57 protein-coding genes (1 of these 57 only partly in view) are annotated in these 55,794 nt (G+C 62.2%); 34 read left to right on the top strand and 23 right to left on the bottom strand.

What is annotated here, in order from left to right:
• From idi to DFK10_RS08310, 4 genes are all read right to left on the bottom strand, one after another.
• A protein-coding gene (idi, locus tag DFK10_RS08325) for an isopentenyl-diphosphate Delta-isomerase (RefSeq protein WP_109388554.1) crosses the window boundary here: on the bottom strand, positions 1–485 show its 5' portion. Its footprint begins 40 nt before the window's first position; the window shows 485 of its 525 coding nt (coding positions 1–485); its start codon is at positions 483–485; the stop codon falls past the left edge of the window.
• Between the two features lie 16 nt (positions 486–501).
• Positions 502–1,728: an argininosuccinate synthase gene (locus DFK10_RS08320; RefSeq protein WP_109388552.1), complete on the bottom strand. Its 1,227-nt coding sequence runs from the start codon at positions 1,726–1,728 to the stop codon at positions 502–504.
• Between the two features lie 126 nt (positions 1,729–1,854).
• Positions 1,855–2,559, bottom strand: coding sequence for a hypothetical protein (locus tag DFK10_RS08315; protein ID WP_109388550.1), 705 nt, complete (start codon positions 2,557–2,559; stop codon positions 1,855–1,857).
• A 105-nt stretch (positions 2,560–2,664) separates the two neighbouring features.
• On the bottom strand, positions 2,665–3,099 hold the full coding sequence (locus DFK10_RS08310; protein WP_109388548.1) for an NUDIX hydrolase: 435 nt from the start codon (positions 3,097–3,099) through the stop codon (positions 2,665–2,667).
• Between the two features lie 70 nt (positions 3,100–3,169).
• On the opposite strand from DFK10_RS08310, the gene hslO reads away from it, so the two are divergent.
• The 6 genes from hslO to DFK10_RS08280 all read left to right on the top strand — a co-directional run bounded on the left by hslO (position 3,170) and on the right by DFK10_RS08280 (position 8,266).
• Positions 3,170–4,156 carry an Hsp33 family molecular chaperone HslO gene (gene hslO, locus DFK10_RS08305; protein WP_109388546.1) on the top strand — a complete coding sequence of 329 codons (987 nt, stop codon included), beginning with the start codon at positions 3,170–3,172 and terminating at the stop codon, positions 4,154–4,156.
• Complete coding sequence (locus DFK10_RS08300; protein ID WP_235866801.1) at positions 4,146–4,736, top strand: CoA pyrophosphatase; 591 nt, start codon at positions 4,146–4,148, stop codon at positions 4,734–4,736. Before hslO ends, DFK10_RS08300 begins: the two co-directional genes overlap by 11 nt.
• Positions 4,733–5,890, top strand: a complete 1,158-nt coding sequence (locus tag DFK10_RS08295) for a CCA tRNA nucleotidyltransferase (protein WP_109388544.1) — start codon at positions 4,733–4,735, stop codon at positions 5,888–5,890. The genes DFK10_RS08300 and DFK10_RS08295 overlap by 4 nt, the downstream gene beginning before the upstream one ends.
• Positions 5,890–6,462, top strand: coding sequence for a LysE family translocator (locus DFK10_RS08290; protein ID WP_109388542.1), 573 nt, complete (start codon positions 5,890–5,892; stop codon positions 6,460–6,462). Before DFK10_RS08295 ends, DFK10_RS08290 begins: the two co-directional genes overlap by 1 nt.
• Before the next feature lie 35 nt (positions 6,463–6,497).
• The gene (locus tag DFK10_RS08285) at positions 6,498–7,694 is read left to right on the top strand and encodes a class I SAM-dependent RNA methyltransferase (RefSeq protein WP_109388540.1); all 1,197 of its coding nucleotides are present in this window, start codon (positions 6,498–6,500) and stop codon (positions 7,692–7,694) included.
• An 80-nt stretch (positions 7,695–7,774) separates the two neighbouring features.
• Positions 7,775–8,266 carry a L,D-transpeptidase family protein gene (locus DFK10_RS08280; RefSeq protein WP_217810103.1) on the top strand — a complete coding sequence of 164 codons (492 nt, stop codon included), beginning with the start codon at positions 7,775–7,777 and terminating at the stop codon, positions 8,264–8,266.
• Here DFK10_RS08280 and dalA read toward each other — a convergent pair.
• Entirely contained in the window at positions 8,263–8,823 is a 561-nt protein-coding gene (gene dalA, locus DFK10_RS08275) for a divisome-associated lipoprotein DalA (RefSeq protein WP_109388538.1), read from the bottom strand. The genes DFK10_RS08280 and dalA overlap by 4 nt on opposite strands.
• 161 nt (positions 8,824–8,984) lie before the next feature.
• Here dalA and DFK10_RS08270 point away from each other — a divergent pair, with 161 nt between their 5' ends.
• Together DFK10_RS08270 and DFK10_RS08265 are read left to right on the top strand one after the other, a co-directional pair.
• On the top strand, positions 8,985–9,578 hold the full coding sequence (locus DFK10_RS08270; protein WP_109388536.1) for a L,D-transpeptidase: 594 nt from the start codon (positions 8,985–8,987) through the stop codon (positions 9,576–9,578).
• 148 nt (positions 9,579–9,726) lie between these two features.
• The gene (locus DFK10_RS08265; RefSeq protein ID WP_109388534.1) at positions 9,727–9,930 is read left to right on the top strand and encodes a hypothetical protein; all 204 of its coding nucleotides are present in this window, start codon (positions 9,727–9,729) and stop codon (positions 9,928–9,930) included.
• Between the two features lie 109 nt (positions 9,931–10,039).
• On the opposite strand, the gene hemH is transcribed toward DFK10_RS08265, so the two are convergent.
• Entirely contained in the window at positions 10,040–11,098 is a 1,059-nt protein-coding gene (gene hemH, locus DFK10_RS08260) for a ferrochelatase (protein ID WP_109388532.1), read from the bottom strand.
• Positions 11,099–11,155: 57 nt separating this feature from the next.
• Entirely contained in the window at positions 11,156–11,989 is an 834-nt protein-coding gene (locus DFK10_RS08255; protein ID WP_109388530.1) for a methyltransferase domain-containing protein, read from the bottom strand.
• 14 nt (positions 11,990–12,003) lie between these two features.
• On the opposite strand from DFK10_RS08255, the gene DFK10_RS08250 reads away from it, so the two are divergent.
• Genes DFK10_RS08250 through DFK10_RS08230 form a run of 5 tightly spaced genes read left to right on the top strand, consistent with a single transcriptional unit; the run spans position 12,004 to position 15,068 of the window.
• Complete coding sequence (locus tag DFK10_RS08250) at positions 12,004–12,744, top strand: ComF family protein (protein ID WP_109388528.1); 741 nt, start codon at positions 12,004–12,006, stop codon at positions 12,742–12,744.
• Between the two features lie 29 nt (positions 12,745–12,773).
• Complete coding sequence (grxC, locus tag DFK10_RS08245; RefSeq protein WP_109388526.1) at positions 12,774–13,031, top strand: glutaredoxin 3; 258 nt, start codon at positions 12,774–12,776, stop codon at positions 13,029–13,031.
• Positions 13,028–13,855 (top strand): carbon-nitrogen hydrolase family protein, encoded by an 828-nt coding sequence (locus DFK10_RS08240; RefSeq protein WP_109388523.1) that lies wholly within the window; start codon positions 13,028–13,030, stop codon positions 13,853–13,855. The genes grxC and DFK10_RS08240 overlap by 4 nt, the downstream gene beginning before the upstream one ends.
• Positions 13,852–14,295 carry a MarR family winged helix-turn-helix transcriptional regulator gene (locus tag DFK10_RS08235; RefSeq protein ID WP_109388521.1) on the top strand — a complete coding sequence of 148 codons (444 nt, stop codon included), beginning with the start codon at positions 13,852–13,854 and terminating at the stop codon, positions 14,293–14,295. The genes DFK10_RS08240 and DFK10_RS08235 overlap by 4 nt, the downstream gene beginning before the upstream one ends.
• On the top strand, positions 14,295–15,068 hold the full coding sequence (locus DFK10_RS08230) for a GNAT family N-acetyltransferase (RefSeq protein WP_109388519.1): 774 nt from the start codon (positions 14,295–14,297) through the stop codon (positions 15,066–15,068). Before DFK10_RS08235 ends, DFK10_RS08230 begins: the two co-directional genes overlap by 1 nt.
• Here the strand turns inward: DFK10_RS08230 and ubiG are convergent.
• Positions 15,062–15,808: a bifunctional 2-polyprenyl-6-hydroxyphenol methylase/3-demethylubiquinol 3-O-methyltransferase UbiG gene (gene ubiG, locus DFK10_RS08225; RefSeq protein ID WP_109388657.1), complete on the bottom strand. Its 747-nt coding sequence runs from the start codon at positions 15,806–15,808 to the stop codon at positions 15,062–15,064. The two genes, DFK10_RS08230 and ubiG, sit on opposite strands and share 7 nt — an antisense overlap.
• Positions 15,809–15,878: 70 nt before the next feature.
• Between ubiG and pip the strand changes: the two genes are divergently transcribed.
• From pip to infB, 10 genes are all read left to right on the top strand, one after another.
• Entirely contained in the window at positions 15,879–16,865 is a 987-nt protein-coding gene (pip, locus tag DFK10_RS08220) for a prolyl aminopeptidase (RefSeq protein ID WP_109388517.1), read from the top strand.
• 48 nt (positions 16,866–16,913) lie between these two features.
• Positions 16,914–17,906, top strand: coding sequence for an ABC transporter permease (locus tag DFK10_RS08215; RefSeq protein ID WP_109388515.1), 993 nt, complete (start codon positions 16,914–16,916; stop codon positions 17,904–17,906).
• The gene (locus DFK10_RS08210) at positions 17,903–19,105 is read left to right on the top strand and encodes an ABC transporter permease (RefSeq protein WP_235866800.1); all 1,203 of its coding nucleotides are present in this window, start codon (positions 17,903–17,905) and stop codon (positions 19,103–19,105) included. The genes DFK10_RS08215 and DFK10_RS08210 overlap by 4 nt, the downstream gene beginning before the upstream one ends.
• Before the next feature lie 2 nt (positions 19,106–19,107).
• A complete protein-coding gene (locus tag DFK10_RS08205; protein ID WP_109388511.1) occupies positions 19,108–20,754 on the top strand; it encodes an ABC transporter ATP-binding protein in 1,647 nt (548 codons plus the stop codon).
• Positions 20,755–20,800: 46 nt separating this feature from the next.
• Positions 20,801–22,351, top strand: coding sequence for an ABC transporter substrate-binding protein (locus tag DFK10_RS08200; RefSeq protein WP_109388509.1), 1,551 nt, complete (start codon positions 20,801–20,803; stop codon positions 22,349–22,351).
• A gap of 158 nt (positions 22,352–22,509) precedes the next feature.
• Entirely contained in the window at positions 22,510–23,079 is a 570-nt protein-coding gene (locus tag DFK10_RS08195) for a hypothetical protein (protein ID WP_109388507.1), read from the top strand.
• Positions 23,080–23,206: 127 nt separating this feature from the next.
• A complete protein-coding gene (rimP, locus tag DFK10_RS08190; protein ID WP_109388656.1) occupies positions 23,207–23,800 on the top strand; it encodes a ribosome maturation factor RimP in 594 nt (197 codons plus the stop codon).
• Complete coding sequence (gene nusA / locus DFK10_RS08185) at positions 23,800–25,413, top strand: transcription termination factor NusA (RefSeq protein ID WP_109388505.1); 1,614 nt, start codon at positions 23,800–23,802, stop codon at positions 25,411–25,413. The genes rimP and nusA overlap by 1 nt, the downstream gene beginning before the upstream one ends.
• A 21-nt stretch (positions 25,414–25,434) precedes the next feature.
• Positions 25,435–26,067 (top strand): RNA-binding protein, encoded by a 633-nt coding sequence (locus DFK10_RS08180; protein WP_109388502.1) that lies wholly within the window; start codon positions 25,435–25,437, stop codon positions 26,065–26,067.
• Positions 26,064–28,565 carry a translation initiation factor IF-2 gene (gene infB, locus DFK10_RS08175; protein WP_109388500.1) on the top strand — a complete coding sequence of 834 codons (2,502 nt, stop codon included), beginning with the start codon at positions 26,064–26,066 and terminating at the stop codon, positions 28,563–28,565. Before DFK10_RS08180 ends, infB begins: the two co-directional genes overlap by 4 nt.
• Before the next feature lie 78 nt (positions 28,566–28,643).
• On the opposite strand, the gene mutT is transcribed toward infB, so the two are convergent.
• Genes mutT through DFK10_RS08160 form a run of 3 tightly spaced genes read right to left on the bottom strand, consistent with a single transcriptional unit; the run spans position 28,644 to position 31,111 of the window.
• Positions 28,644–29,042 carry an 8-oxo-dGTP diphosphatase MutT gene (mutT, locus tag DFK10_RS08170; RefSeq protein ID WP_109388498.1) on the bottom strand — a complete coding sequence of 133 codons (399 nt, stop codon included), beginning with the start codon at positions 29,040–29,042 and terminating at the stop codon, positions 28,644–28,646.
• The gene (gene argJ, locus DFK10_RS08165) at positions 29,039–30,253 is read right to left on the bottom strand and encodes a bifunctional glutamate N-acetyltransferase/amino-acid acetyltransferase ArgJ (protein ID WP_109388495.1); all 1,215 of its coding nucleotides are present in this window, start codon (positions 30,251–30,253) and stop codon (positions 29,039–29,041) included. The genes mutT and argJ overlap by 4 nt, the downstream gene beginning before the upstream one ends.
• A 3-nt stretch (positions 30,254–30,256) precedes the next feature.
• Positions 30,257–31,111: a peptidylprolyl isomerase gene (locus DFK10_RS08160; protein ID WP_109388493.1), complete on the bottom strand. Its 855-nt coding sequence runs from the start codon at positions 31,109–31,111 to the stop codon at positions 30,257–30,259.
• A gap of 188 nt (positions 31,112–31,299) precedes the next feature.
• On the opposite strand from DFK10_RS08160, the gene secA reads away from it, so the two are divergent.
• The 3 genes from secA to DFK10_RS08145 all read left to right on the top strand — a co-directional run bounded on the left by secA (position 31,300) and on the right by DFK10_RS08145 (position 36,670).
• Complete coding sequence (gene secA, locus DFK10_RS08155) at positions 31,300–34,026, top strand: preprotein translocase subunit SecA (protein ID WP_109388491.1); 2,727 nt, start codon at positions 31,300–31,302, stop codon at positions 34,024–34,026.
• Between the two features lie 116 nt (positions 34,027–34,142).
• On the top strand, positions 34,143–35,180 hold the full coding sequence (locus tag DFK10_RS08150; protein WP_109388489.1) for a hypothetical protein: 1,038 nt from the start codon (positions 34,143–34,145) through the stop codon (positions 35,178–35,180).
• Between the two features lie 104 nt (positions 35,181–35,284).
• Positions 35,285–36,670, top strand: coding sequence for a phosphate ABC transporter substrate-binding/OmpA family protein (locus tag DFK10_RS08145; RefSeq protein ID WP_217810102.1), 1,386 nt, complete (start codon positions 35,285–35,287; stop codon positions 36,668–36,670).
• A gap of 6 nt (positions 36,671–36,676) precedes the next feature.
• On the opposite strand, the gene radC is transcribed toward DFK10_RS08145, so the two are convergent.
• From radC to dnaK, 3 genes are all read right to left on the bottom strand, one after another.
• A complete protein-coding gene (gene radC, locus DFK10_RS08140; protein WP_109388484.1) occupies positions 36,677–37,465 on the bottom strand; it encodes a RadC family protein in 789 nt (262 codons plus the stop codon).
• Positions 37,466–37,510: 45 nt separating this feature from the next.
• Positions 37,511–38,665, bottom strand: a complete 1,155-nt coding sequence (gene dnaJ / locus DFK10_RS08135) for a molecular chaperone DnaJ (protein WP_109388482.1) — start codon at positions 38,663–38,665, stop codon at positions 37,511–37,513.
• A 72-nt stretch (positions 38,666–38,737) separates the two neighbouring features.
• Positions 38,738–40,654, bottom strand: coding sequence for a molecular chaperone DnaK (gene dnaK / locus DFK10_RS08130; protein ID WP_109388480.1), 1,917 nt, complete (start codon positions 40,652–40,654; stop codon positions 38,738–38,740).
• Between the two features lie 155 nt (positions 40,655–40,809).
• Here dnaK and DFK10_RS08125 point away from each other — a divergent pair, with 155 nt between their 5' ends.
• Positions 40,810–41,445 (top strand): alpha-ketoglutarate-dependent dioxygenase AlkB family protein, encoded by a 636-nt coding sequence (locus DFK10_RS08125; protein WP_109388478.1) that lies wholly within the window; start codon positions 40,810–40,812, stop codon positions 41,443–41,445.
• Here the strand turns inward: DFK10_RS08125 and DFK10_RS08120 are convergent.
• The gene (locus tag DFK10_RS08120; protein ID WP_109388476.1) at positions 41,442–42,041 is read right to left on the bottom strand and encodes an SH3 domain-containing protein; all 600 of its coding nucleotides are present in this window, start codon (positions 42,039–42,041) and stop codon (positions 41,442–41,444) included. The genes DFK10_RS08125 and DFK10_RS08120 overlap by 4 nt on opposite strands.
• Positions 42,038–42,859, bottom strand: a complete 822-nt coding sequence (locus DFK10_RS08115) for an ABC transporter permease (RefSeq protein WP_109388474.1) — start codon at positions 42,857–42,859, stop codon at positions 42,038–42,040. The genes DFK10_RS08120 and DFK10_RS08115 overlap by 4 nt, the downstream gene beginning before the upstream one ends.
• A gap of 140 nt (positions 42,860–42,999) precedes the next feature.
• Between DFK10_RS08115 and cysQ the strand changes: the two genes are divergently transcribed.
• The 7 genes from cysQ (at position 43,000) to DFK10_RS08080 (ending at position 50,908) form a co-directional block, all read left to right on the top strand.
• On the top strand, positions 43,000–43,797 hold the full coding sequence (cysQ, locus tag DFK10_RS08110) for a 3'(2'),5'-bisphosphate nucleotidase CysQ (protein ID WP_109388472.1): 798 nt from the start codon (positions 43,000–43,002) through the stop codon (positions 43,795–43,797).
• Complete coding sequence (locus tag DFK10_RS08105) at positions 43,797–44,597, top strand: 3-deoxy-manno-octulosonate cytidylyltransferase (protein WP_109388470.1); 801 nt, start codon at positions 43,797–43,799, stop codon at positions 44,595–44,597. The genes cysQ and DFK10_RS08105 overlap by 1 nt, the downstream gene beginning before the upstream one ends.
• 103 nt (positions 44,598–44,700) lie before the next feature.
• Positions 44,701–45,594: a UTP--glucose-1-phosphate uridylyltransferase GalU gene (gene galU / locus DFK10_RS08100; RefSeq protein ID WP_109388468.1), complete on the top strand. Its 894-nt coding sequence runs from the start codon at positions 44,701–44,703 to the stop codon at positions 45,592–45,594.
• Between the two features lie 5 nt (positions 45,595–45,599).
• Positions 45,600–46,643 carry a glycosyltransferase family 2 protein gene (locus tag DFK10_RS08095; RefSeq protein ID WP_235866799.1) on the top strand — a complete coding sequence of 348 codons (1,044 nt, stop codon included), beginning with the start codon at positions 45,600–45,602 and terminating at the stop codon, positions 46,641–46,643.
• Positions 46,644–46,778: 135 nt separating this feature from the next.
• The gene (locus tag DFK10_RS08090) at positions 46,779–47,789 is read left to right on the top strand and encodes a glycosyltransferase family 2 protein (protein ID WP_109388466.1); all 1,011 of its coding nucleotides are present in this window, start codon (positions 46,779–46,781) and stop codon (positions 47,787–47,789) included.
• Positions 47,786–49,480, top strand: a complete 1,695-nt coding sequence (locus tag DFK10_RS08085; protein WP_109388464.1) for a DUF5927 domain-containing protein — start codon at positions 47,786–47,788, stop codon at positions 49,478–49,480. The genes DFK10_RS08090 and DFK10_RS08085 overlap by 4 nt, the downstream gene beginning before the upstream one ends.
• Before the next feature lie 3 nt (positions 49,481–49,483).
• The gene (locus DFK10_RS08080) at positions 49,484–50,908 is read left to right on the top strand and encodes a sulfotransferase family 2 domain-containing protein (RefSeq protein ID WP_109388462.1); all 1,425 of its coding nucleotides are present in this window, start codon (positions 49,484–49,486) and stop codon (positions 50,906–50,908) included.
• Here DFK10_RS08080 and DFK10_RS08075 read toward each other — a convergent pair.
• The 7 genes from DFK10_RS08075 to DFK10_RS08045 form a co-directional block, all read right to left on the bottom strand.
• Positions 50,896–51,360 carry a PTS sugar transporter subunit IIA gene (locus DFK10_RS08075; protein WP_109388460.1) on the bottom strand — a complete coding sequence of 155 codons (465 nt, stop codon included), beginning with the start codon at positions 51,358–51,360 and terminating at the stop codon, positions 50,896–50,898. The two genes, DFK10_RS08080 and DFK10_RS08075, sit on opposite strands and share 13 nt — an antisense overlap.
• A gap of 35 nt (positions 51,361–51,395) precedes the next feature.
• A complete protein-coding gene (gene hpf / locus DFK10_RS08070) occupies positions 51,396–51,971 on the bottom strand; it encodes a ribosome hibernation-promoting factor, HPF/YfiA family (protein ID WP_109388458.1) in 576 nt (191 codons plus the stop codon).
• A 232-nt stretch (positions 51,972–52,203) separates the two neighbouring features.
• On the bottom strand, positions 52,204–52,965 hold the full coding sequence (gene lptB / locus DFK10_RS08065) for an LPS export ABC transporter ATP-binding protein (RefSeq protein ID WP_109388456.1): 762 nt from the start codon (positions 52,963–52,965) through the stop codon (positions 52,204–52,206).
• 2 nt (positions 52,966–52,967) lie between these two features.
• Positions 52,968–53,453, bottom strand: coding sequence for a lipopolysaccharide transport periplasmic protein LptA (gene lptA, locus DFK10_RS08060; RefSeq protein ID WP_109388454.1), 486 nt, complete (start codon positions 53,451–53,453; stop codon positions 52,968–52,970).
• A gap of 5 nt (positions 53,454–53,458) precedes the next feature.
• The gene (locus DFK10_RS08055; RefSeq protein ID WP_109388452.1) at positions 53,459–54,055 is read right to left on the bottom strand and encodes a hypothetical protein; all 597 of its coding nucleotides are present in this window, start codon (positions 54,053–54,055) and stop codon (positions 53,459–53,461) included.
• A 1-nt stretch (position 54,056) separates the two neighbouring features.
• Entirely contained in the window at positions 54,057–55,025 is a 969-nt protein-coding gene (locus DFK10_RS08050) for a KpsF/GutQ family sugar-phosphate isomerase (protein ID WP_109388450.1), read from the bottom strand.
• Between the two features lies 1 nt (position 55,026).
• Positions 55,027–55,638 carry a ribonuclease D gene (locus DFK10_RS08045; RefSeq protein ID WP_109388654.1) on the bottom strand — a complete coding sequence of 204 codons (612 nt, stop codon included), beginning with the start codon at positions 55,636–55,638 and terminating at the stop codon, positions 55,027–55,029.
• Positions 55,639–55,794: the final 156 nt, after the last annotated feature.

Genomic DNA, 55,794 nt, shown 5'->3' with positions numbered 1-55,794 from the left:
AAGTAGATTTTCAACCAAGGCGTGAACTGTTCGGGCGTTCTGACCACCTCGGATCGCAACGTCGGAAGAGAGATCCAGCGATGTGCCATGACTTCATCTGGGTTTGGCCTGACCGACAGGTCGGCCGTTGCCCGCCCGACGAAGACATCGACGACCTCGTGTTCGATCATGCCACCACCCACATCGGCGCGGTATTCGACCTGACCCCGATGATCGAGTGCGACCCCTGTAATCCCCAACTCTTCGTCGAGTCGGCGGTTTGCGCAGTCGACGGACACTTCCCCCCATTCCGGATGGGTGCAGCAGGTGTTCGCCCACAAGCCGGGCGTATGATATTTCGATAGCGCCCGGCGCTGTATCAGAACGTTGTCGCCATCCAGCAGGAAGACGGACACGGCCTTGTGCCGCAGCCCTTGCACATGGGCTTGCAGCTTTTCGACCGGGGTCAGCTTTCCATCAATCCAGGCTGGAATCAGGGTCGCCATGCGGTGCCCTGCCCCGTCAGCCTTTCAGCCGGTTGTTCCGGGCTGCGAGCAGTTTCAGCCGCAGCGCATTCAGTTGGATGAACCCGGCGGCATCTTTCTGGTCATAAGCCCCGGCGTCGTCCTCGAAGGTCACATGCGCCTCGGAATAGAGGCTGTGATCGGACCAGCGGCCGACGCAGGTGGCCGAGCCCTTGTAGAGTTTGAGCCGGACGGTGCCCGTCACGTGTTCCTGGCTGTGGTCGATGGCGGCTTGCAGCATCTCGCGCTCGGGCGAGAACCAGAACCCGTTATAGATCAGTTCCGCATAGCGCGGCATCAGGCTGTCTTTCAGGTGCCCCGCCCCGCTGTCCAGCGTGATCTGTTCCATCCCGCGATGCGCTTCCAGCAGGACGGTGCCGCCGGGGGTTTCATAGATGCCGCGAGACTTCATGCCGACAAAGCGGTTCTCGACGAAGTCCAGCCGCCCGATCCCGTGCTTGCCGCCCAGTTCGTTCAGCTTGGTCAGGATCGTCGCCGGCGACATCGCTTCGCCATTGATGCTGATCGCATCGCCCTTCTCGAACCCGACCTCGATGAATTCGGGGGTATCGGGGGCCTCTTCAGGATGCACGGTGCGCTGGTAGACGTAGTCGGGCGCCATTTCGGCGGGGTCTTCCAGCACCTTGCCTTCGGACGAGGTGTGCAAAAGGTTCGCATCCACGCTGAACGGCGCCTCGCCGCGCTTGTCCTTGGCGATCGGAATCTGGTTCTTCTCGGCGAAGTCCAGCAGCTTGGTCCGGCTGGACAGGTCCCATTCACGCCAAGGCGCGATGACCTTGATGTCAGGGTTCAGCGCATAGGCAGAAAGCTCGAACCGAACCTGGTCGTTGCCCTTGCCGGTTGCCCCGTGGGAGACGGCATCAGCCCCGGTTTCGGCGGCGATCTCGACCAGGCGCTTGGAAATCAGTGGCCGTGCGATGGAGGTGCCCAACAGGTATTGCCCCTCGTAAAGCGCATTGGCGCGGAACATCGGGAAGACGAAGTCGCGCACGAATTCCTCGCGGATGTCCTCGATATAGATGTTCTCGGGCTTGATCCCCAGCATCACGGCCTTTTCGCGGGCCGGTTCCAGTTCTTCGCCCTGCCCCAGGTCGGCGGTGAAGGTTACGACCTCGCAGCCGTATTCCGTTTGCAGCCACTTGAGGATGATCGAGGTATCGAGGCCACCGGAATAGGCCAGAACAACTTTCTTGGGGGCGGACATGAAGCTCTCCGTTCTTGGTCGGCGCGGAGGTATCCGGTTTTTGGTGCAGGGGCAAGCTGACCCGAGCCAAGAAGAAAGGGCCGCGCCAATCGGCACGGCCCTTCATGTTCGGAAAGGCTATCCGCTTCAGCGCTGGCAGCCAGCCTCGAAATACGCGAGCGCTTCCTCGGAAAGTTCGCGGCCGCGCGTAGCCACCGTCAGAGCCTCGCTCTCAGCCGAGATCGCGTCCGAGTAGGCATCCAGACCATCATACTGGCTCTGTGCCGTGGCGTTTTGGGCCTGAAGCGTCGAAATCTGACCGTTCAGAGTGTCGATCGTTGTCTGGTCGGTCGCCGTGGCCAGTTCGGCTTCGAGAGCGGTAATCGTGGCATTGTTGGCGTCGATCAGGTCGACGATGGCGTCCATCGTCGCCGCAATTTCGGTCTCGCTGAGGTCACGATATTCCTCGGGCAGAGTCTCTGCGATCGCGTCGGCTTCGGCCTTGGCCACGTAGAACGTGTTGATCTGGCCGACATTGCTGTCAGGCGATGCGTTGGCCATGGCATTGCCATTGGCGCACATGGCGTTCAGGTTGCGCAGCTCGCTGGCGATGGCGCCACGACCGTTGTTGCCACGTGCGTCGCGCATTTCAGAGCCGCGGCCGTTGTTTGACCGGTCCTTGTCCCGGCCATTGCCATTGCCATTGCCATTGCCGTTTCCATTCCCGTTGCCTTTGCCGTTCCCTTGCGCCTCGGCCCCGTCGGCGGACGCGACGAGGAAGGTCGCGGAAAACGCGCTCAGCGAAAGCGCCGAGCTCAATGCGGCGGCGATGAGTGTCTTGGCGGTCGTCATGGCTCAGGATCCCTTGTGTCAGAGCAGATTGGCCACAAAGTCACACTCGACTGTGTCAAGGTTAAGGCGATTTCTAGGCGAGAGGCCTGGACGGCGGGTCGCCGCTCAGCGGAGTTTTGCCACGAAGGCCGCATCGCCTGCATTCGCCAGCAGCGACGGGGCATGCTGTGCTGGAACCCAGACGGCCTCGTGTCCCGCTTCAGACGGCGGGCCGATGCGCAGTGCGGGCTGAGCGATGTAGATCGCACAGATCTTTTCGGCCCAGAGGTCATATTCGGGCATGTAGGTGAAACGCCGGAACGCACCCAGCCTGCGGGGGGCAGTCATGGTCCAGCCGGTTTCCTCCAGGACTTCGCGGTGCAGTGCCGGCAGGACGTGTTCGCCGGGGTCGATACCGCCGCCGGGCAGTTGCAGTTCGGGCGGATCGCCGTCCTGCAGGGTCAGCAACAGATCGTCGCCGCGCGGAAGGATCACGTAGGCCCCCGGACGGGGCGTGTAGCGCATATCTGCCTTGTAACTCTCGCCGTAGCGCGGGATCACGGTATTGGCCCTTGTCTTGTCGCCCCTATATGGACGCGGTATGCCAATCCCCGACAGGTTAGGAAACCCCATGACACTCGGCTCCAAAATCGCGTGGGACGATACCGTTCTGCCCTTCCAGCTCGACCGGTCCGACGTGCGCGGTCGGGTTGCCCGGCTTGACGGTGTTCTGGATCGCGTCCTCGAACAGCATGATTACCCGCCAGTCATCGAGTCGCTGGTGGCTGAAATGGCGCTTTTGACCGCCCTGATCGGCCAGACGATCAAGCTGCGCTGGAAACTGAGCCTCCAGGTGCGGGGCGACGGGCCGGCACGGTTGATCGCAACGGATTACTACGCCCCCGCCGCCGAGGGCGAACCGGCCCGGATTCGGGCCTATGCCAGCTTTGACCGCGACAGGTTGGCCGAGGGCGGCGACCCGTTCGCGCAGATCGGCAAGGGCTATTTCGCGATCCTGATCGACCAGGGAAAGGGCAACCTGCCTTACCAGGGTATCACGCCGATTTCGGGCGGATCGCTCGTATCCTGTGCGGAAGCCTATTTCGCACAATCCGAACAGCTGCCGACCCGGTTCGAGCTCAGCTTCGGGCGCTCGACGATGGCGGGCGAAGGCGAAACCTGGCGCGCGGGTGGCATGATGCTGCAAACCATGCCCAAGGCGAGCCCTTTCGCAAAAGAAGGCGCTTCGGGAGATGACGGTTTGTTGGCCGCCGAGGATATTCTCGAGGGTGACGAGGAAGAGAACTGGTCGCGCGCCAATATCCTGCTCGATTCCGTCGAGGAAATGGAGCTGATCGGGCCGCATGTGCAGCCGACAGAGTTGCTGGTGCGTCTGTTTCACGAGGAAGCGCCACGCGTCTACGACCCGCAGCCGGTTGAATTTGGCTGTCCCTGTTCCGAGGAAAGGGTGCGCAACAGCCTGTCCATCTATTCGGCCAAGGACATCGCCAAGATGACGACCGACGAAGGGGTCGTAACGGCCGATTGCCAGTTTTGCGGTGCCCATTATCGACTGGATCCGGCGACAGTCGGTTTCGAGGCGAACGGTGACGATTGAGCTGAAACAGAGACTGATCCGCGCGGTCGACAGGCCGGGCGGGTCGTCGTCGGATTTCGATCTCAACCCTAACGTCGTGCTGCCAGACACCCGCGTGCTGCGCCCGGCGGCCGTCCTCGTTCCGGTCACCGAGAAGGGTGAGGTCATCCTCACCAAGCGATCGGCTCATCTCAAGCATCACCCCGGCCAGATTGCCTTTCCCGGCGGTCGGCAGGATCCGGGCGATGCGAACCTCGAACAGGCCGCATTGCGGGAAACCGAAGAAGAGATCGGTCTTCCCCGTTCTCGGGTCGAGATCTTGGGCTCTTTGGGGGTTCATGAAACGGTGACCGGGTATAGTGTCGCCCCCTTCCTGGCGCTTGTGGATGGCACTGTGCCGCTGCGCCCCGAAGAAGGCGAGGTCGATGAGATCTTTCGGGTCCCCTTCCCCCATGTGACAGATTCAAGGCGGTTCAGGGTCGAATCCCGCTTCTGGCGGGGGCAAAGGCGGCATTACTACACCGTGCCATTCGGCCCCTACTACATCTGGGGTGCGACCGCGCGTATTCTGCGGGGGCTGGCCGAAAGGATAGGCGAATGACGGTTCTCAAGGCGGCGTGGCTGAACGATCCGGGTGCACAAGCGGTCTGCCGGATGCTCGAAGACGCGGGGCACAGCGCCTTTTTCGTCGGTGGCTGTGTCCGCAACGCCCTGATCGGGGCCGAGGTAAGCGATCTCGACCTGTCGACTGATGCCCGGCCCGAGCGGATCATGGCGCTGGCCGAGCGGGAGGGGTTCAAGGCGGTTCCCACGGGGCTTGAGCATGGCACCGTGACCATCGTGATCGACGGCCAGCCATTCGAGATTACGACTTTTCGGCGTGACGTGGCCACCGACGGCCGCCGCGCCACCGTGGCCTTTGCGGATACCATTGATGCAGACGCGCACCGGCGGGATTTCACGATGAACGCGCTTTATGCCGATCCGCGCGGGATCATTCATGACCCGCTGGACGGGCTTCCGGACCTTCGGGCGGGGCATGTGCGCTTTATCGACGATCCAGGTCAGCGCATCAGGGAGGACTATCTGCGGATCCTTCGGTTCTTTCGGTTTCATGCCTGGTTCGGGGACGAAGCAGCGGGTCTCGACGCCGAAGGCCTTGCGGCCTGTGCGGCCCATGCCGAGGGGCTGGAGTCGCTGTCGAAGGAACGGATCGGGCACGAAATGCTCCGGTTGCTTGCTGCCCCGGACCCGGCGCCCTCCATCTCGGCCATGGCCCAATCAGGCATTCTGGCGCGTGTTCTGGCGGGCGCGGATGCAATGATCCTGCCGGTTCTGGTGCATCTGGAAAACGAGGTCGGGCTGACGCCGGACCGGATCCTGCGGCTTGCCGCCATCGGGGGCGAGGGCGTCGGGGATGCGCTGCGCCTGCGCAAGGTCGATGCGCGCCGCCGTGAGCGGCTGCGTGATGCTGCGTTGGGGGATTGGTCGACGGCAGAGTTGGGCTATCGGCTGGGGCGCGAGGATGGTGCCAAAGCGCTTGTTCTGCGGCAGGCGGCGATTGGCCAGCCGGTCGATGAATCGTTACTGATCCAGCTTGAAACAGGCTCTGAGCAGGTCTTTCCGATCAAGGCCGCTGATCTTCAGCCGGGCGTTCAGGGCCCCGCGCTGGGTGACGCTTTGCGCCGGCTGGAGCGGGATTGGATCGACTCCGGGTTTCGCCTGACCCGTGACGCCTTGTTGAAGAAGGTCTGATGGCGGCGCTGCTGGGGTTCGTTTTCTTCGGGCTGTTCTCGCCCGGACCCAATGTCATCCTTCTGACATCCTCGGGGGCGCGGTTCGGCTTTCGCGCCACCCTGCCCCACCTGTTTGGCGTGGTCCTGGGGGTTGGCATCACGGCCTTTGCCACCGGGCTTGGCCTGGGTTGGCTATTGCTGACCTTTCCGGCGCTCAGGGCGGTGCTTGCAGTCATCGCGGCCGGGTGGATCCTTTGGATGGCGTGGGGGCTCTGGCAAGCCGGTCCGATCCGCCAGCGCGCGACCGCCCGCCCGATGCGGTTCGTCGAAGCGGTGCTGTTCCAGTGGGTCAACCCGAAGGTCTGGGCGGTGGCCGTTGCGGCGACAGCCTATGTGGATGCGCTCGGCCCCTGGCAAAAGGCCCTCGCGCTGGGCCTTGCCTTTTCGGGAACGAACTTGTTCGTGTGCCTGTTCTGGACCTATGCCGGAAGCCTTCTTTCGACGCTGATGCAGCGGGATTCGGTCCGCATTGTCTTCATGCGGGTGATGGCGGTGGGCCTGGCGGTTTTCTCGGCGCTGGTGTTCCTGTAACCCTTTGCGCTGACCCGCATTGAACGGAGCCGCAGATGGCCAAGGTAACAGCATTGACCCAGCTTGGGACGGGCCAACTGGCCGACGGAAGCCTGGTTGATCGGGTGCTGCCGGGCGAAGAGATCGAGCTCAATGGGTCGGAGATCCGGGTGCTTGAACCCTCGCCGGACCGGGTCAAGGCGCCCTGTCGGCATTTCAAGACCTGCGGTGGCTGCCAGATGCAGCATGCCTCGGATACTTTCGTGGCCCGCTGGAAAGTTGGGATCGTTGAAAAAGCCATGCAGGCGCGGGGTCTGCCGTTTCCGTTCAGGACATTGCATGTGTCGCCCGCACAAAGCCGCCGTCGAGCGGGATTCAAGGCCCGTAGGACGAAGCAGGGTGCGATGATCGGGTTTCATGCGCGTGGCACGCATACCCTTGTGGACACGCCTGACTGCCAGTTGGTGCGGCCAACCTTGCTTGCGGCCCGGGATGGTCTGACGGCGCTGACCAGGCTGGCGGCCTCTCGCAAGTCGGAAATCATACTGGTTGTCACCGATACGCTGGCCGGACTTGACGTTGTCGTTGAGACCGAGCGCGGTCTTGATCCAGGTTTGCGGGTCGAAGCGACCGAGGCTGCCCGCGAACATGGCTTCGCCCGGCTTAGCTGGAACGACGAAATCCTGGCGACGTTCCGGCCACCGGAACTGGCCTTTGGCAAGGCCCGTGTCGTGCCCCCGCCGGGCGCTTTTTTGCAAGCCACGCAAGAGGGCGAGGCGGCACTGGTTGCGGCGGTCATGGAGGGTCTTGGCCCGGCCCGCCGGGTGGTCGATCTGTTCGCGGGCTGCGGCACATTTGCGCTTCCGGTGGCCTCCGGGGCGAATGTCCACGCTGTAGAGGGGTCCGAACCGCTGTTGCAGGCCTTGGACAGGGGCTGGCGCATGGCCGACGGGCTGCACCAGGTCTCGACCGAGATGCGCGATCTGTTTCGCCGTCCGCTGGAACCGGACGAATTGGCGGGGTTCGACGCTGCCATCATCGATCCGCCGCGTGCCGGGGCCGCGGCGCAGACCGAGGCGCTGGCGCGGTCCGCGCTGGGCCGTGTCGTCATGGTGTCGTGCAACCTGGTGACCTTCGCGCGGGATGCTGAACGCCTTGTCGAGGCCGGGTTCGAGATCGCTTGGCTGGACGTCATCGACCAGTTCCGGTGGTCGTCGCATGTCGAGGTTGCGGCCCTGCTCACGCGCTTGTGAGCGCGACGGACCGAATAATCTGGGTCGTTGCGGCGTTTTTAGGTAAGAAACGGTCAAGAATAACCGATAATCGGGCAGTCATGATCAACAGACGCATTTTCCTTGCCGGGGCCGCGATGGCGGCATTGTCGGCCTGTTCGTCGAAATTCCGCAGCTACGACGGCCCGCGGGTGACCAGCATCGTGGTCTACAAGGAGCGCCGGAAGCTATACCTGCTGCATGAAAACCAGGTGCTGCGGGAATTCGATTTCGAACTGGGATTTGCCCCGGTCGGCCACAAGAAGGTCGAAGGCGACGGCCGCACGCCCGAAGGTGCCTATGTGATTGATCGCAAGAACCCCAACAGCAGTTTTCACCTGTCCGTGGGAATTTCCTATCCCAACGAGGCGGACCGCGCCGCCGCGGCCGCGCTTGGCCTGTCGCCCGGTGGTGACATCTTCATTCACGGCACGCCGCGTCTGAATCGGGGGGATGACGACTGGACCGCCGGCTGCATTGCCGTAACCAATCGCGAGATCGAGGATATCTACGCGATGGTCGACGTGGGCACCCCTATTCTGATCTATCCCTAGAGGCGTGGCACCGGGTTTTCCTCGGCGACAGGCCCGGTACGGGTGCCGTCGCCCAGGACCAGCGTCCACCAGATCTTGCCGCCGTTTTCCTGGAACCAGGCAATTCCCATCTGGTTGGCCTCCGGGTCGAGCAGGACAGCCCGCGTATCGGCCTTGTCCATCCAGGCGGCCAGGGTCTGCAGCTCCGTTTCATAGGTTTCCGAGATGGTTTCGCCGCGCAGCTGGCCCGAATAGCCGACCCGGCGCAGCCGGTCCAATGGCGAGGATCCGTCAGAGCCGAAATGCCAGGGCCGGTTCTGAACGGCCATGTCGCGCGAATGGGTCGCCGCCGCCGCGTTCAGACGGGCATTCAGCGCAAGGGGCTGCACGCCGGCGGCCTGTCGCAGGGTGTTCAGGCTGTCGAGCATGCGAAACTGGATCGCCCCGGCGTCGCCTTCTTCGATCCGGTAGACCTGCGGCAGCGGCAAGCCGTCCGGGCCGATCCTCGAAGGATCGACCGTGGAACAGGCCGTCAGGCCAACAAACAAGAACGAAAGCACGGCGAAAACGCGAGACATCGTGGAATCCTTTTTCCAATCTCGAATGGGCATAGCCCGCAAGTCGTTGCGATTCAAACCCACATCAGCGTGATGCCGCCGGTCTGACAGTTGTTTGATTTGCGAGCGCGATAAAAGCGCCATATTTAAACTTCGAATTTCAACACGGTTGGAGACCTTTGATGTCCGATCCTATCTTTAGCAAGTTCAGCCGGCGCGGTTTCCTCGCTGGGTCGGCCGCCCTGGCCGGCAGCTCGGCACTGGCGCAAACCGCGAATACCACCGAGATCGAAGGGGATATTTCCCAGACGATCCGGCGCAACGTTTCCAGTTTTCGCCAACTGGATTGGCGTCCGTATTTCAGCAACCTGTCGAACGGTGCGATCCTCGTCGATATTCAAAGCCGGGCGTTGCACTACTGGTCTGAGGATGAGAGCCTGTACAAGCTTTACCCGACCAGCGTTCCGCTGACCGAGGATCTGACCCGGCTTGGCCGTACCGAAGTGGTGCGGAAGGTCGAGGGCCCCAGCTGGCGCCCGACTCCGGCCATGAAAGAGCGCAACCCCGAATGGCCCGACTATGTCGGCCCCGGCCCGGACAACCCACTTGGGACCCATGCGCTCTATCTGTCCTGGACGTATTACCGGATTCACGGCACCCACGACACGCGCAAGATCGGCCGGCGGTCGTCGAATGGCTGCATCGGGCTCTTTAATGAGCACATTCAGGAGTTGTTCGGCTACAGCAAGGTTGGCACGCAAGTGTTGCTGATTTGACGACATTCGGCAACCCGAGGCGAGAATCGCGCCATAGAGCTTTGCTTTCTGCCAAAAATACTGCTTTACAGCGGCTCATGAGGTAAGTCTTGGGTGCCCTTGGCGATTCCTCAACACCTTTGCCTTGGGCAAGAACTGGAGAATGACTATGAAAAAGATTGCACTCGCTGCTGTGTTCGCTGGCGCTGCCTCCACCGCTTTCGCCGGTGGCATGGAAGAGCCCGTGATGGAAATGGAACCCGTTGTTGTCGTCGAAGAGACCACCGGCGGATCCTCCTCCAACCTGATCATCCCGATCATCCTGATCGCCCTGATCGCAGCTGCTGCTTCGACCACCGGCAGCACCGACTGATCCTGATCGCGATTTTCGCGACAGTTTCGAAATCTGGAACGCCGTTGGGAAACCAGCGGCGTTTCTTCATTTCGGTATCGTGGTCAGGATGTGACTGGCGGGATTTGCGTCAATCCAGCCAGCCGCTCAGTTCCCGTTCAACCACCCCGGCCAGCGCATCCATATGGGCGTCTTCGGCGTTCAGGCAGGGGATATAGGTGAACTCCTCGCCGCCGGCCTCTTCAAAGCTCTCCTTGATCTCTTCGTTGATCTCTTCCAGCGTTTCGATGCAATCGGTAGAGAAGGCGGGCGCGATCACGGCGATCTTCTTTTTCCCGTCTTCCTCGGCAAGGCGGGCCACCTCTTCGACAGTGTAGGGGCGCAGCCATTCCTCGGGGCCGAAGACCGACTGGAACGTGGTGGTGATCTGGGTATCGTCCCACCCCAGCCGTTCCTTGAGAAGACGCGTCGTCTTCTGGCATTCGCAGTGGTAGGGGTCGCCCTCTGTCAGGTAGCGCTGCGGCATCCCGTGGTAGGAACAGACCAGGATGTCGGGCTTGTCCTCTTTCGCGGCATAGGCCCGCTCGACCGACTGCGCCAGCGCCTCGATATAGGCGGGATCCTCGAAATAGGGCGGCACGACCCGCGCGATGGGCTGCCACTTCTCATCCATCAGGGCGCGAAAGAACTGGTCAACCGCCGTGGCCGAGGTGGCGCCCGCGTAGTGCGGATAAAGCGGGAAGAACAGGATCTTCGTGCATCCGGCCTCGACCATGGCACGCACCTTCGATTTGGTCGAAGGATTGCCGTAGCGCATGCAGAAATCCACCATAACATCGTCGCCGTAGCGGTCCTTCATCCGGGCAGCCATGGCAGCGGTCTGGTCTTTGGTGATTGTCATCAGGGGGCTTTCGCCCGCTTCCTCGTTCCAGATTGATTTATAGGCGGCACCGCTGGTGAACGGGCGTTTCGTCAGGATGACAAGCTGCAAGAGCGGTTGCCAGAGCCAGGCGGAATAGTCGATCACGCGCTTGTCGGACAGAAACTCACCCAGATAGCGGCGCATGGGCCAATAGCTGTAGTGATCCGGCGTGCCCAGATTTGCCAGCAAAACCCCAACCTTGGCGGGCTTGATCTTGGGGTGATCCGCGGGGGCATGGGCGGGGCAGGTGGCCTCGGTCTTGGTCATTCGGCGTCCGTTTCCTGATTAATTCTTTTGATGGGCATAGCGCGTCCGCACTGATGGTCAATCGTTCCCGTCCTTCAGCGGCACTTCGTCCGTGCCCAGAACATCGGCGAGCCTGTGCGAGGCCGAGCCGGGCCGCAGGGGTTTCTGCTGATCGGCACTGGGTGCCCATCCGGTCAGGGTGACGATCTCGAAGGTGGCGGGCAGGCGTCCGTTGGGTTCAGCGAAGGTGCCATGGTAGATCTGTTGCACAAGCGGCAGAATGTCGCGGCGCAGGGGGCTTCGGTGCCTTGCCTCCATGGCGTTCGTTTCGCCCATGCCGCGCAGGTCATGCATCAGGTGCAACACGTCGCGATAGGTCACGTGATAGGGCATCGTGTCGGCCACCGGCAGCGCCAGTCCGGCGCGTTGCAGCAGCCCGCCAAGATCCCGAACTTCCGCCATGGGCAGAACTCTTGGGGAGAGCCCGCCAGTGGCGCGGGTTTCGGCCTCGGCCAACGCGGTGCGCAATTCATGCAGGGTCTGCCCACCGAAGAGCGTCACCAAAAGAAGCCCGTCGGGTCTCAGCGCGCGGCGGCACTGGACCAGCTGGCCGATAGGGTCGTCTGCCCAATGCAGCGACAGGGCATGGATCACCAGGTCATGCTGGCCCTCTTCGAGATCCAAAAGCTCGGTATCCGGTATGCAGGTGGCATCCGGCAGTCTCTCGCGCCACAGGTCCGGCCAGGGCGTCACGATGGCCGCGGCCGTAAACCTTCTGTTAACCGCTGCCAGCCTTTCCTGAACCTCGTCCGCGGCCGCCTCTTGCAGGAACTGCACGGGGCCGGCCTGCGCGGCGCGGCGGCGCATTCTGTCGAGTGTCTGGCGGTCGGTCAGGCGGGGCGGCTGTGTCATTGAGGGCGATGTAGATGATACGGACGGCGATTCAAAGCCTTGTCGAGGCGGTCTATCCGCCACAATGCGCGATGTGCGATGCCCGCACGGCAGTCGATTTCTCGTTATGTGGTGCCTGCTGGCGGGATACACCCTTCATCGAGGGGCTGACATGCGATGCCTGCGGCTGTCCGCTGCCCGGCCAGCCGGGCGCTTCTGGCGAAAGTGACGCGCTTTGCGACGATTGCCTGCGGATCGCGCGGCCCTGGGCCCGAGGCCGCGCCGCTTTCGCCTATCGTGACCTTGGACGGCGCATGGTGCTGCGGCTCAAGCATGGCGACCGGATCGAACTGGCGCGAGCGGCGGCCCCGTGGCTGTTCCGGGCGGCCCGGCCCATCTGGTCCGAAAGACCAGTCCTCGTTCCGGTGCCCCTGCATTGGCGCCGTCTGGCCCAGCGGAAATACAACCAGTCCGCCGTTCTGGCCCAGCGTCTGTCAGAACTCGCACCGTCGGACTACATGCCCGACGCCCTGCAACGCACCCGCGCCACGGCCGCGCTGGACGGACAAGATCGCGACGCCCGGTTCAAGACACTGGCGGGTGCGATCCGCCCGCACCCGAAGAGGCTGGGAATACTGGAAGGGCGGCAGGTCATCATCATCGACGACGTCATGACCAGTGGTGCCACCTTTGCGGCGGCGACCGAGGCCTGCCTTGATGCAGGCGCAAGTGAGGTTTGCGTGCTGGCACTGGCCCGCGTGACCAAAGATACCTAGATTGGCAAGGAACAATCCAAGGGCCTGTCATGAAACCTGTTGAAATCTACACCTCGCCGTTCTGCGGCTTCTGCCACGCGGCCAAGCGGCTGCTCAATTCCAAGGGCGTCACCTTTTCCGAGGTCGATATTTCCGTTGAGCCGGAGCGCCGCGCCGAAATGGTGCAACGCGCGAATGGGGGCCGCACGGTGCCGCAGATCTTTATAGGCGATGACCACGTCGGCGGCTGTGATGAGCTCTATGCTCTTGAACGCGCCGGGAAACTCGACGGTCTGCTGGCGGCGTGAAAGCCGCGCTTCTTCAGATCTGTTCCAGCGACGATCCGGCTGAGAATCTCGATACGCTGAGCGGGTTGATGGAGTCGGCGGCCGAGCAGGGGGCTGATCTGGTCCTGACGCCCGAGGTCAGCAATTGCGTGAGCTTAGACCGTGCCCATCAAGCAGCGGTTCTGTCCCTGGAAGCCGATGACCCGGTGCTGGCCGGATTGCGCCAAAAGGCACGCGATCTGGCTGTGTGGCTTTCGATTGGCTCTCTGGCGCTGAAGGGCGGGGCAGGGGGCCGCTTCGTGAACCGGTCCTTCATGATCTCGCCCAAGGGCGAAATCACCGCGCGCTATGACAAGATCCACATGTTCGACGTGCAGGTCTCCCAAGCCGAGACATATCGGGAGTCCGACGGATACGAACCCGGTGACACCGCCGTTCTTGCGCCGACGCCACTTGGCTGTTTCGGATTGTCGGTCTGTTACGATCTGCGCTTTCCGCATCTCTATCGCCGACTGGCACAGGCCGGGGCCGAAATTCTTCTGGTGCCATCGGCGTTTTCACCGGTGACCGGGCGCGATCACTGGGAAACGCTCTTGCGGGCCCGCGCCATCGAGACCGGCTGCTTCGTCGCGGCGGCGGCGCAAACCGGGCAGCATCGAGCCCGATCGGGGCGCGCCCGTCATACTTATGGTCACAGCATGGTCATTTCGCCCTGGGGCGACGTTCTTTTGGACGCAGGGACCGAACCGGGCGTCTACACAGTTGATATTCAGTTGGAACAAGTGGCAGATACCCGCAAGCGACTGCCATCGATCCAGAGTGAACGGGATTTCAGGGGACCATGAGCACCCAGACAGACAGCCTTGCCGTTGCGCTCTTCAGCGAGATCCTGACCGTGGATCAGCTGGCGCGCAACAACGTCGCCAGGGCGCTGCCGCGGGGGATGGAGCTAAGCCATTTCTCGGTGCTCAATCACCTGGCGCGCAGCCAGACGGAAAAATCCCCGGCGCAGCTGGCGCGCACGTTTCACCTGACGCGGGGTGCGATGACGAACACCCTGCGCAAGCTCGAAGTCGCGGGCTATGTTCATATTCGCCCCGATTGGGACGATGCCCGACGCAAGATGGTCACGATCAGCCCGTCAGGCCGAGCCGCTCGCGACGCGGCGCTCGCCGCCATCGCGCCGATCATCGCCGAGGCGGTGGAAGAGATCGGTGCCGAGAAGGTGCGGGCCGTCCTGCCGATCCTGCGGTCCTTGCGGGTGAACCTGTCCGAGGACGAATGATGTTCCGATCCCTCGGACTGGCGACGGATGCGCTGGTTATGAGTGGATTGAGCACATTCGAGGACCGGGGCGATCATATCGTGCAGACCACCCCGGACGAACCCGATTTCTGGTTTGGAAACTGCGTGATCCTCAAGGATGACCGGACGACGCTTCAAAAGGCGGAGACACTTTTTTCCATCGCCCATCCCAAGGCCCAGCATGTCTGTCTGCAATGGGACGGCGTAGAGCCCAACGTCAGCCGGTTCGAGGGGCTAGGCTACGAGATTGAGCGGGACGACGTTCTGACCCTGCGCCATGCGATCCGGGCCCCCGAACTGCCGGCCGGCCTTTCCTTGCGTCCGCCGCAGAGCGACGAGGATTGGCGATCCTTGGTGGACCTTGGGCTGGAAGTCGCGGTCGAGGATGGCCACGATCCGGTACTGCATGCGGAATACCTTGTGAAACGATATGCCAATCGGCGTGTCCAGGTTTCGCGGGGCCTGGGCCAATGGTTCGCTCTTTGGGCGGGTGATGTGCCGGTCTCCAGCATGGGGGTCCTTCTGAATCGCGAGTTGATCCGGTTTCAGGATGTGCAGACCCGGGCCAGTTACCGCCGACGGGGGCTCTGCGCCGCCTTGCTGGGTCATGTCGGAGGATGGGCGTTCGGCAAGGCACCTGACGCGACTGCAGTCATCGTGGCCGAAGCGGAGGGGGATGCCGGCCGCATCTATCGCCGGGCGGGCTTCGGATTGCATGAAACCGTGACAGCGGCGTTGAAACGTCCTCAGTGACGGCGGATCGCGGCAGTCACGTAGTTGACCGACAGATCACGCTCCGAGATCGACCAGGACCAGAGCACCGGGTTGAAGCTGAACCCCTTGCGATCAACGGGGTCCAGTCCGGCCTGGCGCAGCATCGCGAAAAGCTCATCGGGGGTGATGAATTTGCTCCATTCATGGGTGCCCTTGGGCAGCCATCGCATCACGTATTCGGCCCCGATGATCGCCATGGCAAAGCTTTTCGGGTTGCGGTTGATGGTGGAGCAGATGTGCAGCCCACCCGGTTTCAACAGGGCATGACAGGCGTTCAGATAGGCCTGAGGGTCGGCGACATGTTCGACCACTTCCATGTTCAGGACGACGTCGAACTGTTCCCCGGCGGCGGCCAGATCCTCGGCAGTGGTGTGGCGATAGTCGATCTCCAGCCCGGATTGTTCCGCATGGATCCTGGCGACAGGGATATTGCCCGCTGCCGCATCGGCGCCCACGACCGTTGCGCCAAGCCGCGCCATGGGTTCGCAAAGCAAGCCGCCGCCGCAGCCGATATCGAGAAGGCGCAGACCCTTGAAGGGCGCCTCTTGCGATAGGTCACGCCCGAACTCGGCCGCGATCTGGCGGGTGATGTAATCCAGCCGCGTCGGGTTCAGCATGTGCAGGGGTTTGAATTTGCCCTCGGTATCCCACCATTCGGCGGCCATCGCCTCGAATTTCGCGACTTCGCTTTCGTCGATTGTGCTGGGTCCGGTTTGCATCGCACTCTCCAAAATGGCATGCCAGATCGCGTAGGGGCATTTCTTCCCCTCGCTCTCATATAGGATGGTCATGGACAAGGTCCCGGGACAAAGACGCGCGGTTGCACATCTCTACCCCCCGATCGAGCCGTTCGATCAGCGGATGATGGATGTCGGCGATGGCCACAGGATCTATGTCGAACAATGCGGCAATCCCGATGGCCTGCCGGTGATCGTGCTGCATGGCGGGCCGGGAGGCGGGTGCAGCCCCGCCATGCGGCGCTATTTCGATCCGGCCGTCTATCGAGTGATCCTGTTCGACCAGCGAGGCTGCGGCCGCTCGCGGCCCCATGCCAGTGTCGAGGCGAACACCACCTGGCACCTTGTCGCGGATATCGAACAAATCCGGCAGGAGCTGAGCATCGACACCTGGGTCGCCTTCGGCGGCAGTTGGGGGGCCACCCTGGCCCTGGTCTACGCCCAGGAACACCCCGACCGCGTGCGGGAGCTGATCCTGCGCGGCGTGTTCCTGGCCACCCAGGCAGAGCTTGACTGGTTCTATGAAGGTGGCGCGGGTAAGTTCTGGCCCGAGCTGTGGGACCGGTTTGCGAACCTTGTCCCCGAAGAGGAACGCCACGCCATGATCGCCGCCTATCACAAGCGGCTGTTTTCCGATGACCGCCTGGTTCAGACGCGCTATGCGCGCGCCTGGGCGGGCTGGGAAAACGCGCTGGCCTCGATCGACAGCAACGGCGCGGGAATGGACGGGCCGGGGGACTACGCCCGTGCCTTCGCCCGGCTGGAATGTCACTATTTTCACAACGGCGCCTTTCTCGACGACAACACGCGGATTCTGAACCGGATGGACCGGATCGCCCATATTCCCGGCGTCATCGTGCAAGGCCGGTTCGACATGATCTGCCCACCCGCCTCGGCGCATCGCTTGTCGCAAGCCTGGCCGGTGGGCCGCCTGGTCATGGTGCCCAAGGCCGGCCATGCCCTGTCGGAACCCGGAATCAGCGCGGAGCTCGTGCGCGCCACCGACCGCATCGCGCAGCGTCGCCAAGCAGGGGGTTGAATGCTGGGGGGCTTCCGGTAACCTGTTCGCAAAACAGGGACGGAATACGTGAACTCAATCCTGAGGATTATCCTCCAGCGCCTCGGCCTCGGCTTGTTGACGCTGTTTGTCGTGTCCATCGTGATCTTCGTGGCGGTCAACCTCTTGCCGGGGGACTTTGCCGAATTGATCCTGGGCCAGGGCGCCACGCCCGAGACGGTCGCCACCATCAGGCGTGATCTGGGCTTGGACCAGCCGCTGGTGCTGCGCTACTTCGACTGGTTGCGCGGGATGCTGACGCTGGATCTCGGCACCAGCTTTTCGCAGCTCAACCGGGTCAGCAACCTGGGCGGCGGGTCCGATACGACGACCGTGGTCGAGCAGATCGCGCCGCGTCTGTCGAACACGCTGTTCCTTGCGGCCGTCACCGCGTCGATTGCGGTGCCGTTCTCGATCACGCTGGGGGTTCTGGCTGCGCTTTACCGTAACACGGCGTTCGACCGGTCGGCCAATATCTTCACGCTCAGCTCGATCTCCAGCCCGGAATTCTTCATGGCCTACGTGCTGATCCTGTTCCTGGCGGTTCTCAATCCGATCCTGCCCAGCCTGTCCAACATCTATCAGGGCATGCCGTTCTGGGAACGGGTCGAGAAATCGCTTCTGCCCGCGCTGACGCTGACGCTTGTGGTCACGGCGCACATGATGCGGATGACGCGGGCCGCGATCATCAATCTGCTGGCGTCACCCTATATCGAGATGGCCCGGCTCAAGGGACTGTCGCCCATGCGGGTCATCGTGAAACACGCGTTGCCCAATGCGCTGGCGCCGATCATCAATGTTATCGCGCTGAACCTTGCCTACCTGATCACCGGCGTGGTCGTCGTCGAGGTGGTCTTCGTCTATCCGGGTATCGGGCAGCTCTTCGTCGATAGTGTGAAGATCCGCGACATTCCGGTGGTGCAGGCCTGCTGCCTGATCTTTGCCGCCGCCTATATCCTGTTGAATCTGACGGCCGATATCCTGTCGATCCTGTCCAATCCGCGCCTGAGGCACCCCAAATGAGCGGCTCGATGATTTTCCTGCTTGGCCTTGCTGGCATTGCGGCCATGGCGTTCCTGTTCCGCCTTGCCGGGCAGAAGGCCACTGGGGACGCGCCCAAGTTCCGCGACATGTCCTATGGCGAGGCCTTCGGCTACATGCTGGCGGCGACCCTTCTGATCCTCGCGGTCTGGTATTATTTCCAGCCCAAGGTGACCGAGGCCGGCATGGCCAATGCCGGTGTCGTCTTCTTCCGTTGGGCTGTGCAGGGGTTCCTGATCTTCGCGGCTGCCGCCTGGCTGTTCCGCCTTCTGGGGCGAAATGTGGGAACTGCGTGGACGCGCAAGCTGTTCCGCCAGATGCCTTTGACGGCGTCTTTCGGCATCCTCGTCATCCTGATCTACGCCTTTGTCGCCATTTTTGCCGGGGCGATCGCGCCCCACGGCCAGGAGGAGATTCTTGGTGCGGCCAACGTGATTGCCGGAGGCGATCCGGCGCTTGGTGGCGACCCTGCCTATCCGCTGGGCACCGATCAGATCGGGCGCGATATCCTGTCCCGGCTGATCTACGGCGCCCAGAATACCGTCGGGATTGCCTTCATAACGACGATTCTGGCGTTCTTGCTGGGCGGCACCTTCGGGTTTCTGGCTGCAACGCTGGGTGGCTGGCTCGACCAGTTGCTCAGCCGCGCGGTCGATGTCCTGATGGCGATCCCGTCACTGATCTTCGCTCTGTTGCTCATGACCATCGCAACGGTCTGGGCGCCGAAGCTGGGTATTCCGCTGACATGGTTCATGATCGTCATCATCGCGGTGATCGACAGCACACGGGTCTATCGCCTTGCCCGCGCCGTCGGGCTGAACATTGTGGTCATGGACTATATCGAGGCCGCAAAGCTGCGCGGCGAGGGCCTGGGATACCTCGTTTTCAAGGAGATCCTGCCCAACGCCACCGCGCCGCTACTGGCCGAGTTCGGTCTCCGGTTCTGCTTTGTCTTCCTGACCATCGCGGCACTGTCCTTCCTTGGCGTCGGCATCCAGCCGCCGCTGGCCGACTGGGGCACGATGGTGCGCGACCTGGCGCAGTTCATCAATTTCGCCGCTTTCTCGCCCATGGCTGCCGTGACGCCGTTGTTGGCAGCTGGTGCGATCGCCTTGCTGACCGTGGGGGTCAACTTCGTGGTCGACTGGATGCTGCACAAGTCCTCGGGGCTGAAGGAGTGACCATGCCCGACCCATTGGTGAAAATCCGCAACCTGCATATCGAAGGGCGCAGCGACGAAAGCTGGTCCCCGATCATCAACGGCGTCGATCTGGACCTCAACAAGGGCGAGGTGCTTGGCCTGATCGGTGAATCCGGCGCGGGCAAGTCCACCATCGGGCTGGCTGCCATGGGGTTCACCCGCGACGGGGTGCGGATTTCCGACGGGACAGTGGAATTCGACGGCATAGACATGGTCAATGCGTCGGCCGCCAAGAAGCGCGCACTTCTGGGCAAGCGCATCGCCTATGTGGCGCAATCGGCGGCGGCCTCCTTCAATCCGGCGCATCGCCTGATCGACCAGCATACCGAGGGGCCGGTCCAGCACGGTGTCGCCAGCCGGGCGCAAAGCCAGGAGGACGGGATCGAGCTTTATCGCAAGCTGCGCCTGCCGAACCCCGACCAGATCGGGTTCCGTTATCCGCACCAGGTGTCCGGCGGACAATTGCAGCGCGCGATGACGGCGATGGCCATGTCCTGCCGCCCTGACCTGATCATTTTCGACGAACCCACCACGGCGCTGGACGTCACCACCCAGATCGAGGTGCTCGCCGCGATCCGCGAAATTGTCGAGGAGTTCGACACCGCGGCCATCTACATCACCCATGACCTGGCCGTGGTTGCCCAGATGGCAGACAAGATCAAGGTCCTGCTGCGCGGGGACGAGGTGGAAGAGGCAGATACCCGCACCATGCTGTCGAGCCCGAAAGAGGACTACACCAAGTCGCTTTGGGCCGTGCGCAGTTTCGAGCGCCCCGAGAAACCGCCCGCGGAACCGGATGCCGTGCCGGTGGTTTCGGTCAAGGGGGTCACGGCAGCCTATGGCAAGGTCGACGTGCTGCATGACGTGTCCTTTGATATCCATGCCGGTCGCACCGTGGCGGTCGTAGGGGAGTCCGGCTCTGGCAAGTCCACCGCGGCGCGGTGCATCACTGGCCTGTTGCCACCGCGCGAGGGCCATGTGGAATTCGAGGGCGAAGCCATGCCTCTCGATTACAAGGCCCGGTCCAAGGAACAATTGCGCCAGGTCCAGATGATCTACCAGATGGCTGATACGGCCCTGAACCCGCGCAAGACAATCGCCCAGATCATCGGCCGGCCCGTGGAATTCTATATGGGGCTCAAGGGCTCCGCCTTGCGTGACAGGGTGGACCAGTTGCTCGACCAGATCGAGCTGGACCCCGCGCAATTCCGAAACCGCCTTCCTTCAGAGCTGTCCGGCGGCCAGAAACAACGGATCGGGATCGCCCGGGCACTGGCCGCCGAGCCACGTTTCATCATCTGCGACGAGGTGACGAGCGCTCTGGACCAGCTGGTCGCCGAAGGCATTCTGCGGCTACTTGCCAGGTTGCAGGACGAGCTTGGCCTGTCCTACATGTTCATCACTCATGATCTCGCGACCGTGCGTGCGATCTCGGACGAGGTTGTGGTGATGAAGGACGGCAAGGTCGTCGACCGCGGACCCAAGACAGAAATGTTCCGCCCGCCGCATCATGCCTATACCGATTTGCTTCTCAGTTCGGTTCCCGAGATGGATCCTGACTGGCTGGACAATCTTCTGGCGGAACGGGGCGTCGATAACATCGGCGATGCGGCAGTTGATAAGATGTGACCGAATCGCGCTAAGCTAAGACCCAATCGATAACAGGGAGACCAAGATGACGAGACTCAACAGACGTGGCCTACTGAAAACCGGTGTGGCCGCCGGTGTTCTGGCCGCGACCGGCCTGCCGATCCGGGCCCAGACCCGTGGCGGCAAACTGACCGCTGGTTTGTCCGGTGCGAATACCTCGGACAGCTGGGATAGCCGGACCCATTCCGACCTGTTCATGATCGCCTGTGCACAGGGCGCGGTGTTCGACAGCCTGACCGAGATTCGCGCCGATGGTTCGCTTGTTGGCGAACTGGCCGAGAACTGGGAAGCCACGCCCGACGCCAAGACCTGGACGTTTAACCTGCGCCAGGGCGTGACTTTCCACAACGGCAAGCCTTTCGGCGCCGATGACGTGATCGCCTCGCTGCAAATGCACCTGGGCGAGGAATCGAAATCGGCCGCGAAGCCGATCGTCGAGAACATCGTCGAGATGACCAAGATGGGCGATCATCAGGTTCAACTGACCCTGAATGCAGGCAATGCGGACCTGCCCTATCTTCTGTCGGACTATCACATCCTGATGTATCCGGCGGGCCAGATCGACGAAGCGATCGCCAATGGTATCGGCACCGGGCTTTACCAGGTTCAGTCCTTTGATCCGGGCGTGCGCATGGTCGCGACCCGCTATCCCGACCACTACAAGGGCGATGATGCCGGGTTCTTTGACGAGATCGAATACATCGCGATCAACGACAACACGGCGCGGATGAACGCGTTGATGACCGGTCAGGTCGACGCGGTGAACCGGATCGACTTCAAGACCGAATCGCTTTTGCGGGCCAATCCGCAGCTTTCGATCCAGGAAGTGACCGGCAACCAGCACTACATCTTCCCGATGCTGACCAACGTGGCCCCGTTCACCGATGTGAATGTGCGCCGCGCGCTGAAGTATGGCATCAACCGTCAGGAACTGGTGGACAAGATCCTGCTGGGTCACGGCAAGGTAGGCAACGATTCCCCCATCGGACCGGCGAACCAGTACTACAACGCCGATATGGAACAGTTGGAATACGATCCGGATCAGGCCAAGTACTGGTTGCAGCAGGCCGGCATGGACAGCCTGAACATCGACCTTTCGGCTTCGTCGGCGGCCTTCGAGGGCGCAGTTGATGCCGCGCAGTTGTTCCAGGCCTCGGCCTCTGCCGGCGGGATCAACATCAATGTGATCCAGGAACCTGCCGATGGCTACTGGTCGAACGTCTGGCTGAAGAAGCCTTTCTGTGCGTCCTACTGGTCGGGCCGGGCCACCGAGGACTGGATGTTCTCGACTGCCTATGAAGAGGGCGTGCCATGGAACGACAGCCAGTGGGGCAGCGAGGACAGCGCCCGCTTCCAGGAATTGCTGATCATGGCGAGGGCCGAGCTGGACAGCGACAAGCGGCGTGAGCAGTATTACGAAATGCAGCAGATCCTGCGTGATGATGGCGGTGTTCTGGTGCCGATGTTCGCCAATTACGTGCAGGCCCTCAACAACCGCATCGCCACGCCCGAAACCGTGGGCAACCTCTGGCAGATGGATAATGCCCGCATGGCGGAACGCTGGTGGGCCGCCTGATCGGCCACCTGTTTCCGAATCTCAGTTAGAAAGCACGCCCCGGCAGGACTTGCCGGGGCGTTTTTTCTACTTGCCCAAAATTGTCACAATTCGGACCGAAACAGGCCTGCATACATACCTAAGACATCGAGTGGGGACGTCTGAGTTTGCAGGTAGTAATGACCACCGCGCCACTGTTTTCGATTCGCAATGCCGCCAAGAGTTTTGCCAAGCTCATGGCGGTCCTGTGCCTTTTGGCAAGTCTGACTCCCGCTGAGGCATTTGCGGGGAACGGCAACGGGAATGGCAACGGCAATGGGAACGGAAACAGCAATCGTGACAAGGATCGCAGCAACCGGGACAACGGCAATAACGGGCGCGGCGAAGAACGTAGCGGACTGCGTTCCGCGAACGCCGGGAGTGTGAATGCCGCGCCCAACAGCACGCCCGCTCGCCTCGCCATCTATCGCGACACGGTCATCGTCTCCGCTCAGATCATACGTCAACAGAATGCCGCGGCTCAGACACTTGTGAGGCTCCAGGCGCTCAGCGAAGCGCAGATAACGGCCGAATTTCCCGATGGCGGATATGAGTCGGCGCTTGCCGCGGCCATGGAGAACTATCAGACTCTGACGGCCCGAGCCCAGGGCGCGCTGACACGGCAACAGGACAGTCTCATGCAGCTGACGGGCGGGCGCCCGATCAGCGATTCCGATCTGGCGGCGCTTCACCGGATGCTGGGCCTGTAACCCGGCCCTTGCGTCCAGACGAGTCTGGCTCTATATGCAAGTCAACAGCGGCGCTTCGGCTTCCACCCCCGAGGCTCCACCGGAATTTCGAACGGGCCGCGCGCCCGTTTTTTTGTGGCTGGATGATATGTCTGACCTGATTGCCCGCTCGGCGATGGATCGCCGGATCAACGAGATCATCGCCCCCACTGTCGAGGACATGGGGTACGAGGTCGTCCGCGTGCGGCTGATGACAGGCAAGGAAAGCACCTTGCAGGTCATGGCCCAAAAGCCCGATGGCAGCATCGAAGTGGATGATTGCGCCCAGATCAGCACCGCCGTCAGTGCCGTGCTGGATGTCGAGGATCCGATCCTTGACGCCTACACGTTGGAGGTCTCCAGCCCCGGCATCGACCGGCCTCTGACCCGGCTGAAGGATTTTGATCTTTGGGAAGGGTATGTGGCCAAGATCGAAACCGAGCAGATGATCGACGGTCGCCGCCGGTTCAAGGGTGTGCTGCACGGCACCGAAGGCGACGAGGTTTTGATCGAGATCGAGGAACATGGCGAGCCGGTGACAATCGGCCTGAAGTTCGACTGGTTGAGCGATGCCAAGCTGGTGCTGACGGATGAACTGATCCGCGATGTTCTGAAAGGCCGCAAGGATGCCGGCCAGATCGACGAGACACAATTTGACGAAGTGGAGACCGTGCTGGACGGTCCTGATGAGGAGAAAGACTGATGGCGATTACCTCTGCCAACCAGCTTGAATTGCTGCAAACCGCCGAGGCGGTCGCGCGCGAGAAGATGATCGACCCGGCCCTGGTGATTGAGGCGATGGAAGAGTCGCTCGCCCGTGCCGCGAAGTCTCGCTACGGCGCCGAAATGGATATTCGCGTCAGCATCGACCGCAAGACGGGCCGCGCCACCTTTACCCGCGTTCGCACGGTGGTCGAAGATGACGAGCTGGAAAACTACCAGGCCGAGATGACCGTCGATCAGGCCAAGCAATATCTCGACGATCCCAAAGTCGGGGATACCTTCGTCGAAGAAGTGCCGCCGGTGGAAATGGGCCGGATCGCTGCACAGTCGGCCAAGCAGGTGATCCTGCAGAAGGTCCGCGAAGCCGAGCGCGACAAGCAATACGAAGAGTTCAAGGACCGCGTTGGCCAAATTCTCAACGTGCAGGTCAAGCGTGAGGAATACGGCAACGTCATCGTCGATTTGAACCCGGGCGAAGGTGTGCTGCGGCGCAACGAGAAGATCGGTCGCGAAAGCTATCGTCCGAATGACCGGATCCGGGTCTACATCAAGGACGTGCGCCGCGAGCAGCGCGGGCCGCAGGTCTTCCTGTCGCGCACCGCACCGGAATTCATGGCCGAATTGTTCAAGATGGAAGTGCCCGAAATCTACGAGGGCATCATCGAGATCAAGGCCGTGGCCCGCGACCCGGGCAGCCGCGCCAAGATTGCGGTCATCTCCTATGACGGCTCGATCGACCCGGTCGGTGCCTGCGTGGGTATGCGCGGCAGCCGCGTGCAGGCCGTTGTGAACGAGCTTCAGGGTGAAAAGATCGACATCATCCCCTGGAACGAGGACATGCCGACCTTCCTGGTCAATGCATTGCAACCGGCCGAGGTGTCCAAGGTCGTCTTTGACGAGGATGCCGAACGCATCGAGGTCGTGGTGCCCGAGGATCAGCTGAGCCTGGCCATCGGCCGCCGTGGCCAGAACGTGCGCCTTGCCTCTCAGCTGACGGGCCTCGATATCGACATTCTGACCGAGGAAGAGGAATCCAAGCGCCGCCAGGCCGAGTTCGAGGAACGCACCAAGCTGTTCATGGACACGCTGGACCTGGACGAATTCTTTGCCCAGCTGCTGGTTTCCGAAGGGTTCACCAACCTCGAGGAAGTCGCCTATGTCGAGCTGGACGAACTGCTTGTCATCGACGGGGTGGACGAGGATACCGCCAACGAGCTGCAAGCGCGGGCCCGCGATTACCTGGAAGCCCAGAACGCCAAGGCCATGGAGCGCGCCCGTGAACTGGGTGTGCAGGACAGCCTGGTTGAATTCGAAGGCCTGACACCCCAGATGATCGAGGCATTGGCCGAAGATGGCGTGAAGTCGCTCGAAGATTTCGCGACCTGCGCTGATTGGGAACTGGCCGGCGGTTGGACGACAGTCGATGGAGAGCGCACCAAGGATGACGGTGTGCTGGAACCCTTCGACGTCAGCCTTGAAGAAGCCCAGAACATGATCATGACCGCCCGCGTCATGCTCGGCTGGGTCGACCCGGCTGAGCTGGAAGCCGATGCTGAAGAAGACGCCGAACTCGAAGAGGAGCAGGAGGCCTGATTTCAGGCCTTCTGGGGTCACATGGGTCGCGGAGGTCGCGCCAAGGATCGGGAAGTGTCGGAACGCCGGTGCGTCGTCACCGGTGAAACGGCACCCAAGCCCGGGCTGATCCGGTTCGTCGTCGGGCCGGATGGGGCTGTTGTGCCCGACATACTGGGCAAGCTGCCCGGCCGCGGCATGTATGTAACGGCCGACCGGGCAGTGATCGAGGCGGTCAAACCTGCGCAATTCGCGCGGGCGGCCAAAGGCAAGGTCACTGTTCCCGATGGCCTGGCCGATGAGATCGAGCGCCAGCTGGCGCGCCGCGTGATCGAGACGATCTCGCTGGCACGAAAGGCTGGAAAGGCCGTTTGCGGCTTCGAAAAGGTCAAGGGTTGGCTGGCCGGCGGTGAGGTCGTGCGCGTGCTGCTCCAGGCCTCGGACGGATCCGAACGCGGCAAGGGCAAGCTGTGGACCCCGACCGGGGCGCGATATTTCGACTGCCTGACGTCAACCGAATTGGGTTTGGCATTTGGGCGTCAATCTGTGATACACGGGGCGCTCGCCTCTGGTGGACTCAGTGACCGTGTTGTAGAGGAAGCCGCGAGACTTAAAGGATTGCGGGTAAATGTCGGTGGCGAGGGCGCTGCCGGAAAGGATACAGAAGCTAAATGAGCGATAGTGACGGCAAGAAACCCCTTGGTCTGCGTGGCGGCCCGCGTTCGGGCAATGTGAAGCAAAGCTTCAGCCACGGCCGGACCAAGAATGTCGTGGTCGAGACGAAGCGCAAGCGCGTTGTCGTTCCAAAGCCCGGTGCGTCTGGCGCCAAGTCCGGCGGGGCTGGTGGCGCGGCACCGACCGGGGGCGATCCCTCGAAGCGGCCCGCAGGCATCTCGGACGCCGAGCTGGAGCGTCGGATGAAGGCTCTTGCGGCCGCCAAGTCCCGCGAGGCCGAAGAGGCCAAGAAGCGCGAAGAAGAGGAAAAGGCCCGTGCAGCCGAACGCGAACGCCGCCGCGCCGAGGCCGAGGCCAAGGAGCGCGAAGAGCGCGAACGCGAAGAGGCGTTGAAGGCCAAGCAGGAAGAAGAAGAGCGCAAGAAGCGTGAAGCCGAGGAGGCCGCCAAGAAGGCTGCGGCGCCCGCCGAACCGGCTGCGGCTCCGCCTGAGGAACAGGCGCGGGGTGGGGGGCGTGCCGCGCCCGGTCCCCGCAAGGAAAAAGAGCGCGACAACCGAGACAACAAGCAACCGCGTGGCAAGGGTGGCCGTGACGAAGGCCGCCGGTCCGGCAAACTGACGCTGAACCAGGCGCTGCGTGGCGGCGAAGGCGGGCGTCAGAAGTCGCTCGCCGCGATGAAGCGCAAGCAGGAACGCGCCCGTCAGAAGGCCATGGGTGGCCAGGCCGAGCGCGAAAAGGTCATCCGCGACGTTCAGCTTCCGGAAGCCATCATGGTGGGCGAGCTTGCCAACCGGATGTCCGAAAAGGTTGCCGACGTGGTCAAGGCGTTGATGCAGAACGGCATCATGGCGACCCAGACCCAGACGATCGACGCGGATACGGCCGAACTGATCATCGAGGAATTCGGCCACCGGGTGGTGCGCGTGTCTGACTCTGATGTCGAACAGGTCATCGATACGGTTGACGACAAGGAAGAGGACATGAAGCCGCGTCCGCCGGTCGTCACGGTCATGGGCCATGTCGACCACGGCAAGACGTCGGTTCTGGACGCGATCCGCAATGCTCGCGTGACCGCCGGCGAGGCGGGCGGCATTACCCAGCATATCGGTGCCTACCAGGTGACAACCGAGTCCGGCAGTGTGCTGACCTTCCTCGATACGCCCGGCCACGCCGCGTTCACGTCCATGCGGGCACGCGGCGCGCAGGTGACGGATATCGTCGTGCTGGTGGTGGCCGCGGATGATGCGGTAATGCCGCAGACTGTCGAGGCCCTCAACCACGCCAAGGCCGCCGGTGTGCCGATGATCGTTGCGATCAACAAGTGCGACAAGCCCGAGGCGAACCCCGACAAGGTGCGCACCGACCTGTTGCAGCACGAGGTGATCGTCGAGGGGCTGTCCGGCGACGTTCAGGATGTCGAGGTTTCGGCCATCACTGGGCAGGGCCTGGATGAGCTGCTGGAAGCCATCGCGCTGCAAGCGGAAATTCTCGAACTCAAGGCCAACCCGGACCGCGCCGCCCAAGGTGCCGTGATCGAGGCCCAGCTGGACGTGGGCCGCGGCCCCGTCGCCACCGTGCTGGTCGAGAAGGGCACGCTGCGCCAAGGCGATATCTTCGTCGTTGGTGAGCAGTGGGGCAAGGTTCGCGCCATGGAAAACGACCAGGGCAAGCGCGTGAAGGAAGCCGGGCCATCGGTTCCGGTCGAGGTTCTTGGTCTCAATGGCACGCCCGAGGCTGGCGATGTGCTGAACGTCGTCGAGACCGAGGCGCAGGCCCGCGAAATCGCCGAGTATCGCCAGAAGGCCGCCAAGGACAAGCTTGCTGCGGCGGGCGCCGCGACCACGCTTGATCAGTTGCTGGCCAAGGCCAAGGCGGACGAGAACGTCAAGGAACTGCCAATCCTGGTCAAGGCCGACGTGCAGGGCTCTGCCGAGGCGATCATCCAGGCGATGGAAAAGATCGGCAACGAAGAGGTGCGCGTTCGCGTGCTGCATTCGGGCGTGGGCGCCATCACCGAAACGGATATCGGCCTTGCCGAAGCCTCGGGTGCGCCGGTTATCGGATTCAACGTCCGGGCCAATGCCCCGGCGCGGAATTCAGCCAACCAGAAGGGTGTCGAAATCCGCTACTACTCGGTCATCTATGACTTGGTGGACGATGTGAAAGCGGCGGCCTCTGGCCTGCTGTCCGCCGAAGTGCGCGAGAACTTCATCGGCTATGCCGAGATCCGCGAGGTCTTCAAGGTCTCCGGCGTTGGCAAGGTGGCTGGCTGTCTCGTGACCGAGGGCGTCGCCCGACGCTCTGCCGGTGTGCGTCTGTTGCGCGACGATGTCGTGATCCACGAAGGCACGCTGAAGACGCTCAAGCGGTTCAAGGACGAGGTGGCCGAGGTCATCTCGGGCCAGGAATGCGGCATGGCCTTCGAGAATTACGATGACATCCGTCCCGGCGATGTGATCGAGATCTTCGAACGTGAAGAGGTCGAGCGCAGCCTCTGACGCGTCGTTAGCGATGCAAGATATTGGAAAGGGCGCCAGTTCGGCGCCCTTTTTCTGTGGCCCCGTTCGTTTGGTGGTTCAAAGCCAGTCGCGCAGGATCGGGATGAGAGGGATATCGGCAGGCGGCATGGGATAATCACGCAACGCGTTGGTGCGGACCCATTTCAACGTTTGCCCTTCCTTGCCGGTCGGTGTGCCATTCCATTTGCGGCAGGCGAAGAGCGGCATGAGCAGGTGGAAATCGTCATAGCTGTGGCTGGCGAAGGTCAAAGGCGCAAGGCAGGAGGACCACGTGTCGATGCCAAGTTCCTCGTGCAATTCGCGGATCAACGCCGCCTCGGGCGTCTCGCCCGGTTCGACCTTTCCGCCGGGAAATTCCCACATGCCCGCCATGGATTTCCCTTCTGGCCGCTGGGCCAGAAGCACCCGCCCGTCCAGATCCACAAGCGCGACGGCGCTGACAAGAACCGTTTTCACGACCGGTAATCCGCATTGATCGAGATGTAGTCATGGGTCAGGTCGCAGGTCCAGACCGTGGCCATGCCGCCGGCCAGACCCAGATCGACCGCAATGACGATCTCGTCGTTCTTCATGTAACTGGCGCCTGCCTCTTCGGAGTAGCTCGGTGCCACCCAGCCTTTTTCCGCCACCAATGTGTCGCCGAAATGAATGGTGATCAGGTCGCGGTCGGCCCGTGCGCCGCTTTTGCCGATGGCCATGACGATGCGGCCCCAATTCGGGTCTTCACCGGCAATGGCTGTCTTGACCAGCGGGGAATTGGCGATGGCAAGGCCAACTTGCCGCGCCTCGTCGTCGGACGCTGCGCCGCCGACCTGCACCTCGATGAACTTGCTGGCGCCTTCGCCATCGCGCACAACCTGCTGGGCCAGGTCGAGCATCACGTCATGGAGTGCCTTTGTGAAGCCGGCGCTGTCGGTCACATCGACGCCCGATGCCCCCGTTGCCGCGCAAAGCAAGGTGTCAGAGGTCGAGGTGTCGCTGTCGACCGTGATGCAGTTGAAAGTCTGGTCGGTGAGGGTCCGCAGCAAGGTCTGAAGTTGCGCCTGTCCGATCATCGCGTCGGTGAAGATATAGACCAGCATCGTGGCCATATCCGGGGCGATCATGCCGGACCCCTTGGCAATGCCAGCAATCCGGACGGGCTTACCGGCAATTTCCACCTCGGCCATGGCGCCCTTGGCAAAAGTGTCGGTCGTCATGATGGCGCGCGCTGCCATTTCGATCCCGTTCGGGGCCAGCCCGTCGGCCAGTTCGGACAGTTTGGAGAGCACCTTGTCATGAGGCAGCGGCTCGCCGATCACCCCGGTGGACGAGGTGAAGACACGGTCGGGGTCGATCCCCAGCGTCTCGGCAACGCCGGAGCAAACCGCGTTGACCGAAGCCTCGCCTGCCGCGCCGGTAAAGGCGTTCGCATTGCCGGAATTGACCAGGATTGCCGCTCGCCCGGTTCCCGTGCCGTCGATCTTGGCTTCGCAGTCCAGAACCGGTGCCGCGCGGGTCGCGCTGCGCGTGAATACCCCGGCAATGGTCGTCCCCTCGGCCAGCTCGGCCAGCATGACATCAGGCCGATCCTTGTAGCGCACACCGGCCGCGACGGTGGCGAACCGGGCGCCTTCGATGACCGGAAGGTCGGGAAAGCGCGCGGGCGCCAAGGGGGATCGCTTCATCTATCAGTCCTCAAGCAGGTCAAGATCACTGATGATCGAGGGGTCGAAGGCGCCATCTTCGGGGCGGTCGATCTCGGCCGTCGTGCCCAGCTCGTCGAGCCGGGCTTGAAGCGCCGCCTCCTGAAGCTGCTGGGTCAGCTCGGCGCGCAACTCGTCAAGACTGGGCGCTTCCTGCATGCGGGTGTCGTTCAGCTTGACGATATGCCAACCGAACTGGGTCTCGACAGGGTCGGATACATCCCCGGACTCCATCCCGGTCACGGCTTCCTCGAATGGGGCGACCATCATACCGGGGCCGAACCAGCCAAGTTCGCCGCCATTGGGGCCCGACGGCCCGGTCGAGCGTTCCTGCGCGGTCTCGGCGAAATCGGCGCCGCCCTCGACCAGCGCCTTGATCTCGGCGGCTTCTTCCTCGGTTTCCACAAGGATGTGGGATGCGTTCCATTCCATCGTGTCGCCCATCTCGGCAACCCGTGCGTCATAGGCGGCCTGGATCGCCTCTTCGCTGACCGCATTCTGGTAGATGCCGTCCACGACCTCACCGGCGCGCAGCGCGCGTTCCTCGTTGGCCAGCGCGACCATCAAGCGGCTGGGCACCTCCTCCAGCGTGTCGGCCAACAATTGCTGCTGGATCAACTGGTCTAGAACGCCGGTAAACAGCACCTCGTCAGGTAGCTGCTGATATTGCTGCGGCAACTGTGCCTTGGTGATGATCATCTCGCCCAGCGTGATCTCGGTTCCGTTGACCGTTGCCACGACCGTATCCGCGGCAATGTCGCCATGCCCTTCGGCCAGTGCCATGCTGGCAGGCAGGGCAAGGCCGGCCACGAGCGACGCGATCTTGAGGCTATTATACATGATGTTTCCGTCCTTTATCTGCCGCGTCGGCACGCGGCGTTGACACCTGTTTAGCGGCCCCTTACATCGCCTAAAGGTCCCGAGGGGGGCCGGTCTTGGCCCCGAACTTAGGTGGCGTGCCGGTCGGGCACAACCAACCTCCTCATTCTTTGATGACTGAAAGGCCAGGAACTGGCCGCGGAGAGAATATGCTGGGTTTCGGAACACTCGCGAAGAAGGTCTTTGGAACCGCCAATGACCGCAAGATCAAGGCGACGCGTCCGCTGGTGGAAAAGATCAACGCGCTTGAACCCGATTTCGAAAAGCTCAGCGACGAGGGCTTGAAGGACAAGACCGAAGAGCTCGCAAAACGCGCGATGGGCGGTGAAAGCCTGGATGCGATCCTGCCCGAAGCCTTTGCCAATTGCCGCGAAGCCGCCAAGCGGGCGCTCGGCCTGCGCGCCTTCGACGTGCAACTGATGGGCGGGATTTTCCTGCACCAGGGCAACATCTCGGAGATGAAGACCGGTGAGGGCAAAACGCTGGTGGCGACCTTCCCGGCCTACCTGAATGCCCTGACCGGCAAGGGCGTTCATATCGTGACGGTGAACGATTATCTGGCCCGCCGCGACTCCGAATGGATGAGCAAGGTCTACAACGCCCTCGGGCTGACCTGTGGCGTGGTCTACCCGCAGCAGGACGAGGACGAGAAGAAACAGGCCTACGATTGCGACATCACCTACGCGACCAATAACGAGCTGGGCTTCGACTACCTGCGTGACAACATGAAGTCCGAGCTGAAGGACATGAAGCAGCGCGCCCACAACTTTGCCATCGTCGACGAGGTGGACAGCATCCTGATCGACGAGGCGCGGACGCCGCTGATCATTTCGGGTCCGGCACAGGACCGGTCCGATCTTTATGTCTCCATCGACAAGATCATTCCCGAACTGGAAGACGAGCATTTCGAGCTGGATGAAAAGACACGCGGCGTAACCTACACGGACGAGGGGAACGAGTTTCTCGAACAACGTCTGCATGCGGCCGGGCTTCTTCCGGAGGGTCAGACCCTTTATGATCCCGAAAGCACCACCATCGTCCACCACGTGAACCAGGGCCTGCGCGCGCACAAGCTGTTCACCAAGGACAAGGACTACATCGTGCGCGACGGTCAGGTCGTGCTGATCGACGAATTCACAGGCCGCATGATGCACGGGCGCCGACTGTCCGAGGGGTTGCACCAGGCCATCGAGGCCAAGGAAGGCTGCGATATCCAGCCCGAGAACGTCACCATGGCCTCGGTCACGTTCCAGAACTATTTCCGGCTTTATGACAAACTCTCCGGCATGACGGGCACGGCCCTGACCGAAGCCGACGAATTCATGGAAATCTACGGCCTCGGCGTGGTTGAAGTGCCGACGAACAAGCCCATTGCCCGTCAGGACGAGGACGACGCCGTCTACCGCACCGCGCAGGAAAAATTCGACGCCATCGTCGAGACGATCAAGGACGCGAATGCCAAGGGGCAACCCACCCTTGTCGGCACCACCTCGATCGAGAAGTCCGAGTTCCTCAGCCAGATGCTGACCAAGGCCGGGATCAAGCATAACGTCCTGAACGCCCGCCAGCACGAGCAAGAGGCGCAGATCATCGCCGATGCCGGCAAGCTGGGCGCCGTGACCATCGCCACGAACATGGCCGGCCGCGGAACCGACATCAAGCTGGGCGGCAATGTCGATTTCAAGATCATGGAGGCCATCGAGGCCGATCCGGATGGCGACCCCGAGGCGATCCGTGAGCGGATCGAGAAGGAACATGAGACCGATGAACAGGCGGTCAAGGACGCGGGCGGCCTCTTCGTTCTGGCCACGGAACGCCACGAAAGCCGCCGCATCGACAACCAGCTGCGCGGGCGGTCCGGCCGCCAGGGTGACCCGGGCCGGTCGGCTTTCTTCCTGTCGCTCGAAGATGACCTGATGCGGATTTTCGGGTCTGAACGGCTGGAAAAGATGCTGTCCAGCCTTGGCATGAAAGAGGGTGAGGCCATCGTTCACCCCTGGGTCAACAAGTCCCTCGAACGGGCGCAGGCCAAGGTCGAGGCGCGCAACTTCGATATCCGCAAGCAATTGCTGAAGTTCGACGATGTCATGAACGACCAGCGCAAGGTGATCTTCGGTCAGCGCCGCGAGATCATGGAGGCGCAGGACCTGTCCGAGATCGTGCAGGACATGCGCGAACAGGTCATCGAGGACATGGTCGACAGCTACATGCCGCCCAAGTCCTATGCCGACCAGTGGGACACCGAGGGCCTGTATGCCGAGGTCATCTCCAAGCTGGGTATCGATGTGCCGGTGATCGACTGGGCCGCCGAGGAAGGCGCGGATAACGACGTGATCCGCGAACGTCTTGAAGAGGCCGCAACCAAGCATATGGCCGAAAAGACCGAGGCCTTCGGCGAAGAAACCATGCGCAATGTCGAGAAGCAGATTCTGCTTCAGACGATCGATACCAAGTGGCGCGAACACCTGGTGACGCTGGAACATCTCCGCTCGGTCGTGGGATTCCGCGGCTATGCGCAGCGCGACCCGCTGAATGAATACAAGACCGAATCCTTCCAACTGTTCGAGGGTCTGCTGGATGGTCTGCGCACGGACGTGACGCAGAAGCTTTCGCAAATCCGGCCGATGACCGAGGAAGAGCAGAAGCAGATGATGGCGCAGTTGATGGAGCAGCAAAAGCAACTGCAGGCTGCCGCCTCGCGCGAGAATGCCGGGTCGGCCAAGGCGGCGGCGCCTGCGGCGGCTGCTGCCTCCGCGTCCACGAAGGAGGGGTTCGACGAAAACGACCCCTCCACTTGGGGGAATCCCGGCCGGAACGAGGCCTGCCCCTGCGGATCCGGCAAGAAATTCAAGCACTGCCACGGCCGCCTGGCCTGACGTAACGGCATATTGCTGCCCCATTTCGGACGCCAAGAATCCCCGGTTGGGCCTTTCTGAGGCCATTGGGCACCGACAGTCTGTTTCCCGATTGAATGGTGGGAAGGAGACATGTGATGTCCCGCGTCAAACAGATTGTCATGGCCGCCGGCACGTTCAGTGTTGCGCTTGGCATCGGATTCGTCATGCAGAACGGAGACGCGCTGGCCAGCCGGTTCGGGTCCGATTCCGATACGGCCGAGGCTGCACCCGAGCCGGTCGCACCGGATGTGGCGCCGGTTGAACAGGTCGCTGACGGCCCCAGCCTGCCCATTCCCCAAGACGTGACGGCGGATCTTGCCGGTGCCGTGTCCCTGCCGCAAACCGCGCGACCGCCTGAACCGGCCGAGGCACCCGTGGAACTGGCCGCCGTCGAGACCGACGATGCACCGAGTGTCCTCGGGCCCGAGACCATGCCCGAACCGGAAACCGCGCAAAGCTGCAATATCCTCATGGAGGGTTCGTCCAGCGAGGCTGCGATGGTCGCGCTGACGGTGTCCGCCCCTTGTCACACCGAGTCGCCTTTCGTGCTGCATCATCAGGGTATGATGTTTACGGCCAAGACCGATGCCGACGGCACAGCGGCGCTGACCGTTCCCGCGCTTGCAGAGATCTCTGTCTTCATCGCCGCGTTCCCGGATGGTGAGGGCAGTGTCTCCACCGTCACGGTTCCCGACTTCGCCGCGTTCGATCGCGCCGTCCTGCAATGGCGGGGCGAGGCGGGCGTGATGCTGAGCGCCTATGAGTTCGGTGCGGGCTATGGCGAGGCTGGTCACATTTCTCGTGAGAACCTTGCGAGCGCCGACCGTGCCGCCGCCGGTGATGGCGGTTTCCTCGTGCAGCTGGGTGATGCGACGGTCGAGGATGCCTTTCTGGCCGAGGTCTATACCTTCCCCTCGGGACAGCATGATGATGGCGACATCCAGTTGATCGCCGAAGCCGAGATTACCGAGGGCAATTGTGGGCAGGAAGTCGCCGCCCAAAGCATCCAGGTCTTTCCCGATGGCAACACGCTGGCGCTGGACCTGTCGGTCAGGATGCCCGATTGCGAGGCTGTGGGGGATTATCTCTTCTTGCAAAACATGTTCGAGGACCTGACACTTGCCTCGCGATGACGAGGTTCCGGGTTCGAAACATTCTTGGATCAATGGGAAGTGCGGCGGTTTTCGCCGCATTTTTCTGTTTGCTGCCCACTCATTCCTCGGCAGACACGATAACCGTGCAGTCCACCAATGGCGCTGTGCAGGTCACCGGCCACTATCTTGCGCATGACGGCGAAATCCTCACCCTCGCCACCGAGTCAGGACCGGTTTCGCTCAGGTCCGAAGGGGTGTCCTGCATCGGGACGGATTGCCCAGCTGACGGGGCGGCCCCCGTGCTGCGAATCGCGGCGCAAGGCCGAGCTGCGCAATTGCTCGTTCCGGCCCTGATCGAGGCCTACAGGCGCGATACGGGCAATCGGCTCGACCATGCGCTTTGGTCGGCCTCGGCGATTCAGGCGATTGATGGCCTGCCCGAGACTCCCTTTGACGTTTTCCTGTCGCCGCGCCCGCTTTCGGCAGCGGAACTGGACCTTGCAGAACGCAAAGGCCTGGCTGCCCTGGACAATGCGCGGCAGGCTCAGATCCTTGCCATGGATGCCCTCGTGCCGGCGGTTGCAGCGGATCACGCGCGCGGATCGATTCCATTGTCGCGTCTCGTCGATGCGATCTCAGGGAACGGGACGGTCTGGCCGGACCGCAGCGCGTCGAACCGGCTGCACCTTCTGGAAACGATCGGACCTGACCTGACCTGGCTTCTGCCCGAGTCCGCAAACGGACCAGAGCTGATTCTGCATGCGACCCCCGAGAGCCTGTCCGACGCACTTGCCGCCGAGCCGGACGCGTTGGCGCTTGTTCCGTTGTCACAGGTGGGGCCATGGCGGCAACTGGCCCTGAGCGGGCCGTGCGGCCTGCGATCCACTGCAACAGAGCGCAGCATCAGGACCGAGGACTACCCGCTGACCTTTCCGGTCTACCTGTATCTGCCGCCCTGGCGTCCGCATCCAGATATCAAGGCCTTCCTCGATTGGTTGCGCAGCGAGGCGGCGCAGCTGGTTGTGCGACGGGCCGGGCTGGTGGACCTTGCCGGAGTTCCGATCCCGATCGATGCCCAAGGCCGTCGGTTCGCCAATGCCATTCGCATGGCCGGGGCGGATGTTCCGTTGGGTGAGCTTCAACGCCTTGTCCGGGCGCTGGACGCTCACACCCGGATTTCGATCACTTTCCGATTCGATCCGGGGTCGACCTTTCTGAACGCGCCGTCACGATCTCATCTTCTGATGTTGGCCCATGCCATCCGCGATGGTCGCTATAGCGGGCGCGACATCGTGCTTGTCGGGTTCAGTGACGGGCGCGGACCGGCGGATGCCAACCGGGACCTTGCCGCGGCCCGAGCCGAGGCGGTCAAAGAGGATCTGTTGGCAGCCTTGGGCGGTGCGCTGCCCTTCAATGTCGGGATCGAGACCGACGCGTTCGGCGAGGCCATGCCGCTTGCCTGCGATGACAGTGCCCCCGGCCAGCAGGCGAATCGCCGTGTCGAAATGTGGGTTCGGGATCGGCGTTAGCAGACTCTACAGAAGTCCCTCGGCGCGAAAGCTCAATTCGCGCGACCGGCCGATGACAAGATGATCATGAAGACTGATACCAAGGGCGTGGGCGGCGTCGTTGATTTGCCGGGTCATGTCGATATCCGCCTCGGACGGGGTCGGGTCGCCCGACGGATGGTTGTGGACCAGGATCAGGGCCGAGGCGTTGAGCTCCAGCGCGCGCTTGACCACCTCGCGCGGATAGACGGGAACATGGTCCACGGTGCCTTCGGCCTGCGCTTCGTCCGCGATCAGGATGTTTTTGCGGTCCAAGAACAGGATGCGGAATTGCTCCGTATCGCGGTGGGCCATGACGGTGTGGCAGTAATCCAGCACCGCGTCCCAGCTGCTGATGACATGGCGCTGCAGCACCTTGGCCCGGGCCATCCGGTGGGCCAAGGCCTCGATGATCTTGAGTTCGGTCGCCACGGCCGGGCCCACCCCCGCGACCTGTTCAAGGCGCGCAGGCGGCGCAGACAGGACGCCGCTCACGTCGCCGAAGGCTTCGATCAGCCGCCGGGCCAGGGGTTTCACATCCTGCCGTGGGATAGCGCGGAACAGGGCCAGTTCGAGCAACTCGTAATCCGGCATCGCTGCCGCGCCGCCGTTGCGAAACCGCTCTCGCAGCCTCTTTCTGTGGTCGGCAAGATAGGATGGCAGACGGCCGCTATTGGGTCGGCGCACGGGGGACACGACCTGCGCCTCGTCGTCATCCAGAAGATCGGGCTGGAAGGCAGGTATCGGGGCTTCGGCAAAGGCACGCTGGTCCGTCATGCCTCCACACTTGCCCCGAATCCCTTACCGGGACGTTAACGGCGGTTAACCCTTCATCGATTCCCAGAAGTTCTTCACCGACTTGAAGAAATTCGAGCTTTGCGGATTGTTGTCTTCCGCCAGCTTTTCGAATTCCTTCAGCAGCTCTTTCTGCTTGGCCGTCAGGTTGACCGGGGTCTCGACCGCCAATTCGATGAACATGTCTCCGGGTCCGCCGGAGCGAAGCGCCGGCATCCCCTTGGCACGAAGGCGCATCTGGCGGCCGGACTGGCTGCCGGCCGGGATCTTGACGCGGCTGCGCCCGCCGTCGATCGTCGGCACCTCGATGTCACCGCCCAGCGCGGCGGTGGTCATCGAGACCGGCACGCGGCAGAACAGGTGATTGCCCTCGCGCTCGAACAATTCATGTTCGCGGACCTCGATGAAGACATAAAGATCACCGGCAGGCCCGCCACGCATCCCGGCCTCGCCCTCGCCTGCATGGCGAATCCGGGTGCCGGTTTCGACGCCGGGCGGGATATTGACGGTAATCTGTTTTTCCTTCTCGACGCGTCCGGCGCCGTGGCATGTCTTGCACGGGTTCTTGATGGTCTGACCCATCCCGTTACAGGTCGGGCAGGTCCGTTCGACAGTGAAGAACCCTTGTTGCGCGCGCACCTTGCCCATGCCCGAACATGTCGGGCAGGTGACCGGTTCACTCCCGCCTTCAGCGCCGGAACCGTCGCAAGAGCTGCACTGCACCGAGGTCGGGACGGTGATCGTCTTCTGGGTGCCGGCATAGGCCTCTTCGAGTGTGACACGCATGTTGTAGCGCAGGTCGCTGCCGCGCGCGGCGCGAGACCGGCCGCCGCCGCCACCGCGGCCACCCATGAAATCGCCGAACAGGTCGTCGAAAACATCGGAAAAGGCGCTGGCGAAATCGCCCTGGCCCTGGAAGCCACCGCCGGGACGGCCACCGCCACCACCCATGCCGTTTTCGAAAGCGGCATGGCCGAAGCGGTCATAGGCCGCTTTCTTTTCCGGGTCTTTCAGGACGTCGTAGGCTTCGCCCGCTTCCTTGAACTGCTGTTCCGCTTCGGGGTTGTCGGTGTTCCGGTCCGGGTGCAGTTCCTTGGCCTTCTTGCGATAGGCCTTCTTGATTTCGTCGGCGCTGGCGCCCTTTGAGACCCCGAGAACCTCGTAATAGTCACGTTTGGACATGAGCGTTTCCCCCTTTGGGTCGCACAAAGCCGGCCCGGCATGGGCTGGGCCGGCTTTGCAGCGTCATTTCCCTCAGGCGCGCTTGTCGTCGTCGAGGTCTTCGAAGTCGGCGTCGACGATGTCGTCGTCCACACCGCCCGAGGCCTCTTCGGGCGCTTCCGGGTCGGCGTCACCGGCGTCTTCGGCCTGCGCCTTGTAGATCGCCTCGCCCAGCTTCATGGCCGCTTCGGTCACGTTCTGGATGCCGGATTTGATCTTCTCGGCGCTGTCGCCTTCGAGGTCGTCCTTGAGCGCGGCAATGGCCAGTTCGATCGCCTCGATCGTGGTCGGGTCGACCTTGTCGCCATGGTCTTCCATCGACTTCTCGGTCGAGTGGATAAGGCTTTCGGCCTGGTTCTTCGCTTCGACCAGTTCCTTGCGCTCCTTGTCGGCCTCGGCGTTCTCCTCGGCGTCCTTCACCATCTGTTCGATATCCTCGTCGGACAGACCGCCCGAGGCCTGGATGGTGATCTTCTGCTCCTTGCCGGTGCCCTTGTCCTTGGCGGACACGTTGACGATGCCGTTGGCGTCGATGTCGAAGGTGACTTCGATCTGCGGCATGCCGCGCGGGGCCGGCGGGATGTCTTCGAGGTTGAACTGACCCAGAAGCTTGTTGTCGGACGCCATTTCACGTTCGCCCTGGAAGACGCGGATGGTCACGGCGTTCTGGTTGTCCTCGGCCGTCGAGAAAACCTGGCTCTTCTTCGTCGGGATCGTCGTGTTGCGGTCGATCAGGCGGGTGAACACGCCGCCCAGGGTCTCGATGCCCAGCGACAGCGGGGTCACGTCCAGCAGGACCACGTCCTTGACGTCACCCTGGAGGACACCGGCCTGGATGGCGGCGCCCATGGCGACCACTTCATCGGGGTTCACACCCTTGTGGGGTTCCTTGCCGAAGAACTTGGTCACCTCTTCGAACACCTTCGGCATCCGGGTCTGGCCACCGACCAGAACGACCTCGTCGATATCGTCGGTCGACAGGCCCGCATCTTTGAGCGCAGCCTGGCACGGCTTGATCGACGCCTTGATGAGGTCGCCAACAAGGCTTTCCAGCTTGGCGCGGGTCAGCTTCATGACCATGTGCAGCGGCGTGCCGTCGGACCCCATCGAGATGAACGGCTGGTTGATCTCGGTCTGCGACGAGCTGGACAGCTCGATCTTGGCTTTCTCGGCGGCCTCTTTCAGGCGCTGCAGGGCCATCTTGTCCTTGGTCAGGTCGACGCCGTGCTCTTTCTTGAACTCATCGGCGAGGTAGTTGACGATCCGCATGTCGAAGTCTTCACCGCCGAGGAACGTGTCGCCGTTGGTGGATTTCACTTCGAACAGGCCATCGTCGATTTCGAGGATGGTCACGTCGAACGTGCCGCCGCCAAGGTCATAGACGGCGATGGTCTTGGTCTCTTTCTTGTCGAGGCCATAGGCCAGCGCGGCAGCGGTCGGCTCGTTGATGATGCGCAGCACTTCGAGGCCGGCGATCTTGCCGGCATCCTTGGTGGCCTGGCGCTGGGCGTCGTTGAAGTAAGCGGGCACGGTGATCACGGCCTGTGTCACTTCCTCGCCCAGGTAGCTTTCGGCGGTTTCCTTCATCTTCTGCAGGATGAAGGCGGACACCTGGCTGGGGCTGTACTTGTCGCCCTTGGCCGAAACCCAGGCATCGCCGTTGCCGCCGTCGATGACGGAGAACGGCATGTTCTTCTTGTCCTTGGCCAGATCGCTGTCGTCGATGCGGCGGCCGATCAGGCGCTTGACGCCGAAAATGGTGTTTTCGGGGTTGGTGACAGCCTGGCGCTTGGCCGGCTGGCCGACAAGACGTTCGTCATCCGTGAAGGCGACGATGGAGGGCGTCGTGCGCGCCCCTTCCGCGTTTTCGATAACGCGCGGCTGGCTGCCATCCATGATGGCAACGCAAGAGTTGGTGGTCCCGAGGTCAATTCCGATGACTTTGGCCATTTTACAAATCCCTTTCTTCAGGCGGTTTGAGCGGCAGGGGCCCGATGCGGCACCCCGGCCTCATGGATTCTGCTGAACCGGGGTCATCCCCGATCCGGATCAGGGCGTATATAGGTAGGGGAAAAGAAGGCTGCAAGCAGCGGAAAGGCATAGGAATGAGCAAATTCGAGGAATCAGGCCCGGGTGTTGCGCCGACGCTTTCCATTCGCGGGGTCGATCTGTGGGAATCCTGGCTGTCTCCGGATCGGCAGGGCGCCATGCTGGACGACATTCGCGCCATAGCGGCAGCGGCGCCCCTGTTCGAGCCTGTGACCCCGTCAGGCCGGAAGATGAGCGTACGCATGACCTCGGCCGGGCGGTATGGCTGGGTCACGGACCGATCCGGTTACCGCTACGAAGAGCGGCACCCGGAGGGCATGGACTGGCCGCCGATCCCGCGCTCGATTCTCGATGTATGGGAGGCGCTGTCGGGCACGGATCGCCAGCCTGATTGCTGCCTCGTGAATTTCTACCCGCCGGGCGCACGCATGGGGATGCATCAGGATCGCGACGAGGCGGATTTCGACCAGCCGGTTCTGTCCATTTCACTGGGGGACGAAGCCCTGTTCCGCATCGGCAACACGACGCGCGGCGGCAAGACCGAAAGCGTCTGGCTGCGGTCGGGCGACGTGCTGCGCATGGGCGGGGCGGCACGGCTGGTCTATCACGGGATCGACCGGGTCAAGGATGGCACGTCGCCACTCTTGAAGGATGGTGGGCGGATCAACCTGACCCTGCGGGTCGTCACCTAGCGTTGGAGCGAGCAGCACCCCGAATACTGGGTCCAGTCGCCACCGGAGCGGAGCAACACCTCGATCGACAGGCCATACTGGCGGTCGGACATGCCGTCATTGCAGGCGGATCGAGCGATTGTCGCGGCGATCCCCGTGCCGGCGAAGCCGAACCTGTCCAGCCGCCCCGTCGACCGCGTCTGTTGCACGGCGACCGGACCGGCGATGACATCCACCAACAATCGAAAGGTCACGGAGTCGCCGTCACGCTCCAGGTCCCAGAACGGCTCGGTGCCGTAACAGCGCGCGACGGCGGGGAACGCCCTGTCGCCCTGGCCCGGCAGGCGGCGCAGATAGGCCAGCGAGACCCATCCCGACCGCTCATCAAGATTGATCCGGCCCCAGCGGACGCCGTCATCGACGTCGATAACCTCGATCCCTTCGGCGTCGTGGGGCAGGCTGCCCAGCTTGTCGAAGCCGGCGCCCGGTCCGGCGCGCACGTTCAGCACATCGTCACTGGCGACGCCCGCAACATCGTAGAGGGCGGGCCAACCGGTCTGGGCGGCGGACATGGCGGGAAGTGCCAGAGCAAGGAGGAAAGCAAGCAGGTATCTCATCGGGTTGCGTTCATGCTGGCTGATACGTTCTGGCGCGAATAGAATTCCAGCATCAGGCCGATCATGATCAGCACCAAACTGACGATCAGCGGATAGGAAATCGAGCTGAAATGCGGGTTGTAGTTGATGAAGGCAAAGCCCCGCGCCTGATCGATGCAGTGGAACAGCGGGTTCCAGTCGAAAAGGGCGAGCATCGTGCTGGGGAGGGTGTTGGCCACGAACATCTTGCCGCTGGCGATCATGTTGGCGCGCGAATAGATCGACGAGGCGATGGCCACGAACCCCGGCAGCCAGGGTTTGAGCCCAAGAAAGATGATGCCGACCGCGCAGCCCGAGAACCAGGCCAATAGGACCATGCCCATTGCGCCGACCGGGTCGTGAATGGTGATCGGCTCCATGATCGCGTGATACAGAAACAGGACCACCGCCATGGACAGGACCTGGATGTAGAGCGAACTGAGCGCGGCCGCCGATATTGCGACGATCGTGTTCATCGGGGCGTGCTTCATCATGGCCGAAGCAGGTCCTTCCGACTTCATGACTGCGCCCATGGCCTTGATATGGGTCATGAACAGGAAAATCCCGGACATGATGTAGATCAGGAAATCCCCCCGGATCGCTGTGCCCTTCAACCCCAGAACCGAGAACATGAAGTAGAAGGCCAGGACGAACACCATGGTCTGCATGATATTCATGATCAGACCGATAACGGCGTATCGGTGTTCCTTACGGATATCGCGCACGATGGAATGATAGATCAGTTCCAGCAGCGCAAACGCTCCGCGCGACCGTGTCTGGATTCTGTTGGCGTCGAACATGGGGTGCGCTCGGGGTCTGCCTGCTATGCTGTCGGTCAAGGAAACCACGATTTCCTTGCCGTTTATTGTAGCAATCAGCATAAGTGGGCCGACCTGACCGATCAACAAGAACCGCTCAATACGCGGGCAGGAGCATATCCTTGGACCTACACAACCTAATCACGGTGATGCGACGCCTCGCGTTGGAAGCCGGCGACATCATCATGGACATCTACAACGCCCCCGATTTCGAAGTCCGAACGAAGGGAGATGACAGCCCGGTGACCGCCGCCGACGAAGCCGCCGACGCGCATATCTCGGCCGGGCTGCGGGCAGCCTTTCCGGATATCGCGCTGGTGACCGAGGAACAGGCCGCGTCGCATGACCAGTCGGCCAGCACGTTCCTGATTGTCGATCCGCTGGACGGCACCAAGGAATTTATCAACCGCCGCGGCGACTTTACCGTGAACATTGCCTATGTTCTGGATGGCAGCCCGGTGCGGGGCGTCGTCTACGCGCCTGCGAGGGGGCGGCTGTTCTATACCGATGCCGGAGGAAATGCCGTTGAAGAGGCCGGGCCATTTGACAAGGCGACGCCCGGCGAGACCCACCCGATCCGGGTCAGCGCGCCGGACAATGACGCGCTGATGATCGTTGCCTCGAAGTCGCATCGCGACCAGGCCACGGAGGATTACATCGCCAAATACGCGATCAAGGACAGCAAGAGCGCGGGCTCGTCGCTGAAACTCTGTCTTGTCGCCACGGGCGAGGCCGATCTCTATCCTCGCGTCGGCCGCACAATGGAATGGGACACCGCTGCCGGCCATGCGGTTCTGGTCGGCGCGGGCGGAGACGTGGTGCGTTTCGACGATCACCAACCGCTGCGCTATGGCAAGGACGGCTTCGCAAACCCGTTCTTCATAGCCTACGCGCCGGGTGTGGATTTGAAGCCTGCCTGATGTCAGTCCTGGTCGTCATACCCGCGCGCTACGCTTCGACCCGCTACCCCGGCAAGCCGCTGGTGGCGTTGCGAGGTGCGACGGGCGAATCCAAGAGCCTGATTCAAAGATCGTGGGAAGCCGCCAAGGCGGTTTCCGGCGTGGATCGGGTGGTGGTGGCCACCGATGACACCCGTATTCGCGACGCCGCACAGGCTTTCGGCGCCGAGGTCGTGATGACTTCGGAGACCTGCCGCAATGGCACGGAACGCTGCGCCGAGGCGCTGGATGTCCTGGGCGGGGGCTATGACATCGTGGTCAATCTTCAGGGCGACGCGCCGTTGACCCCCGCCTGGTTCATCGAGGATCTGGTCCTGGCGCTGCGCGATCACCCGGTCGCCGAGGTCGCGACGCCGGTGCTGCGCTGCGACGGGCGCGCCTTGAACGGCTTTCTCGAAGATCGCCGCAACGGTCGCGTGGGCGGCACGACAGCGGTGTTCGGCACAAATCACGAGGCGCTGTATTTCTCGAAAGAAGTCGTGCCCTTCACCTCGCATAGCTACGCCGCGGACGAGGACACGCCGGTGTTTCATCATGTCGGCGTCTATGCCTATCGTCCGTCGGCCCTTGCGGCCTATTCGCGCTGGCCGGTCGGCGCCCTGGAAGACCTCGAAGGGTTGGAACAGTTGCGGTTCCTCGAACGTGACGTCCCCATGCTGTGTGTCGAGGTCGAGGCGCGAGGCCGGCAGTTCTGGGAGCTCAACAATCCCGAGGACGTCGCGCGAATCGAGGCGATGATGGTAGAAATGAATCAGTCATGATCAATTTTCCGGGGATCTCCCCTTGGAGGTCACGGAGGGATCATGTTTGTGACAGTATCTGATGCGATTGACGCGCCTTTCCTGAGACGACCAAGGATGTGACATGAAGAAACGAGTGACGAAGGCGATTTTTCCGGTTGCGGGCAAGGGGACGCGGTTTCTTCCGGCGACGAAGTCGATCCCCAAGGAAATCATGACGCTGGTGGATCGGCCCCTGATCCAATACGCGATTGATGAGGCGCGCGCGGCCGGGATCAAGGACTTCATCTTCGTCACCTCGCGCGGGAAATCCGCGCTGGAGGATTATTTCGACCATTCGCCCGAGCTGGAAAACACGTTGCGCAAGGCGGGTAAGGAAGACCTGCTCGCCACGCTCAAGACCACCAATATGGATAGCGGTGCCATCGCCTATATCCGGCAGCACAAGGCGATGGGGCTGGGCCACGCCGTCTGGTGCGCCCGGCGCCTGATCGGCAACGAGCCTTTCGCGGTGATCTTGCCCGACGACGTGATCGCGGCGGAAAAGCCCTGTCTGCAGCAGATGGTCGAGACCCACGCCGAAACCGGCGGCTGCATGGTTGCCGCGATGGATGTGCCGCAGGACAAGACATCGGCCTACGGCGTGCTGGATATCCGTGAAGACCGGGGCGAAACCGTATCGGTTCAGGGCATGGTGGAAAAACCCCCCGCGGAAGAGGCGCCCTCGAACCTCGCCGTGATCGGCCGCTACATCCTGACACCTGACATCATGCGCAACCTGAGCCGTATCAAGACGGGTTCCGGCGGAGAAATCCAGCTGACAGACGCCATTGCCGCCGAGATCCAAGCAGGCCGCGACGTGTTCGGCTACCGGTTCCGGGGTGAGCGCTTCGATTGCGGGTCCAAGGCCGGTTTCCTGCAGGCGACGGTTGCCTTCGGGCTGGCGCGCGATGATCTGCGCGAAGAATTCGGCGAGTATCTGCAAGACCTCATGTCGATGCGCCAGGCGGCGCAATAGGCTTCATGACCATTTTTGCGGACATGGACGCCTCGGCGCCCCGGACCGCACCCACCTCGCTATGGTTCGCCTATCGCATGCGCTGGAAGCGTCGCCGGCTGCTTGCGCGGTCGCTGCGCCGCCGCAAGGAGCTGCGCCGCCATTCCGTGATGCCGGACCGTATCCGCGCCGCACCGATCCTCGCCTTCTCCACGATCCGCAACGAGATGTTGCGCCTGCCGCATTTCCTTGATCACTACCGGGCGCTCGGGGTCGATCATTTCGTGATCGTGGACAATGACAGCGATGATGGAACCGCTGCGTTCCTGGAAGGCCAGCGGGACGTATCGCTTTGGCGGACCGGGGCGAGCTACAAGCAGTCGCGGTTCGGCGTCGATTGGCTGACCTGCCTTCAATTCCGGTTCGGGCATGGCAAGTGGTGCCTGACCGTCGATGCGGATGAACTGCTTGTTCTGCCCGGGGGGCGTGACCTTCGGCAATTGACGGCGCATCTGGACAAGACCGGGCGCGATGCTTTCGGGGCGCTGATGCTCGACCTCTATCCGGACCGGTCGGTTACCGAGGGGGGATTCAATGCCGGTGACGATCCGCTGGATCACCTGCGATGGTTCGACGCGACCGGCTATCGCGGCCAGCGGCATCGGGTTTTCGACAACCTCTGGATTCAGGGTGGGCCCCGTGACCGTGCCTTTTTTCGGACCGAACCCGAGCGCGCACCGACGCTGAACAAGACGCCATTGGTGCGTTGGAACCGGCGTTTTGCCTATGTCACCTCGACCCATCAGGCGTTGCCGATGCGGCTGAACCGGGTGTTCGAGCCCGGGCGACCCACGGGCGTTCTGTTGCATACCAAGTTCCTGCCAGACATCGGGGCGAAATCAGCGGAGGAGTTGAATCGTCGCCAGCATTTCGAGAATTCCGCGCTTTACGCGCCCTATCACCAGTCCCTGATCGCCGGTGTGGACTTGTGGTATCCGGGCGCGACCCGTTACGAAGGACCAAGCCAGTTGGAGCAGCTTGGCCTGATTGGCCGGGGCGACTGGCCCTGAACCTTGCCTAGATCGTGCTTTTGTTTAATGAATGGAAACAATTGATGGCGTTCTCTTCAGAGTAGCAGGCAGGCGAATGAGACGGCATTATCGTCAGAGGCAAATGCCATGGCGGGACGGGCAGGAAGGTGACATTTGGGTGTCTGGCAATCATATCGGCTCCGTTTGCAACGCAAGCGCTGGCACCTGCGCGCCCGCCGGAAATCGCGTGAATTGCGAGAGGTTCGCAACCGGACCGATCAGATCAGGGCCGGTGACATCCTGTTGTTCTCGACCCTGCGCAACGAGGATATCCGTCTTCCCTATTTCCTGAAATACTATCGCGACCTCGGCGTCGATCATTTCATCATCGTGGACAACGACAGCACGGATGGCGGCCGCGAATACCTGGCCGAACAGCCGGACGTGTCGCTTTGGACCACGAAGGGCAGCTATCGGCGGGCGCGGTTCGGCGTTGATTGGTTGAACTACCTGCAACGCAAATATGCGCATGGCCACTGGACGCTTGTCGTCGACCCTGACGAATTCTTCGTCTTTCCGTTCTGTGACACCCGCCCCATCCGCGCCCTGACCGACTGGCTGGAGGCGTCAGAGATTCGGTCGTTCTCTGCGATGCTGCTCGATATGTATCCCAAGGGCAGGATTGACGCGGTGCCCTATCAACGCGGACAGAACCCGCTGGAAATCGCGTCATGGTTCGACGCGGGCAATTATACGATCTCCAAGAACCATCTTTTCTACAATCTTTGGATCCAGGGTGGCCCGCGCGCACGGATGTTCTTCACCGAGGAACCCTGGCGCGCCCCGGCCCTGAACAAGACGCCGCTGGTCAAGTGGGACAAGCGCTATGCCTATGTCAGCTCGACCCACATGCTGCTGCCGCGTGGCCTGAACCTGGTCTATGATGAATGGGGCGGGGAAAAGGCCTCGGGCGTGCTCTTGCATACCAAGTTCCTGGACACCTTCACCGAAAAGGCGCGCGAGGAACTGGAGCGCGGCCAGCACTACGCAAACAGCCATGAGTACAAGGCCTATGCCGAGGGTCTGGCCGAACACCCCGACCTGTGGTGCAAATGGTCCGAGAAATACATCAACTGGCGCCAGCTGGAGATTCTTGGCCTTATGTCCAAGGGGAACTGGGCATGAGTCTCGGGGTCGTCATCCTGGTGCACACCGCGCTGCACCGCGCCGAACAGGTGATCCGTCATTGGTCTGCGGCCGGCTGCCCGGTCGTGATACACGTCGACCGCAACGTCGATCGGGCCACATATGACCGGTTCGTCGAATCCGTGGCCGACCTCCCGGATGTGCAATTCTCGAAACGGCATCGCTGCGAATGGGGCACATGGGGCATCGTCGCCGCTTCGCAGACGGCGTCGGAACAATTGCTGCGGAATTTCCCCGATGTGCGCCATGCCTACCTGGCCTCCGGGTCTTGCATGCCATTGCGGCCGGTCCAGGAACTGAAGGACTATCTGGCCGACCGGCCCCGCACCGATTTCATCGAAAGCGCCACGACAGCCGACGTGCCCTGGACTGTTGGCGGTCTGGAATTCGAGCGGTTCACGCTGCGTTTTCCGTTTTCCTTCCGCAAGCAGCGGTTCCTGTTCGACCGCTACGTGGAGTTCCAGCGCCGTTTCAAACTGCATCGCAAGCTGCCCGAGGGCATCGTGCCCCATATGGGGTCGCAGTGGTGGTGCCTGACGCGCCAGACACTTTCCGCGATCCTCGAGGATCCGGATCGCCCGATATACGACAGGTATTTCCGACGGGTCTGGATCCCTGACGAAAGCTATTTCCAGACGCTTGTCCGGCTGTATTCGCAGAACGTGGAAAGCCGGTCGCTGACGCTTTCCAAGTTCGACTACCAGGGCAAGCCGCACATCTTCTATGACGATCACCTGCAATTGCTGCGTCGGTCGGATTGTTTTGTTGCCCGCAAGATCTGGCCCAATGCCGACCTGCTCTATGATACGTTCCTGAAGTCTGCCAACCCGATGAAGGGAAGCGAGCCCAACCCCGGCAAGATCGACCGTATCTTTTCCAAGGCGGTTGAACGGCGCACGCGGGGGCGGGCGGGCCTGTTCATGCAATCTCGCCTGCCGCGCGATGGCCACGAAAACGGGTTTACCTCGGCGCCATACTCGGTTTTCGAGGGTTTTGCCGAGCTGTTCGAGGATTTCGAGCCCTGGCTTGCGCGGGTGACGAAAACGCGCGTTCACGGGCACCTTTTTTCGCCCGAGCGGGTGGAGTTCGAGGGCCGGCAGAAAACCTTTGCCGGCGCGTTGTGCGATAACCCGAAACTGCGCGACCACAATGCCCGCATGTTCCTGACCAACCTTATCTGGAACACGCGTGGCGAACGGCAGTGTTTCCAGTTCGGCCCCACCGACAGCCAGTTCATAAGCTGGGATATCGCCAAGGATCCCAACGCGCAGATCAGCGTCATAACCGGGGCCTGGTCGATCCCGCTCTTCCTGTCGAACCGCAATTTCTCGGAGATCCGCGCCGCAGCGGCCGAACTTCAACGCATTGAGTCCGAACATCTGGACGCGTTGCGCTCCTACTGGTCGAAGGCACGCATCCGGATATGGACCCTGGCGGAATTCGTGGACAGCCCCATGGAGGCGCTGCAGACCGTTTTCGATGAAATGGGTGCGAAGAATGTCCGCACGATCACGGAGGCGCCGAAAATGGTCGATCTCACGGGGTTTGCGCAATTCCTTCAGAACCTCAAGAACCAGGGCATGCACCCCTATCTGATGGGTGATTTCCCCAGCGATCCGACCCCGCGCCAACCCCGCCGCCCGCAACGCAAACCCTATCTGGTCAGGTGAACGATGCCCAAATTCGATTATTTCGTTGTGTTCGCCGAAATGCGGACCGGATCGAATTTCCTGGAAGTGAACATAAACGCGCTGGACGGGCTGCATTGCCATGGGGAGGCGTTCAATCCCGCCTTCATCAGCTACCCCAACCGGGAAGAAACCCTTGGGGTCACACGTGCCGAACGCGATGCCGACCCGCATCGCCTGCTGGATCGGATCAAGGCGGCAGAGGGATTGAACGGGTTCCGCTTCTTCAACGACCATGATCCCCGCGTTCTGGATGATATTCTGAATGACCCGCGCTGTGGAAAGGTCATCCTGACCCGCAACCCGGTCGAAAGCTATGTCAGCTGGAAGATTGCGCAGGCCACGGGCCAATGGAAACTGACCAATGTGAAACACGCCAAGGCGCGGACCGTGGCGTTCGACGCCACCGAATTCGAAGCGCACCTTGAGGCCCTGCAGGCCTTTCAGGTCGCCTTGCTGAACCGGTTACAGCGCACGGGACAAAGTGCGTTCTACATCGCTTACGAGGATCTGCAGGACGTCGAGGTCATGAACGGCCTCGCCCGTTTCCTGGGAAGCGATGCGCGGCTGGAGGCGCTGGACAAGAGTCTGAAAAAGCAGAACCCGGCACCGATGGCCGACAAGGTCAGCAACTTCGACAAGATGGAAGAGGCGCTGGCGCGGCTGGACCGGTTCAACCTGAACCGCACCCCGAATTTCGAGCCCCGGCGCGGCCCCGTCGTGCCCAGCTATGTCGCCGCGCCGCACAGCCCGTTGCTGTTCCTGCCCATTCGCGGTGGCCCCGAGGCCGCGGTGCTCGATTGGCTGGCCGGGCTGGACGAAGCGGCGGCAGACCGGCTGATCGGTGGCTTCAACCAGAAGACCCTGCGCAAGTGGAAGCGCGATCATCCGGGGCATCGGTCCTTCGCGGTGCTGCGCCATCCTGTTGCACGGGCCCATGCGGCCTTTTGCGACAAGATCCTGTCGACAGCGCCGGGTGCCTATGTCGAGATCCGCAAGATCCTCAGGCAACAGTTCAAGCTGGATATCCCAAATGGCGAACCGGATGCATCCTACACCCGGCAGCGCCATCGGGCCGCGTTCCTGGGATTCCTGCAATTCGTGAAGGCCAATCTGGCAGGCCAGACGGCGATCCGCGTCGATCCTTTCTGGGCCAGCCAGTCAACCGTGCTTCAGGGATTTTCGGATTTCGCCATGCCCGACATGATCATCCGTGAAGACCGGATGGAGGACGATCTGGCCTTCCTGGCCGCTCAGGTCGGCAAGGCCACGATGCCGGCTGTCGGTGATGTCACCGATCCGCATGCCGCCCGTCTGGCTGAGATTTACGACAAGGACATCGAAAAGGCCGCGCGGGACGTTTATGCGCGCGACTACATGACCTTCGGGTTCAGCGATTACGCCGCCTGAGAGGTCTTTTCCTCGGTCAGGATGGTATAGAGCGTTGCGGCATCGTCATTGGATCGCAGCTTCGCGCAGACCGAGTCATCGCGCAGTGTCCGAGATACCAATGCCAGTGCCTTGAGGTGTTCCACCCCTGCGGCTTCGGGAGCGAAGAGTGCGAAGACGAGGTCCACCGGCTGACGATCCACCGAATCGAAGTCCAGCGGCTTCTTGAGGCGCAGGAACAACCCGCAAACCCGGTCCAAACCTGCCATGCGCGCATGCGGCAGGGCGACGCCATGGCCCACACCAGTGGGGCCAAGGCTTTCGCGTTCAAGAAGCGCCTCCACGACATTCGTGGCGTTCACGTCGAAACAGCCCTCGGCCATTTCGGCCAAAGCGTGAAACAGCTGTTTCTTGCTGCTGGCAGCCGAAATGAACTTCGTGCCCTCGGCAGGCAGGATTTCCGAGATTTGCATTCGTCGCTCGCTTTCCGTGTTCGGCCGGTTCCGGCCTAGCCCGTATTTCGCGGGTCGATCCAGCCGATGTTGCCATCCTCGCGCCGGTATACGACGTTGATCCCGCCATGTCCTTCGTTGCGGAAGACCTGCACCGGAGAATCCGCCAGTTCCATCTGCATGACCGCCTCTCCGACAGAGAGCGATGGAATCTTGGTTTCCATCTCGGCCACGATCATGGACGTGACGTTTTCCGGTTCGGTATCCTCCGACTCGGTATTTGACGCGAGGATATAGGCGCCCGCTTCGAGAAGTTCAACAGGCTCCGCGCGCTCTTTATGGTGGTCCTTCAGGCGGCGCTTGTAACGCCTGAGTTGTTTGTCCATCTTGTCGCGCGCCGCGTCGAAAGCGGCATAGATTTCATGGGCATGGCCCTTGGCCTGGGTCGTCAGGCCGGTGGAAAGATGCACGACGGCCTCGCAGTTGAATTCGCTGCCGCTCTTGGAAAAGATCACGTTGGCATCGGTGGGACGGCCCGAATATTTCTCGAAAACGTCGCCCAGCTCGGTCTTGACGTGAGTTTGCAGGGCTTCTCCGATATCAATCTGTTTGCCAGTGATCTGATAGCGCATTTCTTCTCCTTCCAGGTTGCGACAGACGACATTCGTCCGGACAGAAAAGTCCGGGGTTCAGGCGATGCTGTCGTGGGGGATGACGATGGCGTTCTTCGGTTTGAGCGCACCCGTCGCCAGAAAAGCGATACCCGGGCAGCCAAGGAAAACCGTCTTTGTCATCCCCCTCAGTTGGCGACAGGTTGGGCGGCCTTGTCAATGGGCAAGCGGGTTTCCGGCAGGGCTTGGCCGGCTATTGAACGCGAAAGCTGTCGCCCAGATAGACCCGGCGCACGTTCTCGTTCCGGATGACCTCGTCCGTGGTGCCGCTCATCAGAACCTTGCCGTCATGGAGGATATAGGCGCGGTCTACGATTTGCAGGGTTTCCTGAACGTTATGGTCTGTGATCAGCACGCCGATCCCACGATTGCGCAGGTCCGAGACCAGGTGCCGGATCTCACCCACGGCGATGGGATCCACCCCGGCAAAGGGCTCGTCCAGAAGAACATATTTCGGATCTGCCGCCAGGCACCGCGCGATCTCGGCGCGGCGGCGTTCGCCTCCGGACAGGGCCATGGCCGGGGCCTGCCGCAAATGCTCGATGGAAAATTCGCTCAGCAGCTCTTCCAGCCGCTCGCGCCGCCGTCGCCTTTGCTTGATCGAGATTTCGAGGATCGCCATGATGTTGTCCTCGACCGACAGGCCCCGGAAAATCGACATCTCCTGCGGCAGGTAGCCGATTCCCAGCTTGGCGCGACGATACATGGGCAGGGTCGTGACATCGCGCCCGTCGATGACGACCTGCCCGCCCTCGGGTGTTATCAGTCCGGCAATGGCGTAGAAACAGGTTGTCTTGCCCGATCCGTTCGGCCCCAACAGCGCCACGACCTCGCCCCGCCCGAGATCCATGCTGACATCGCGGATCACGAGGCGCTTGCGATAGGCCTTCCGCAGGTTGCGGATATGCAGCCCCACATCGCCGTCGGTGACAAATAGGTCGGGGGCCTGTGTCATCTTCAGCCCTCTTCGGGGTTGAGAATGGTGCGCACCCGGCCTTCCATCAGGGCATTGCCTGTTTGCAGATCGATACGCATCTGATCGGCCGACATTGCGCTGGGGCCCTGGGTGACAAGCACGTCACCGATCAGCACCAGCATACCACCTGAAATGTCATACTCCGCGCGTTCGGCCTCGGCGGCTTCGGTCGGGGTAACGAATGTGACGCCCCCCGTGACGGTCAGGCTGTCGATCTCGCCGGTCTGCTCATTGTAATTCACCACGACCTCGGCTGCGGCGAGACGCATGTCGCCCTGGCCGACCTCGACGTTGCCGCTGAAGGTGGCGATGCCGGTATCCTGATCCACGCTCAGGCTGTCGGCGGAAATCTCGACCGGGGCGCTTGGGTCGGCATTGACCGCCCCCAGGGTGAGGTTTGTCTGTGCCGCGGCCAGTGTCGCGAAGAACACGAAGAGGGCCAGTGCCCCGATTTGGAAATGTCGCACGTCAGTCAATCCCCTTGCTTGGGATCGTATACCAGCCGAACGCCCTCTTGGAAAAGCATCCTTTGACCGGCTTCGGCATTCGGTGTCTCGATCACCAGCTTGCCGGCGGTCAGATCGCCGAAAGGGGTGCGAACTTCCAGTGCGCCATCGGATTCGACGCGCCCGCTGGCGATACTGGCGGACAGGCCTGTCGTTTCCATCTCGTAGCCGTTCGACGTGGATATCCGTGTCAGGCCGAACAGGCGGGCGACCTGAGCGTCATTGTCCACCTCGCCGTCACCGGCGCGAATCGCAATCTCGACGCCCTCGACGGACACGATATTCGCGCGCAGGTCGTCGATGCTGATCAGGGCGCCGTCCGGACGTGCCCGCCCGGCGATGACCTCGACCACCGAGCCATCCGTGGCCACGCCTGTCACCTGAGCGCCTGAGACGCGCGGTTCCCGCGCGATCCCCTCGATCTCGGCGTAGGGAATGTCACCGCTGGGCAGTGGCGCGCGGGCCAGCAGAAAGACGGTCGACATCAGTGCCAGCGCTGCCAGAGGCAGAGCGATCTTCAGGATGGCGACGTAACGTGACCGGAGAGACTCGGCGCGCGCCATTTCAGACCACACCCGCCCTCAGGCAGTCATGAATGTGCAGGATGCCCACCACGCGCCGCGATCCTTCGGGATCGACGACGAAAAGGCAGGTGATCTTGTTGTCTTCCATCACGGCGACGGCTTCCTCGGCCAGGGCATCGGGTCCGATCGAGCGCGGGCTGCGGGTCATGACATCGCCGGCGGTCTTGTCCAGAAGGCCGACCATGTTCCGGCGCAGGTCGCCATCGGTCACGATACCGGCAAGATAGCCATCGTCGTCCAGCACGCCAACCACGCCGAATCCCTTCTGGCTGATCGTCAGCAGGCAGTCGCTCATGGGCGTTTCCGTTCCGGCCAGTGGAACCCTGTCCTCGCCATGCATCAGATCGCGCACCCGAGCCAGCCGCGAGCCGAGCTTGCCGCCGGGGTGGTAGTCGCGGAAATCCTCGGCGGTGAAGGCGCGGTGATCCATCAGCGAGACGGCCAGCGCATCGCCGACTGCCAATGTCATGGTGGTGGAGTTGGTCGGCACCACCCCGGTTGTGCAGGCCTCGCCCGTCCGGGGCATCTCGATCACGATATCCGCCTCGCGCGCCAGTGTGCTGTCCCGCTGGCTGGTCAGGCCGATCAGCGGGATTCCGAAGCGGCGCGAATAGGCCAGAAGATTGGCCAGTTCCGGGGCCTCGCCGGAATTCGAGATCGCCAACACCACATCCGATGTGGTGATCATGCCCAGGTCGCCATGGCTGGCCTCGGCCGGATGGACGAATTGCGACGGTGTGCCGGTGCTGGCAAAGGTGGCGGCGATCTTGCGGGCGATATGGCCGGACTTGCCAATGCCGGACACGATAACCCGCCCGCGGGTTTCCAGGATTCGTTCGACGGCGTCGGCAAAGCCGCCATCAAGCCCCTCGGCCAGGGTTTCGAGGGCCGCGGCCTCCGACCGGATCACGCGGCGGGCTGTCTCAAGGAATTTATTCGAGCGGTCCATGTCAGTGCGCGAAGATGTCGATCTCGGGCCAGCCGGCCAGGTCGAGACGGGCGCGCATTGGCAGGAAATCGAAACAGGCTTGCGCCATCTCCGTTCGGCCCTCGCGGGCCAGCCGGCCATCCAGCGCCTCTTTCAGACGGTGCAGGTAAAGCACGTCGGAGGCCGCGTAATCGAGTTGCGCCTCACTCAACTCGGAGGCGCCCCAGTCGCTTTGTTGCTGTTGCTTGGAAATGTCGATGTCCAGCAGCTCCTGCAACAGGTTCTTGAGCCCGTGCCGGTCCGTGTAGGTCCGGGTCAGCTTGCTGGCGATCTTGGTGCAGTAGACCGGGGCGGTGACTGCACCGAAAGCGTTCAGAAGGGCGGCAATGTCGAAGCGGCCGAAATGAAACAGTTTCAACACCTTCGGATCGGTCAGCATCCTGCACAGGTTCGGCGCTTCGGTCTGATCCGGTGCAACCTGCACAAGGTGGCATTCGCCGTCGCCGCCTGACATTTGCACAAGACACAGCCGGTCCCGGTGCGGGTTCAGCCCCATCGCCTCACAGTCGATTGCAACGACCGGGCCAAGGTCCAGACCGTCGGGCAGATCGCCTTTATAAAGGTGGTTAGCCATCGGTTCCATCTACTCCTGCTAGGGGAGGGATGGTGCCCAGAAGAATCGTAATCTGTGCACCTTGTCCCCATCAAGTCACTGTAAAATAACAAAAAACCGTTCATTGGGATTCAGGTTTCTTGTACGGTTTTGTTCTACGGTTTGTTCTACGGTAAC

The organism is Salibaculum griseiflavum (assembly GCF_003129565.1).
Taxonomy (GTDB): Bacteria; Pseudomonadota; Alphaproteobacteria; order Rhodobacterales; family Rhodobacteraceae; genus Salibaculum; species Salibaculum griseiflavum.
The sequence above is the reverse complement of the archived record's forward strand: the minus strand, read 5'-3'. Positions and strand labels throughout refer to the sequence as shown.

Excerpts from the sequence above, each read along its gene's own strand:
- secA (WP_109388491.1), top strand. The coding sequence starts at position 31,300 with ATGCTGGGTTTCGGAACACTCGCGAAGAAGGTCTTTGGAACCGCCAAT.
- rimP (WP_109388656.1), top strand. The coding sequence starts at position 23,207 with ATGTCTGACCTGATTGCCCGCTCGGCGATGGATCGCCGGATCAACGAG.
- DFK10_RS08270 (WP_109388536.1), top strand. The coding sequence starts at position 8,985 with ATGTCCGATCCTATCTTTAGCAAGTTCAGCCGGCGCGGTTTCCTCGCT.
- DFK10_RS08085 (WP_109388464.1), top strand. The coding sequence starts at position 47,786 with ATGAGTCTCGGGGTCGTCATCCTGGTGCACACCGCGCTGCACCGCGCC.
- dalA (WP_109388538.1), bottom strand. The coding sequence starts at position 8,823 with ATGTCTCGCGTTTTCGCCGTGCTTTCGTTCTTGTTTGTTGGCCTGACG.
- DFK10_RS08295 (WP_109388544.1), top strand. The coding sequence starts at position 4,733 with ATGACGGTTCTCAAGGCGGCGTGGCTGAACGATCCGGGTGCACAAGCG.
- grxC (WP_109388526.1), top strand. The coding sequence starts at position 12,774 with ATGAAACCTGTTGAAATCTACACCTCGCCGTTCTGCGGCTTCTGCCAC.
- DFK10_RS08125 (WP_109388478.1), top strand. The coding sequence starts at position 40,810 with ATGAGCAAATTCGAGGAATCAGGCCCGGGTGTTGCGCCGACGCTTTCC.
- DFK10_RS08075 (WP_109388460.1), bottom strand. The coding sequence starts at position 51,360 with ATGCAAATCTCGGAAATCCTGCCTGCCGAGGGCACGAAGTTCATTTCG.
- DFK10_RS08115 (WP_109388474.1), bottom strand. The coding sequence starts at position 42,859 with ATGTTCGACGCCAACAGAATCCAGACACGGTCGCGCGGAGCGTTTGCG.
- DFK10_RS08320 (WP_109388552.1), bottom strand. The coding sequence starts at position 1,728 with ATGTCCGCCCCCAAGAAAGTTGTTCTGGCCTATTCCGGTGGCCTCGAT.
- dnaK (WP_109388480.1), bottom strand. The coding sequence starts at position 40,654 with ATGGCCAAAGTCATCGGAATTGACCTCGGGACCACCAACTCTTGCGTT.
- DFK10_RS08235 (WP_109388521.1), top strand. The coding sequence starts at position 13,852 with ATGAGCACCCAGACAGACAGCCTTGCCGTTGCGCTCTTCAGCGAGATC.
- DFK10_RS08105 (WP_109388470.1), top strand. The coding sequence starts at position 43,797 with ATGTCAGTCCTGGTCGTCATACCCGCGCGCTACGCTTCGACCCGCTAC.
- DFK10_RS08230 (WP_109388519.1), top strand. The coding sequence starts at position 14,295 with ATGTTCCGATCCCTCGGACTGGCGACGGATGCGCTGGTTATGAGTGGA.
- hpf (WP_109388458.1), bottom strand. The coding sequence starts at position 51,971 with ATGCGCTATCAGATCACTGGCAAACAGATTGATATCGGAGAAGCCCTG.
- DFK10_RS08055 (WP_109388452.1), bottom strand. The coding sequence starts at position 54,055 with ATGGCGCGCGCCGAGTCTCTCCGGTCACGTTACGTCGCCATCCTGAAG.
- hemH (WP_109388532.1), bottom strand. The coding sequence starts at position 11,098 with ATGACCAAGACCGAGGCCACCTGCCCCGCCCATGCCCCCGCGGATCAC.
- DFK10_RS08195 (WP_109388507.1), top strand. The coding sequence starts at position 22,510 with ATGACCACCGCGCCACTGTTTTCGATTCGCAATGCCGCCAAGAGTTTT.
- DFK10_RS08150 (WP_109388489.1), top strand. The coding sequence starts at position 34,143 with ATGTCCCGCGTCAAACAGATTGTCATGGCCGCCGGCACGTTCAGTGTT.
- DFK10_RS08200 (WP_109388509.1), top strand. The coding sequence starts at position 20,801 with ATGACGAGACTCAACAGACGTGGCCTACTGAAAACCGGTGTGGCCGCC.
- DFK10_RS08120 (WP_109388476.1), bottom strand. The coding sequence starts at position 42,041 with ATGAGATACCTGCTTGCTTTCCTCCTTGCTCTGGCACTTCCCGCCATG.
- nusA (WP_109388505.1), top strand. The coding sequence starts at position 23,800 with ATGGCGATTACCTCTGCCAACCAGCTTGAATTGCTGCAAACCGCCGAG.
- DFK10_RS08210 (WP_235866800.1), top strand. The coding sequence starts at position 17,903 with ATGAGCGGCTCGATGATTTTCCTGCTTGGCCTTGCTGGCATTGCGGCC.
- DFK10_RS08315 (WP_109388550.1), bottom strand. The coding sequence starts at position 2,559 with ATGACGACCGCCAAGACACTCATCGCCGCCGCATTGAGCTCGGCGCTT.
- DFK10_RS08285 (WP_109388540.1), top strand. The coding sequence starts at position 6,498 with ATGGCCAAGGTAACAGCATTGACCCAGCTTGGGACGGGCCAACTGGCC.
- pip (WP_109388517.1), top strand. The coding sequence starts at position 15,879 with ATGGACAAGGTCCCGGGACAAAGACGCGCGGTTGCACATCTCTACCCC.
- DFK10_RS08045 (WP_109388654.1), bottom strand. The coding sequence starts at position 55,638 with ATGGCTAACCACCTTTATAAAGGCGATCTGCCCGACGGTCTGGACCTT.
- DFK10_RS08160 (WP_109388493.1), bottom strand. The coding sequence starts at position 31,111 with ATGTATAATAGCCTCAAGATCGCGTCGCTCGTGGCCGGCCTTGCCCTG.
- DFK10_RS08205 (WP_109388511.1), top strand. The coding sequence starts at position 19,108 with ATGCCCGACCCATTGGTGAAAATCCGCAACCTGCATATCGAAGGGCGC.
- infB (WP_109388500.1), top strand. The coding sequence starts at position 26,064 with ATGAGCGATAGTGACGGCAAGAAACCCCTTGGTCTGCGTGGCGGCCCG.
- radC (WP_109388484.1), bottom strand. The coding sequence starts at position 37,465 with ATGACGGACCAGCGTGCCTTTGCCGAAGCCCCGATACCTGCCTTCCAG.
- DFK10_RS08250 (WP_109388528.1), top strand. The coding sequence starts at position 12,004 with ATGATACGGACGGCGATTCAAAGCCTTGTCGAGGCGGTCTATCCGCCA.
- DFK10_RS08095 (WP_235866799.1), top strand. The coding sequence starts at position 45,600 with ATGACCATTTTTGCGGACATGGACGCCTCGGCGCCCCGGACCGCACCC.
- argJ (WP_109388495.1), bottom strand. The coding sequence starts at position 30,253 with ATGAAGCGATCCCCCTTGGCGCCCGCGCGCTTTCCCGACCTTCCGGTC.
- DFK10_RS08050 (WP_109388450.1), bottom strand. The coding sequence starts at position 55,025 with ATGGACCGCTCGAATAAATTCCTTGAGACAGCCCGCCGCGTGATCCGG.
- dnaJ (WP_109388482.1), bottom strand. The coding sequence starts at position 38,665 with ATGTCCAAACGTGACTATTACGAGGTTCTCGGGGTCTCAAAGGGCGCC.
- lptB (WP_109388456.1), bottom strand. The coding sequence starts at position 52,965 with ATGACACAGGCCCCCGACCTATTTGTCACCGACGGCGATGTGGGGCTG.
- DFK10_RS08180 (WP_109388502.1), top strand. The coding sequence starts at position 25,435 with ATGGGTCGCGGAGGTCGCGCCAAGGATCGGGAAGTGTCGGAACGCCGG.
- DFK10_RS08290 (WP_109388542.1), top strand. The coding sequence starts at position 5,890 with ATGGCGGCGCTGCTGGGGTTCGTTTTCTTCGGGCTGTTCTCGCCCGGA.
- DFK10_RS08280 (WP_217810103.1), top strand. The coding sequence starts at position 7,775 with ATGATCAACAGACGCATTTTCCTTGCCGGGGCCGCGATGGCGGCATTG.
- galU (WP_109388468.1), top strand. The coding sequence starts at position 44,701 with ATGAAGAAACGAGTGACGAAGGCGATTTTTCCGGTTGCGGGCAAGGGG.
- hslO (WP_109388546.1), top strand. The coding sequence starts at position 3,170 with ATGACACTCGGCTCCAAAATCGCGTGGGACGATACCGTTCTGCCCTTC.
- DFK10_RS08255 (WP_109388530.1), bottom strand. The coding sequence starts at position 11,989 with ATGACACAGCCGCCCCGCCTGACCGACCGCCAGACACTCGACAGAATG.
- DFK10_RS08080 (WP_109388462.1), top strand. The coding sequence starts at position 49,484 with ATGCCCAAATTCGATTATTTCGTTGTGTTCGCCGAAATGCGGACCGGA.
- ubiG (WP_109388657.1), bottom strand. The coding sequence starts at position 15,808 with ATGCAAACCGGACCCAGCACAATCGACGAAAGCGAAGTCGCGAAATTC.
- DFK10_RS08265 (WP_109388534.1), top strand. The coding sequence starts at position 9,727 with ATGAAAAAGATTGCACTCGCTGCTGTGTTCGCTGGCGCTGCCTCCACC.